This is a genomic window from Rhodococcus sp. CH91 (assembly GCF_022554085.1).
In the GTDB taxonomy this organism is placed as follows: Bacteria; Actinomycetota; Actinomycetes; order Mycobacteriales; family Mycobacteriaceae; genus Rhodococcus.
Genome location: NZ_JAKFYR010000003.1, coordinates 287,329 through 344,999, shown reverse-complemented (window position 1 = coordinate 344,999; position 57,671 = coordinate 287,329). Strand labels below are relative to the sequence as shown.

Below are 57,671 nucleotides of genomic sequence, written 5' to 3'. Positions count from 1 at the left end.
CGTCGGTCGAGAAGCTGGCGACGCTGAAGCCGGTCTTCGGCAACAAGCTCGGTGACGCCACCATGACTGCCGGTAACTCGACGCCTCTGACCGACGGTGCGTCCGCCGCCCTGCTGTCGAGCGAGGAGTGGGCCGCCGAGCGCAAGCTCCCGGTGCTCGCCTACCTGGTGGATTCCGAGACCGCTGCGGTCGACTACATCCACGGTGGCGACGGCCTGCTCATGGCTCCCACCTATGCGATCCCGCGTCTTCTGCAGCGCAACGGCCTGACGCTGCAGGACTTCGATTTCTACGAGATCCACGAGGCGTTCGCCTCGGTGGTTCTCGCCACGCTGCAGGCGTTCGAGTCCGAGGAGTACTGCAAGGGCAAGCTGGGCCTCGACGCGCCTCTGGGATCGATCGATCGCAGCAAGCTCAACGTCAACGGCTCGTCGCTGGCCGCCGGTCATCCCTTCGCCGCGACCGGCGGGCGGATCGTCGCCTCGCTGGCGAAGATGCTGCACGAGAAGAAGCAGGAGACCGGCAAGCCCGTGCGCGGTCTGATCTCCATCTGTGCCGCGGGCGGGCAGGGTGTGACGGCCATCCTCGAGGCCTGATCCGGAGGTCGTGCACACCGGCCGGAAAAAAATTCCGACCGGTGTGTAACGCCGGAGGCTCCACAGCGATAGACCCAGCGACCCCGCGCTGCTGCCTGACCCCCGACCTGGTAGCAACGCGGGGTCTTCGCATTCCCGGACCACCCCCGCATGCGCCCTTCCCCGCGCAGCCGTGTCGAAGCGGGGCACTACCCTTGAAGCAGGTAGTCGGCGCGCGAATCCGAGGGTGCGCCAGCTTTGCGAAGGGATCCGGGTGAGCGGCAGTAACGGGACCGACGATTCCCATCACGAGCACGATGACGCACGGGTCGACGACCCCGGTGTGCCGGCGGAATCGGCTCGTGAGGACGATGGCGCGTCGGCTCCCACCGAGCGTTTCGAAGCGGTCGTTCCTCCACGTGAGGTGACCGAGCCGAAGGCGAGCGATGTCACCGAGCCGAAGGCGAGTGATGCGGCAGAGCCGAAGGCGGCCGATGTGGCGGAGCCGAAGGCGACCGGTGTCACCGCGCCGAAGGCGAGCGATGCGGCCGAGCCGAAGGCGAGCGATGCGGCCGAGCCGAAGGCGAGCGATGCGGCCGAGCCGAAGGCGAGCGATGCGGCCGAGCAGGTAGCACCGGCCGGCAGCTCCAGGGAAGGAGCGCCCGAGGACACGGAGGCGATTCCGGCCGAGGGCTCGAAGGAGACCTCAGCCCAGGACGGCGAGGCCACTCCGGCCGAGGAGGTCCCCCCGTCGGAAGCGCCCACCGCGGTCATCCCGGTCGTCCGGCCCGCCGAGCGCAGCCCGGGTGACGGGTCCGCCGCGGCGACCGCTCGGATCCCCCAGGGGCGAGGAGAGAATCCTCCGCCTGCGACGACGGCGATGCCCCCGGCCGGCCGCCCGGCGCAGCCGGACGCACCGACGGAGCATCTGCAGGCCGGATCGCCTCCCCAGGGTCCGCCGCCCGTCACACCACCTCCGACGGGAGGCCCCGGAGGCTCCGGAGGTGATTCGGGCCGACCGTGGTCGAATCTGCCGAAGCGCACGATCGCTCTCGTCGTCGGTGGAGTGGTCGCGCTGCTCGCCGTCCTGTACGTGGCCGATCTCGCTGTGTCGTCGGGCAAGGTCCCGCGAGGTGTCACTGTCGCCGGCATCGAGATCGGCGGCATGTCGCTCGATTCGGCCGAGGCGAAGTTGACCGAGGAACTCACACCGCGCCTCGAGGCTCCGGTCGTGGTGACCGCGGGTGACACGGAGGGGCAGATCGTGCCGGCGGAGGCCGGTATCGGCATCGACTGGGCCGCGACCTTCGACCGCGTCGGATCGCAACCTCTGAATCCGTTCACGCGACTGGCGTCGTTCTTCGGTGACGAGGAGATCGGTGTGGTCTCCACCCGGGACGATGCCGCACTCACCGCTGCCATCGAGAAGGCGACCGCCGCGGCGGCTCACGAACCTCGCGAAGGCAACATCCTCTTCGAGGAGGGCACACCCGTGCCCGTGACGCCCCAGCCCGGGCAGCAGGTCGACCCGGTGCTGGCCGCCGACGTGTTCGCGGAGCGATGGCCGTTCGGTGACGTGTCGCTGCCTGTCGAGAGCGTGGACGTCACGGTCACCCGTGAGGGGCTGGACCGGGCGCTCGCCGAGATCGCGGTTCCCGCCGTCTCCCAGGATCTGGTCGTGCGGGGACTCGACGGTGTCACCGGTGTGCTTCCGCGCGATGCCGTGGGTGCGGTGCTGTCGTTCGTTCCGGACGGTTCGGGTGGCCTCGAACCGCAGTACAACACCGACGCCGCGATCGGGATCCTCGCGCCGCAACTCGCATCTTCGGAGAACGAACCGAAGGACGCACAGATCGTCCTCGAGGGTGGTCGCCCGTCGATCGTGCCCAGCCGGACCGGTGAGCTCGTCGACTGGCCGGTCACGCTGGAGAATCTGCCCGACCTGTTGAAAGAGGAGGGCGACCGCAGCATCGACGCGGTGTACGAGAAGGCCGAGCCGGAGCTCACCACCGAGGGCGCCGAGAAGCTGGGCATCAAGGAAGTGGTGTCGGAGTTCACCACCAGCGGGTTCGAGTACGCCTCCGGCGTCAACATCCGGCTGGCGGCCCAGGAGATCAACGGCGCCATCGTCAAGCCGGGGGAGACGTTCTCCTTCAACGCTTACACCGGGCCGCGGGGTGCGGCGCAGGGTTACGTCGAGTCGGGCATCATCGAGGCCGGACGCCCCGGCAAGGCGGTGGGCGGTGGCATCAGCCAGCTCGCGACCACTCTGTACAACGCGACCTATTTCGCCGGGATGGAGGACGTCGAGCACACCGAGCACAGTTACTACATCTCGCGGTATCCGGCCGCGCGTGAGGCAACGATCTACGACGGTGCCATCGATCTGAAGTTCCGCAATCCCTTCGACACGGGTGTGCTGATCCAGGCGATCGGTACCAGCTCCGACATCACCGTGCGCATCTGGGGGACGAAGACGGTCGACGTGCAGTCCATCACGGGACAGCGCACGAACTTCACCTCGCCCAACACCATCACGCTGCCTGCCGGTCCCAGCTGCATCCCGTCGAGCGGTGCGCAGGGCTTCACGGTCAGCGACACCCGGATCGTCACCGATGCCCGGACCGGTGCGCAGATCTCGAACACGACCCGCACTGTGCGCTACGACCCGGTTCCGATCGTCAAGTGCGTCAGTCCCGAGCCGGAGCAGCGCGACGAACCCGCGCCGTCCGGTGAGGGCGAGGGTTCGGATTCGGGTGATTCGGACTCCGGTCCCGACACCGCCGCTCCGGCGGAACCCGAGGCGCCCGCGCAGGGAGAGACCCCGGAGTAGGCCACCCTCCTGCCTCCTCGATCACTCCGGCAACGGCACCACGTCGGGGATCTCTCCGTCGAGAATGCTCAGCTGCGCGTCGCGCAACTGCTTCTCCCCGAGTCGCTGCAACCATGCTTTTCCGGCCGGAAAACGGCCGATCACATGGTGTTTGGCGACATTGACGGCGAAGCGGCCGACCGGATACCAGGGCGGTCGCATGGGAACCTTCAGGGCGCGGACTCCGGATGGGCCGAGCAGGGTCGTCGCCAGCGACAGTCCGCGTTCGTATTCGTACCGGCGGCGGAGCGTGCGGAAACGCGGATACGGCATCAGGAGGGGGAGTTCCACGAGCGATGCGGCGAGCAGGTGGCTGTTCTCGTCGGCCGCGGGGGACGACGAGCCGATCTGGTACATCATCCGCAGTCCGGCCCGCTCGTCGAAGCGCAGCCATGTCGGGTCGACGCCCATCAGCCACCCGACGTAGGCCCACAGGTGCAGTACGGCCTCGGCCTCGCGCCGGGTGTATCGCACACCCAGGACACGGGTGTGCAGCAGGAAGGTGATCGAGAACAGGCCCAGCGTGCCCGCCTGGTCGAATTGGTTGACGGGTAGGCCACGGAACTCGGTGTCCCAGCCGGCGTCGTGCTCGTGGTGATAGTCGACGAAGGCGTGCATGAGACGCACGTGCACGGAGAGCCTGAACCCTTCTCCGAAGCGTTCGAGACCCCCGTCGGTGACGCATGCGTTCCACCAGGTGCCCGTTTCGGCGATGCGTCGTCGGGTGCGTTCGCCGGTGAGCCGCCCGGACGACGTGAGGACCGGTAGGGGGCCGGAGTTGTTGTAGCCACCGAGCAGGGAACCGTAGGCGAGAACATCGCCGACATCGGAGCCGACCCTGCGCAGGGTGCGCGCACCGAGCGCGATCTTGTCGCGGTCGACCCAGCCGGGGGTGTCCTCGAGCATCGCGAAATATTTCCGGAGCACATCAGGGGCGTCCGGCACGGCGTCGATTCCCTCTGCGAGCGCCGTCCGGAACTGCGCGAGGGTGACGGTCCGGTCCTGTCGGATGGCGCGCACGAGTTCGGCGCTGGGTTCGTCGCGTTCGAGCAGGGCGCGGCGCAAGGCCTGCTCTTCGTCGGGGGTGGCATCCGGCGCTCGTCCTGCGAAAGGACGCAGTGGCGCGGTGATGCGCGCGGCCTTCTTGCGGTCGCGCATGTACCGGGTGGTCGACGTACCGGTGATGGTCACGTGGTCAGCGTCCTACTGACAATGCATGTTGTCAATATCCTCGTTCGGCGCCGCCCGATCGTCTCTCGCCGACGTTCCGGCGTCGAGAGGTCCCGGTGAGCGGGAATTGCGTGCGTGGGGTGTGATGCTCCTCATACCGTCCGCCTCATGACCATTGTGACCAGCGCCGATCCCGTCCTCGGTGAGTTGCTCGAGAAGCAGCAGCGACAGTTCCGTTCACAGCGCAGCAGTTCGGCTTCGCAGCGCCGGGAGCGCATTCAGCGCGTGATCGACATGCTCGTCGCCCGCACCGACGAGATCGTGGACGCGATCGACGCCGACTTCGGTGGGCGGCACCCCGGATACTCCACCACCAACGACGTGCTCGGTTCGCTCTCGGCGCTGAAGTACGCGCGCGACCATCTCGAGGACTGGATGCGCTCGGAGCAGCGCACCCCGTTCCCGCCGTACGACCAGCTGGGGGCCACCGCGTCGGTTCAGTACCGGCCCAAGGGTTCGATCGCGATCATCGGAACGTGGAACGCTCCGGTGTTCACGCTGCTGAGCCCGCTTGCTGGGGTTCTGGCTGCGGGCAACCGCGCTGTCCTCAAGCCCTCCGAGGTGGTGCCGCGCACCGCGAGGGCGCTGGCGGAGGCCGCTGCGGATTTCCTCGATCCCGCCGAGATCGCGGTGGTCACCGGTGGACCGGATGTCGCGAAAGCCCTGACCTCCCTGCCGTTCGACCACATCGTGTTCACCGGCGGCGAAGCCGCCGGCCGGTCGGTGATGGCGAACGCCGCTCTCAATCTCGTGCCCGTCACGCTCGAGCTCGGTGGTAAGTCGCCGGTGATCGTGGGTCGTTCCGCGGATCTCGACACGGCCGCCTACCGCATCACGGTCGGCAAGTCGACCAACAGCGGTCAGTTGTGCGTCTCCGCCGACACCGTGTACGTCCCGGCGGAGAAGCTCGACCCGTTCCTCGAGCAGGTGAGCGAGACCTACACCGAACTGTTTCCGACGATTGCCGGAAACCCGGATGTCACCGCGATCGTCGACGACCGCCATGCGGCACGGATCGACGGATACATCCGCCAGGCGCAGGAACTCGGCGTGCGGGTCGTGACGGCTCCGGACGAGCCCATCGCCACCGACGACCGGCGCCGCCCCCTCCGCGTCGTCATCGATCCACCCGAGTCCGCCGCCGTATCGAAGGAGGAGATCTTCGGTCCGGTCATGGTCGTGCGTACCTACGACGACCTGGGCCAGGTGCTGGGCGCGATCAACTCCGGCCCCGAACCGCTGGCGCTCTACTATTTCGGCCGGGACGAGGACGAGCAACGAATCGTGCTGGAATGCACCATTTCCGGTGGTGTCACCGTCAACGACATCGCAATGCATCCCGGCATGCTCGATGCGCCGTTCGGAGGCATCGGGCCGTCCGGTACGGGGCACTACAACGGCCGGGAGGGTTTCCTCGAGTTCAGCCACGCCAGAACGGTCTTCGTCGCACCGGACGTCGATCCCCGTCGTGAATGGGGCATGCTGCCGCCCTACGCCGAGGGTTACCGGGCCGGCATGTCCGCCCAGGTGACCCCGTGACCCCACCCTATGTGCACAGTCCTTCGACACCCTCAGGAGACAACCGATGAGAACTCGCGGCGCGATCATCCGCAGCGCACCCGGCACTTACGAGGTGGTCGATCTCGAACTCGACGAGCCGCGCCGCGGTGAGCTCATGGTCGAGATGGTGGCGGCGGGTCTGTGCCACTCCGACGACCACATCGCCACCGGCGACCACGCGGTCGGAAGTTACCCGATCTGCGGTGGGCACGAGGGCGCCGGCGTCGTCGTGCAGGTCGGCCCGGAGACACCCGGCTGGAATGTGGGTGACCACGTGGTCTTCTCGTTCCTGGCGGCCTGCGGCCGATGCCGTTGGTGTGCGAAGGGACTGCAGAATCTGTGCGACCGCGGTGCGGCGATCATGACGGGCAGCCGTCCCGACGATCCGTCGAGTTTCCGGCTGAGCCTCGACGGAGTACCGGTGGCGCAGACGTGCGGGCTGTCGACCTTCAGTCAGTACACCACGGTGAGTGTGGACTCGGCTGTCAAGGTGGACAAGGATCTTCCGCTCGGCACACTGTGCCTGCTCGGTTGCGGTGTCGGCACGGGATGGGGTGCCGCGGTCAACTCGGCGGAGGTGTATCCGGGGCAGACCGTGATCGTCCAGGGTATCGGCGGAATCGGGATCAACGCCGTCCAGGGCGCCGCGCATGCGGGGGCCGCGCGGATCATCGCTGTCGATCCGGTGCCGTTCAAGCGGGAGGCGGCACTGCGCTTCGGTGCCACCCACGCTGTCGCCGGCATGGCGGAAGCGACGGAGATCGCCCGGTCGTACACCAACGGCCAGGGCGCGGACTCCGCAATCGTGACGGTCGGGGTGACGACCGGAGAGCACATCGCCGAGGCGTTCTCCGCGATCCGGAAGGCGGGAACCTGTGTCGTCACCGGCCTCGGGAAGATGACCGATTTCGGTATCCCCATCAGTGCGATGGAACTGGTGCTCTACCAGAAGCGCCTGCAGGGTTCGCTCTTCGGTGCTTCCGCGCCGACCGCCGACATCCCGTGGCTCATCGACCTGTACATCTCGGGTGCACTGAAACTCGACGAACTCGTCACGACCACCTACAAGCTCGACGACATCGCCCAGGGCTTCGTCGACATGCACGAGGGCAGGAATCTGCGCGGCGTCGTCCTGTTCTGAGCGGATGCGGTGAGCGCAGAAACGGCAGTGACCCCGCCGGAGAACGGCGGGGTCACTGCGGTCGCTGGACGGAGGCGTGTCAGAACGCGGCTTCGTCGAGCTCCATGATGTCGAGGTCGACGTCGGCGATGAGCTGACGCGCGACACTCAGCTCGGGCAGGACGTTCTTGGCGAAGAAGGACGCCGCGGCGACCTTGCCCTCGTAGAACGCCTTGTCGGAGGCTCCGGCACCGGCGTCGAGCGCGGCGAGGGCGATCTCGGCGTGCTCGAGCAACAGCCAGCCGATCATCAGGTCGCCGAACGCCTCGAGGAAGCGGACCGATCCGAGACCGACCTTGTACAGCTCGGTGGGCTGCTCCTGCGCGCCCATGAGGTACTGGGTGAGCGTCGCGACCATCGTCTGCGTCTCGCCGAGCGCGGTGGCCAGGAGCGTGCGCTCCTTCTTGAGACGCTGGTCGGCGTCGTCGCGCTCGACGAACTTCTTGATCTCACCGGCGAGGTGGGCGAGGGCCACGCCGCGATCGCGGGCGATCTTGCGGAAGAAGAAGTCCTGCGCCTGGATGGCGGTGGTGCCCTCGTACAGCGAGTCGATCTTCGAGTCGCGGATGTACTGCTCGATCGGGTAGTCCTGCAGGAAGCCCGAGCCGCCGAGGGTCTGGAGGGAGTCCTTCAGGTACTGGTAGGCACGCTCGGAGCCGCAACCCTTGACGACCGGCAGGAGCAGGTCGTTGATGCGGTGCGCGAGACCGGCGTCGGCGCCCGAGACCTGCTCGGCGACAGCGTCGTCCTGATGCGCGGCGGTGTACAGGTAAACGGCGCGCAGACCCTCGGAGTAGGCCTTCTGCATCGCCAGCGAACGACGCACGTCGGGGTGGCGCATGATCGACACGCGCGGCGCGGTCTTGTCGGACATCTGAGTCAGGTCGGCGCCCTGGATGCGCTCCTTGGCGTACGCGAGCGCGTTGAGGTAACCGGTCGACAGGGTCGCGATGGCCTTGGTGCCGACCATCATGCGGGCGTGCTCGATGACGTCGAACATCTGCGCGATGCCGTTGTGGACCTCGCCGACGAGCCAGCCCTGGGCCGGGACGCCGTGGCCGCCGAAGGTGACCTCGCAGGTCGCGGAGGCCTTGATGCCCATCTTGTGCTCGACGTTGGTGACGAAGACGCCGTTGCGCTCGCCCATCTCGTTCTTCTCGAAGTCGAAGTGGAACTTCGGGACGAAGAACAGCGACAGGCCCTTGGTGCCGGGGCCGGCACCTTCGGGGCGGGCGAGGACCAGGTGGAAGATGTTCTCGAACAGGTCGTCGGAGTCGGCGGAGGTGATGAACCGCTTGACGCCCTCGATGTGCCAGGAGCCGTCGTCCTGCTTGATCGCCTTGGTACGACCGGCGCCGACGTCGGAACCGGCGTCGGGCTCGGTGAGCACCATGGTGGCACCCCAGCCGCGCTCGACGCAGGTGGCGGCCCACTTCTTCTGCTCATCGGTGCCGTTGTCGTAGAGCACGCCCGCGAAGGCCGGACCGGCCGCGTACATGAACGCCGCGGGCTGGGCGCCGAGCATCATCTCGTTGACGGCCCACAGGAGACTGCGGGGTGCGTCGGTGCCGCCGATCTCCTCGGGAATGCCCATCGACCAGTAACCGGCGTCCCACCAGGCGCGGAACGACTTCTTGAACGGCTCGGGAAGCGACACCGAATGGGTCTCGGGGTCGAAGACCGGCGGGTTGCGGTCGGCGTCGGCGAAGCCCTCGGCAGCGGGCCCCTCGGCCAGCGCCTTGACCTCCGCGAGGATGCCGCGTGCGGTGTCCTCGTCCATGTCGCCGAACTTGCCGGCGTCGAGGACCTTCTGAATCTTCAGGAACTCGAAGAGATTGAACTCGAGGTCGCGGAGGTTGCTCTTGTAGTGGCCCATGTCGTCGGTGTCTCCCAGTGCGGTGCGGTCCGGCCGGTTTCAAGTACCGCCCAAGTTATTACTCGTCGGTAACATCTCTATGTTACTCGCCAGGCAACTAACTGCCAAGAGGTGGTTTACGGGCCACGACGAGTGCGTCGATCGCCGTTCCCGAATCGGTTTCCCGATATCGCCGTTCGGCGGTCGTGATGTCCAGACGGTCGTCGATTTCCTCCACGAGATCTGTTGGTGTGTAGAGGATTTCCTTGTCCTGTGGCCCCCCGACGCCCTCGTCGGGATTTATCGCGTCGTGGCCCAGGAATATGAGGATTCCTTCAGGTTTCAGTGAATTGATCGCGTGCTCGAGAAGTGCGCGTCGTTGTGGTGGAGGGAAATGCAGGAAGACGGAGAGAATCAGGTCATATTCCCCGTCGAAAGAGTCGGCCGTCACATCTCCACGCACATAGTGAAGACGATCGCGCGAACGTGAAGGCGCCTGTGCGGCGATCTGCCGGGCCTTGTCGAGCGCGACCTCGGAGAAATCGACCCCCACGACCTCCCAGCCGCGCGTGGCCAGCCACAGCGAGTGGCGGCCCTCCCCGCAACCGAGATCGAGCGCGCGACCGTGCGGCAAGGACGCCGCGTACTCCACGATCACCGGATTCGGCGGCGCACCCCAGATCAGTTCCGATGCCGCGTACTTCTCGTCCCAGTCCTGTGCGTCCATGACCGCGACGCTAACGCCGCGATACGGACGGGACCACTTGTTGCGGTGGAGGTTGCGGGAGTGCATCGCCGAGGCGGTGCTGTGACGAAACCGTGACCTACGGTATCGTAATCCGGATGCGACGCGCCGACACGCGGTGGGTCGAGGAGGAGGAGTTCGTCTGATGGGTGCACAGATCGCTGTCCCTGCCCCGCTGAGGAACAGCGCGCTGCTCGGCCTGGGTGTGCACCGGCCTGAGCGCATCGTCACCAACGACGAGATCTGCGAGCAGATCGACTCGAGCGACGAGTGGATCCAGTCGCGGTCCGGCATCAAGGAACGCCGCTTCGCGAAGCAGCATCCGGAGGAGTCGGTCGTCGACATGGCGACCAGCGCTGCCGAGCAGGCCCTCGCCGCCGCAGGCCTCACCGGTGCCCAGATCGACACCGTCGTCGTCGCGACCTCCACCTATCCCTTCCAGACGCCGCAGGCCGCGGCCCTCGTCGCAGATCGCATCGGCACCGGCGGGGCGGCCGCTCTCGACATCGCCGCGGGTTGCGCGGGCTTCTGTTACGCCCTCGGTGTCGCCTCCGACCTCGTGCGCGCCGGTTCCGCCGAGCACGTGCTGGTCGTGGGCGTCGAGCGCATGAGCGACACCACCGAGCCCACCGACCGCTCGGTGCGCTTCATCTTCGGCGACGGTGCCGGCGCCGTCGTGGTCGGACCGTCCGACGAAGTGGGTATCGGGCCCACCGTCTGGGGCTCCGACGGGTCGCAGGCGAACGCCATCCGCCAGGAACCCGACTGGGTCGACTTCGCGAACAATCCCGATCAGAAGCGCCCCTGGATCATCATGGAAGGCACCGCGGTCTTCCGCTGGGCAGCCTTCGAGATGAGCAAGTACGCCCGGCAGATCGCCGACAAGGCGGGCGTGGCGCTCGAGGATCTCGACGCCTTCGTCCCGCACCAGGCCAACCTGCGTATCAACGACGTGATCGTCAAGCAGCTCGAGCTGCCCGAGACGGTGGCGGTGGCCGACGACATCATCGAGACCGGCAACACCTCCGCCGCGTCCATCCCGCTGGCCATGGAGAAGATGCTGCGCACCGGTCAGGTCGAGACCGGATCCACCGCGCTGCTCCTCGCGTTCGGTGCCGGCCTGTCGTACGCGGGCCAGGTCGTGAAGATGCCCCCGCTGGCGAAGTAGAGGGCAGCAGTAGCAAGCACGACTCGGTAGCAGTACATGGCTGGTGCTCGTAAACCGTCGGTTCCCCGATGGCTCTGGATCCTGGGCGTCATCGTCGTCTCGGTGATCGTCGTCCTCCTCGAACCGGTGAGCGACGACGACTCCGGAACCGTTGTGGTCGAGAATCCTTCGCAGGCTCTCGAAGCGCTGGCGGCCCTGCCGGTGCGCGACGAGGAACCGCAGGACGGATACGACCGCAATCTCTTCGGTTCCGCCTGGACCGACAATGTCACCGTGGGGATGGGCGGCAACGGGTGCGACACCCGCAACGACATCCTCCGACGCGACCTCGTCGACGTCTCGCTCGAGAAGGGGTGCACCGTCCGCAGCGGCACCCTCCATGATCCCTACACGGGACGGGAGATCGCCTTCCGGCGCGGCGTCGACACGTCGTCGGCCGTGCAGATCGACCACATCGTGGCGCTGTCGGACGCGTGGAAGAAGGGCGCCCGTCACCTCGACGAGCAGCAGCGGCGCAATCTCGCCAACGATCCCCGCAACCTGCAGGCCGTGGACGGGCCGACCAACCAGTCCAAGGGCGACTCGGACGCCTCGGAGTGGCTGCCCCCCGACAGTGCGTACCACTGCCGCTACGTCGAGCAGCAGATCGAGGTGAAGACGGTCTACGAACTGTGGGTCACGCCTCAGGAACGCGACGCCATGAAGCGGGTCCTCGCGGCGTGCTGACCGCGCGTCACCGATCACGCAGGACCCGGACGATCTCGTCCTCGGACACGAGCACGTACGCGGCGGCCGGCCCGAGAGGGACGTAACTGTCGCGGGAGGTGATCCGCGTGATTCGGCGATGGGGGGAATCCTCGGCGAGCGCCGCGACGACCGCCTCGGCGACGCCTCCGCTGCGGCGGGTCTCGTCGACGACCACCACCCGCTCGAACCCGCGGGCACATCCGAGCAGAGCGGCCGTGGGCAGGGGAGACAACCACTGCAGGTCCAGCACGGTCGCCGCGACTCCCGCGCGCCGGACGGCACGCAGGCTCATCGGCACGCCGTTGCCGAAGGTCACCACCAGTACGTCGTCGCCGTCGCCGTAGGTGCGCACCGATCCGGGTGCCAGTCCGGCGGCATCGGGCACCTGCTGCCACAGTCCGTCTCCGTCCTCGTACAGATCGCGGCGGTGGTACAGCGCGATCGGTTCCAGGTAGACGCACACCCGTCCCTCCTCGCGGGCCAGTGCGAGGCAACTGCGCAGCAGGGCGCCGGCCGTGGCGGGGGCGCTCGGCACGGCGAGTACCAGACCGGGGATGTCGCGCAGGACGGCGACGGAATCGTCGTTGTGGAAGTGCCCGCCGAACCCGCGCTGATAGGGCAGCCCGGCGATACGCACCACCATCGGGTTGCGGTACCGCCCGTCCGAGAAGAAGGCCAGACTCGCTGCCTCACCGCGTAACTGGTCCTCGGCGTTGTGCAGATAGGCCAGATACTGGATCTCGGGGATGGGCAGCATCCCCGCCACGGCCGATCCGAGAGCGAATCCGAGCACCGTCTGCTCGTCGAGCAATGTGTCGAACACCCGCAACCGCCCGAAGCGTTCCTGCAATCCTCGCGTGATCCCGTAGACTCCGCCCTTGACGCCCACATCCTCCCCGAACACGCACGTGCGGGGATCTTCCTCGAGGAGTTGTCCGAGCGTGCGGGTGACGGCCCGGGCGAGAGTGAGCGGTTCACCGGCCGGGTGCGGATCGTCGTCGATCCTCACCAGCGAGGACTCGAACGGGCGCATCACCTCGGCGGCCGACCGCAAGCGTGGTGGCCGGCGCAGCGAGTCGGCCACCGAGGCGACGGCATCGCGCATCCGCTCGTACCGGTCGAGTGCCGCTGCCGGGTCCAGTACTCCTCGCGCGACGAGTTCGCGGGCCGTCCCGACCAGCGGGTCCCGTGCGTGATCGGCCGTGAGCTCGGCCGGGCTGCGATAGGCCGCTTCGACATCCGAGCCGGCATGGCCGAGGAAACGCACGGTGCGTACGTGCAGCACGAGCGGTGCCCGGCTCGCGCGCACCGTGTCGATCGCATCGGCAGCCGCGGCGAGCATCGCCACCGGATCGGCCCCGTCGACCGCCCGGTACTCGATCCCCGGATAGGACGACAGTGCCCGTTCGAGCCACCCCGCCGGTGTGGGAACACTGATGCCGACGCCGTTGTCCTCGCACACCAGCAGCAACCGCAACGGCAGCCCGCGGTGACGGCAGTAGGCTGCGGCATTCATAGCGCCGACCGCCGTCGAATGATTCGCCGAGGCATCACCGAAACTGCACACCACCACCGAGTCCGTCGGCCAGGCCGCATCGAGCCCGAGTCGCTCCATCCGCGGCAGCGCGAGTGCGATTCCCACGGCCCGGGGGAAGTGCGAGGCGATCGTCGACGTCTGCGGCAGGATGTTCAGCTCGGCGTTCCCGAACACCTTGTGCCGGCCCGCGGAGATCGGGTCGAGTGTGGACGCCGCGCAACCGGCGAGGACATCGCGGATCGGTGTGCTGCCCTCGACCAGCGACGCGCGCGCGGCATAGAAGCCACCCGAACGGTAGTGGAGCAGAGCAGGATCCGTCACCCGCGTAGACAGGCCGAGCGCCGCGTTCGATTCGTGCCCCGCCGACGAGATGGTGTAGAAGCCCTCCCCACGCTCCTGCACGGCACGGGCCGCGAAATCGAGATGCCGCGACTGCATCTGCGCATCGAAGTACCGCAACAACAGGTCGTCGTCGACCCGTCGGCCGGCCCCCCGTGATCGCGGTGCAGGCCCGGGCAGGGCTCGCACCGCGGCGACGAAACGTTCGTCGAGTTCGCCGGCGGCGGTCACCTCTCGTTTCGACGCTGCCGTGACTCGGACCGGTGCCGGATCGAGCACTATCGCGCGCGGAGATCTATCGGACCGCCGTCGTTCGGGAACGGCAACGACGTGAAGTTCATGGGTGCGACGTACTCGGCCGGAACCTGCCACCGGTACCGCAGCAGCAGGTGGTGCAGGACGGTCTTGATCTCGGCGCCCGAGAAGTGCATGCCCAGACAGCGGTGCGCGCCCCCACCGAAGGGCGTCCAGGCGTACTTGTGCACGCGATCCTCGCGGCGTTCGGGAGCGAACCGCTCGGGGTCGAAACGTTCCGGATCGGGCCACAATTCGGGCATGTGGTGGGTGAAGTGCACGCCGACATTGAGCAGCGTGCCCTTCGGGACGAAATGACCGAGGATCTCGGTGTCGGCCGCCGCGCGTCGCACGATGCCCGGTACCGGGGTGACGAGCCGCTGGCATTCCTTGATCACGAGATCCAGCGAGGTCAGAAGGTCCAACTGCTCGAAATTCGGGGTGGTCGTGCCGAGTGCGTCCGATTCGTCGCGACACCGCTGCTGCCACTCGGGGAACTGACCGAGATACTGCATGGCCGTCGACAGGGTGATGGTCGACGTGTCGTGCGCGGCCATCATCAGGAAGATCATGTGGTTGACGACGTCGTCGTCCGAGAATCGCTCGCCTTCTTCGGATTCGACACGGCAGAACACCGAGAAGATGTCGTCGCCGTCCCCCGCGCGACGCGCAGGCAGGTAGTGCCGGAAGAACTTCTCCAGTCGCGCCCGCCCGGTGATGCCGCGACGCCACCGCGTGCCCGGCAGGGGATAACGCACGATCGCGGTGGCCGCCTGGACGCATCCGATGAAAGCCCGGTTGACGTCGGCCATCTCGCGCGCGGACGATCCTTCGGCGCCACCCATGAAGATCTCCGTCGCAAGACCGAGGGTGAGTTCCTTGAGTGCCGGGTACACGCGGAAATCTCCGCGCGGGACCCAGTCGTCGAGGGTCCGCTCGATCGACGGATGCATGCGGTCGGTGTAGAGGGCCAGCCGGTCGCGGGTGAACGCCTGCGACATGATGCGGCGGTGTGCGGTGTGTTCGTCGCCGTCGAGCAGCATCAGGCCGCGATCGAAGAAGGGGCCGATCAGGGCGCGCCAGCCCGGCCCGTTCAGGAGCGCGCGGTCGCGGTTCTGGAGTGCCGCGCCGACCGCGTCGGGTCCGAGGAGCACCACCCAGGGCCGTCCGGCGAATCGGAACCACGACACCGGACCGTGCTCCTGATACCGATGCGTGTACGCCGCAACGGGATCGCGCATGTACTTCAGCGCGTAACCGACGTAGGGAAGACCGCTGTCGCCGGGGACGGGAGCGAGGCCGGGCGGCGGGGGAGCGAGCATCTTCGTCACGTGCGTATCTCCGATGGTCGACATCAGGCACTGTCCGTAGGCAGATCCCAATGTAGCGCGCATCACATTTCGGCCGGGTCGATTCGTCCCACGGGACGGATGCTGGTCGCGTCCGCAGACGCGTGCGATGCTGACGCCATGGACGTCGAACGCCCCAAACTCGAAGGCACCGTCGCGGTCGGGGAGGGTCGGCGACTCGGATTCGCCGAGTTCGGGTCTGCGCAGGGGCGGACGGTGTTCTGGCTGCACGGCACCCCGGGCGCCCGCCGCCAGGTCCCGATCGAAGCACGTGCCTTCGCCGAGCGGCACGACGTGCGTCTCATCGGAATCGACCGTCCGGGTATCGGTTCGTCGACACCCCACATCTACGAGAACGTTCTCGCGTTCAGCGACGACCTGCGCATCGTCGCCGACACCCTGGGTGTCGACCGCATGGCACTCGTCGGACTGTCCGGCGGCGGCCCCTATACCCTGGCCACGGCCTACGCGCTGCGTGAACGGGTGGTGGCGGCCGCGGTCCTCGGTGGCGTGGCACCGGTGGTGGGTCCCGAGGCGATCGGCAGCAACCTGATGAAGCTGGGCACGCTCGTCGCGCCGGCCCTGCAGGCCGCGGGTGTCCCGATCGGTGCGGCGGTCAGCGCCGCGATCCGCGTGGTGCGTCCGTTCGCGTCGCCGATCATCGACCTGTACGGGCGCCTGTCACCCGAGGCCGATCGCCGTCTGCTCGCCCGCCCCGAGTTCAAGGCGATGTTTCTCGACGACCTGCTCAACGGCAGCCGCCGTCAGATGGCCGCGCCCTTCGCCGACATCGTCGTGTTCACCCGCGACTGGGGTTTCCGGGTCGCCGACGTGAAGGTGCCCGTGCGGTGGTGGCACGGCGACACCGACCACATCATCCCGATCGAACACGGTCTGCACATGGTGGAGTTGCTGCCCGACGCGCGGTTCCATCACCTGCCGGGGGAGAGCCACCTCGGGGGCCTCGGCGCGGCCGAGGAGATCCTCACGACCGTGCTGGAGTTGTGGGAGGACTGAACGTTCCGCCGCTGATCAGCGCGACCGCTCGAGCAGGTCGAGGACCGAACGCAACTCGTCGGCGTCGATCTGGCCGGGAGCCGATGCGGCGCCGACCATCCCGAAGGTCGCCGCCGACCCGAAGACCTGACCGGCGATCCGCGACACCACGCCGAGACCGCCCATCGACATCGTGATCAACGGGCGGTCGGCGTAGTTCTCGTGCATCGTGCGGGTCGCGTCGAGCAGGACGAGGACGTCCCCGGTCGAGCGCGGCATGACCGCGATCTTGCAGATGTCGGCACCGAGATCCTGCATCTCCCGCAGACGCGCGACGATCTCGTCCCGGGGCGGAGTGGCGTCGAAGTCGTGATTCGACGCCACCACCGCGACATCGCAGGAATGCGCCGCCTCGAGGATCCGGTCGACGGCGGCACGGTCGCGGCGGTACTCCACGTCCACGAGATCGACGGCGCCGCTCTCGGCGAGCGCGACCGTCAGATCGGCGTACGCGTCGTCGGCGATCGCGATCTCCCCGCCCTCGTTCGCGGTGCGGCAGGTCGCGAGCAGCGGGGTGCCCTGCAGGTGCCCGGCCAGGCTGACGGCCTGCGCGACCACCGAGGCGGGATCGTCGACGAGGTGGAAGAAATCCACGCGCCATTCGACGACGTCCGCCCGTCCCGCGGCGGCCGCGACCTGCTCCCGCAGTGCGTCGGGGGTGCGGCCGGTGACGGGGACGACGATGGTGGGTGCGCCCTCGCCGATCACCACGTCCTTGACGCGGACCGGTGTGATCGTTCGTCCCACCTGTCGTCTCCCTATCCCTCGTCCGATGCAGGGCCCTATTCGATCACGTGCGCTTCACGCCGCTCTCCGCGGTGTCCGCGCCCGGCTCGGACGGTTCGACGACCACTGTGGTGTCCGCCTTCGCCGCTTTCGCGGGGTCGGCGACCGCTTCACCGCGCGCGACCATGAGCGCTTCGTCGGAGAGCGGAATCTCCTTGATGAAGCAGGCGAGCACGAAGGCGATGAGCAGGAACGGGATGAGATACCAGAAGACCGGGGCCAGCGAATCGGCGTAGGCATCGATGACGCCTTCCCGGACGGGCTCGGGGAGGAGTTTCATCGCCGCCGGGTCGACGGTCGCGGTGGCCTGCCCGGCCTGTTCCGGTGTCGCCCCGGCCGCCGTGAAGACCTCGACGAGTTTCTCCGACAGGCGGTTGGTGAAGATCGTGCCGAAGATCGCCACGCCCAGCGCCGCACCGACTTCGCGGAAGTAGTTGTTCGAACTCGTCGCGGTGCCGATCTCGTCGGCGGGCACGGCGTTCTGCACGATCAGGATCACGACCTGCATGATCAGGCCGAGGCCCAGGCCGAAGACGAACAGCATCGAGCAGATCATCCACAGCGGGGTGGAGCCCTCGAGCGTGGTCAGCCACAACATGCCCGCTGCCGTGATGAGCGAACCGACGATCGGATAGATCTTGTACCGCTGGGTCTTGGTGATCGCCAGGCCCGACCCGATCGAGGTGATCATCAGACCGGCCATCATCGGCAGCAGGAGCAGGCCGGAGACCGCAGCGGAGGTGCCGGACGACATCTGCAGGAAGGTCGGCATGAAGGCGATCGCGGCGAACATCCCGAGGCCGAGCACGAAGCCGATGGCGGTGGCGTTGACGAAGATCGAATTGCGGAACAGCGACAGCGGGATGATCGGGTCCTGCGCACGCGACTCGACGAGCACGAACAGGCACACGAACACCACCAGACCCGCACCGAACGCCCATGTCAGCGGGTCGCTCCAGCCGCGGTCGGCGTCGCCACCGAAGTCGGTGAAGAAGATCAGGCAGGTCGTGGCCAGCGAGAGCGTGACGACGCCGAGGACGTCGATCCGCTTGGTGGGCTTCTTCGACGGCAGGCGCAGTGCGATCCAGGTGATGACGAACGCGAGGATGCCGACCGGGATGTTGATGTAGAAGCACCACTCCCAGCTCAGGTGGTCGACGAAGAAACCGCCGAGCAGCGGTCCGCCGACCGCGGAGAGACCGAAGATCGCGCCCAGGGGACCCATGTACTTGCCGCGTTCGCTCGCGGGCACGATGTCGGCGATGATCGCCTGCGACAGGATCATCAGACCGCCGCCGCCGAGCCCCTGCATCGCGCGGAAGACCACGAACGTCCAGAAGTCGTCGGTGAGCGCGCAGCCCGCCGAGGCCAGGGTGAACACGGCGATCGCGATGAGGAACAGATGGCGCCGGCCGAAGACGTCACCGAATTTGCCGTAGACCGGCATGACGATGGTGACGGCGAGCAGGTAGGCGGTGGTGATCCAGGCCTGGTGTTCGACACCGCCGAGCTGCCCGACGATCGTGGGCATGGCGGTCGAGACGATCGTCTGGTCCAGGCTGGCGAGCATCATGCCCGCGATGAGCGCGGAGAAGATGATCCATATCCGTCGCTGGGTGAGGACGAGCGGTTCCGAAGTGGTGGTCACGATGTTCCTGTCGGATGATGACTATCGAAAGAACGAACTGCCGTACGAGCGAGATCTGTCCGAAGCACGGCGATCGAAAATTGTGGCACCCGATGCAGTCGGCTGCCAAACGATTATCCCCGGATCACTCCAGCCAGGACCTCAGCGGCGGCTTCACCCACATGATCCTCTCGTCCGCATCGGTCGGTGTCGCCGACGGGTGGCCGGGATGCTGCCGGGCCCACTCCGTCTTCTCGTCCATGAGGCGCGCGGCCAGTTCCCAGGTCTCCATCGTGCGCGGTGGGTGCGCGTCCGCGGCCCGTGCCAGTCTGCGCCGTGTCTCCTCGGACATGGCCAGCAGCTCCGCGCCCGAGATGCCGCGGTTCCACGCATACCGGGCCAGGGTCACGGCCTTGTCGCGCCGGTTCTTCTCCGCGCGATCGGTGTGGGCGAAATCGGCGTCGCTCATGCCTTCAGACGGTACGCGCCGCCGGAATCGCCGTCGTGCCCGGAACGGGACCGGATCTCCCTGCGTCACCGGACCGCACTGCCTACTCTGAGCAGGGGATGGGGGCAGGGGAGACCGCCGTGCCGACCGTTCCCGAGGACACACCCGAGTCCGTCCTGGCCCGCGCGGCCGCGCCGCCGCGGATTCCGCAGTTCGATCCGACCCTCGGCATCGAGGTCTCCCGAGCCGTCCGCGGCACACCCCCGCACCGCCTGGTCGCTCTCGGCGATTCCGTCCTGCAGGGCTTCCAGAGCGGCGCGATCTACAACACCGACCTCTCCGTTCCCGCGATCGTCGCCCACGAACTGGGCGCGGACTTCCGGTATCCGCGCTACGGCGGCCCGGGCGGGCTTCCGCTGAACATCGAACTGCTGTTGCGCCGGATCGAAGAGCGGCACGGATCCGAGCTGCGGCCGTGGGAGCTGCCGGCGGCGTTGTTCACCGCACGCGGATTCATGGACGAGGTGGAGGATTACTGGGAGCGTGGACCCGGCTCCACGCCTCCGCTCGTCGGTCGTCTTCACAACCTGTCGTGCTACGGCTGGGATCTGCGCGACGCGCTGCAGAAGACGGCGCGGGAGTGTGCTGCGCGGATCGGCGCACCGCGCGACGACCTCGTGCGCCAGCTGGCGGAGAACAACGGGGAGCGCGCTGCGCTGTACGTGTACCCGAACGGCGACGAGCGGCGCCGCGACGAGACCCTGTTCGACGCTGCGGCCGCACTCGGCGACGAGCGTGACGACGCCGAATCCGGCATCGAGACTCTCGTCGTCTTCCTCGGATCCAACAATGCGTTGCGGACCGTCACCGAACTGCGGGTCGTGTGGAGCGGCGAGGACTTCCGGGAACTCGATCACACACGCGCCTACACGATCTGGCGGCCCGAGCACTTCGACACCGAGTTCGCCGAGATCGTCGCCCGGCTGCGCACCATCGGTGCCCGGCACGTCGTGCTGTGCACCGTCCCGCACGTCACCATCGCACCCATCGCCCGGGGACTCGGCACGAAGAAGGGCTCACCGTACTTTCCCTACTACACCCGGCCGTGGGTGAGCGAGGACCGTTTCGACGCCACCCGCGACGAGCACCTCACCGGCGACCAGGCGCGCCTGATCGATGCCGCGATCGACCTGTTCGACGAGACGATCACACGCGCCGTGGCCGACGCGCGTCGCGCCGGGCTGGATTGGTACCTGCTCGACACCGCGGGCATCCTCGATCGCTTCGCCGCCCGCCGTTACGCCGACGACCCCGAAGCGCGACCGGACTGGTGGGAGCCGTATCCGCTTCCGCCTACTCTGTCCGCTCTCGACCCGGTCCCCGACACGCGATTCCTGTCCGCCGACGGTCGTGGGGGTCGCGCGAGCGGGGGACTGTTCTCCCTCGACGGCGTGCACCCGACGACGGTCGCCTACGGGATCCTGGCCCAGGAGATCATCGACGTGATGGTGCGTGCCGGCGTCGAATTCCGCAGTCCGAACGGCACGGTGCGCAGTGGTCGCGTCAGCGTGGACTTCGAGCGGCTGCTCCGGCGCGACACGCTCGTGCGCAGCCCACCGCAGAACATCGATTCGACGCTGGCGATCCTCGGGTGGCTCGACGAGATACTCGATGTGCTCCGCGTGCAGTGGAGACCGGGTCTGTAGGGGACGTGCGGATCAGGTCAGATTGACGACGTGCGCGTGCGATGCGACGGCGTCCTGCATCTTCTGCCGCGACAGTGAGCGGGGACCGCAGGCGCATCCGGACGGGATGGCGTCGTCCTCGAACTGGGTTGCTTCGAGGGTGTCCACATATTCCGAATTGAGCGACGTGCCGTTGTGCGGGGTGGCCTCGCGGTCGCGGTTGCCACGGCCGCCGGGGCCGCTGCGGGAGACCACGACCTGACCCTCGGAGGTGTTGTACACCGCCGCTACGGTGTGGCCCTTGGGGCAGCGGACCTTGAGGACCGCCTTCTCGGTGCGTTGCGGTCCGAGTTCCTTCAGTGCGGCGAGTGCGAGTTTGCGACGTTCGGTCGGGGGTGTCGTGGCGATATCCATTGTCCTATTCCACCTCACAGTGTCGGGGTTCACCGGGGTTCGGCAGAACCGATTCGGGGTTTGTTTTCAGATGATCTCGTCGGTGAGCCGGTTCGGCGTGCCGAAGCGGTGCGCGGTGATCGCGACGGACTGCTCGGCCAGGAACGGGAGCATTTCGATTCGTCCGGATCCGGTCACCGGATGATCGAACACCGTCGTCTCGCACCGGGTGTTCCACTCGGCGGGAGGTGCTGCTCCGATCAGGCGAGCTCGCACGACATCGATGCCGACGATCCGCTCCTCCCATTCCGCATCACTTTCCACACATACTCGTCCGTCGAAACATGCTGTAGTAGAGCATATTACGAGATCAGCTGCGTGAGCCGAGGATATCTCCACCGGCGCGTCGGCGCGCGCCGCGGCGGCGAGCACGCGCACGAGATCGACGGGGCGCCCGTTCTCGCCGAGTCGGACATGTGTGGGAACGGGGCGGTACCGGAAGAGATTTCGTTCCGCGGAAAGCCCGGTGACATCTTTCGCGACGCCGAACTCCGAACGCCATGCCTGCTCGTCGCTCGCGAGTGCCCGGTCCAGAGCTGCCTCGTCGGCGACGCCGCCCTCCCAGGATCCGAAGCCGAAGAGATAATTCGGTCCCCCCGCTTTGAACCCGGCTCCCACCGACGACCTCTTCCATCCGCCGAACGGCTGCCGCCGCACGACGGCACCGGTGATCCCGCGGTTCACGTACAGATTTCCGGCCTCCACCCGATCGAGCCAGCGGGCGATCTCCTCGGAGTCCAGCGAGTGCAGTCCCGCCGTGAGTCCGTACTCCACCTCGTTCTGAATCGCGATCGCTTCGTCGAGATCACGCGCGGTCATCATCCCCAGCACCGGACCGAAGAATTCGACGAGATGGGTGCGCGATCCGCGGCGCACACCCGTGCGGACGCCGGGACTCCACAGCCGGCCCTCGGAGTCGAGCCGGTGTGGTTCGACGAGCCACGACTCGCCTTCCTCGACGGTCGTGAGCGCATCGAGCAGTTTGCCCTGTGCGGGTTCGATCAACGGCCCCATGCGGGTTCGAGGGTCGTGCGCGGGACCGACCGGCAGGGAACGCACCGCGTCGACCAGCTGATCACGGAAACGCCGGGAGGTCGCCACCGAGCCGACGAGGATCACGAGTGAGGCCGCCGAGCACTTCTGTCCCGCATGCCCGAACGCCGACGCGACGACGTCGCGCACCGCCAGGTCCGGATCGGCGCTCGGCGTCACCACGATCGCGTTCTTGCCGCTGGTCTCGGCGAGCAGCCGCATGCCGGGGCGGAGCGAACGGAACGTCTCGGCCGTCTCGTAGGCGCCGGTGAGCACGACACGGTCGACACGCTCGTCGGCGACGAGCGCCGTACCCAGTGAGCGCTCGTCGAGGTGGACGAGGTGCAGTACCTCGCGCGGCACCCCGGCATCCCACATCGCCTCCGCGAGCACCGACCCGCAGCGGGCGGTGAGTCCGGCGGGTTTGAGGATCACCGCGGAGCCCGACGCCAGCGCTCCGAGTGTCGATCCGGCCGGAATCGCCACCGGGAAGTTCCAGGGCGGCGTCACGAGGGTCAGGGTCGACGGCACGAACCGCGCACCGTCGATCGTGTCGAGTTCGCGTGCCCGTTCCGCGTAGTACCGTGCGAAGTCGATCGCCTCGGAGACCTCCGGATCGGACTGGTCGAGGGTCTTGCCGCCTTCCGCTGCCATCACCTCCACCAGATCGGCGCGCCGCGCTTCCAGCACGTCGGCCACCCTCTCGAGGATCCGCGCCCGTTCGGCACCACTACGGGCGCCCCAGGAACGCCCCGCGGCGGTCGCGGCGGTCAGCACACGTTCGAGTCGGTCCTCGGACCCCAGGCTGTGAGCCCGGACGGTGTCGACGCCCAATTTGGACGACGGCACCCGCTCGAGGATCCGGCGTCCCCATGCACGGTTCTGCGGCAGCGAGGGGTCGGTGTCGGGGGTGTTGGTGAAAGGTGGTGGTGCCGATGCTGTCGACGGGGGTGGTTCCAGCCGGTTCTGGGTGCGGTGGGGTGAGGGGACTGTCTCGTCGAGGGCGGCCACCGACGCGCGGAACCGTTGCTCCTCCCGCGCGAACAGGGCGGGATCGTCCGCGAGGTCGAACACCGCGGACATGAAATTGTCCTGCCCCGCACCCTCGTCGAGTCTGCGCACCAGATACGAGATGGCGACGTCGAACTCGTCGGGGCGGACCACCGGTGTGTAGAGCAGCAGACCGCCCACATGCCGGCGCACCACCTCGGCCTGACCCTGTGCCATGCCGAGGAGCATCTCGATGTCGATCCCGTGGCGCACCTCCCGGCGACCTGCGAGCAGCCAGGCGTAGGCGATGTCGAAGAGGTTGTGGCCGGCTACGCCGATCCGCACGTTCTCGATGCGCTCGGGAGTGAACGCCCAGTGCAGCAGGCGTTTGAAGTTCGTATCGGTCTCCTGTTTGGTGTGCCAGGTCGCGAGCGGCCAGTCGTGCAGTGACGCGTCGACCCGTTCCATCGGCAGGTTCGCGCCCTTGACCACGCGCACCTTGATCGCCGCTCCGCCCCGCGCGCGTCGCGCCGCAGCCCACTGCTGCAGGTGCATCATCGTGGCCGCGGCGTCGGGGAGATAGGCCTGCAACACGATCCCGGCCTCGAGATGCAGGAATTCGGGACGGTCCAGCAGGGCCGTGAACGTCGCGACGGTCACGGCCAGGTCGTGGTACTCCTCCATGTCGAGGTTGACGAACTTCGGCACCGGTGACGCGGCAGCACGCCGGTAGAGGGGGAGAAGGCGGTCGACGATGTCGGTGACGGTCTCATCGAACGCCCAGGGGGAGTGCGGTGCGACCGCCGCCGAGACCTTGAGGGATACGTAGTCGACGTCCTCACGGGCGAGCAGCGCGAGGGTTCCCTCGAAGCGGCGGTTGGCCTCGACGTCACCGAGTACGGCCTCGCCCAGCAGGTTGAGGTTCAACCGGATGCCGGGGCGTCGTAGGCGACCGATCGCGCGGCCGAGCGCATCGTCGTCCGTGTCGACGACCAGGTGGCCGACCATCGCGCGGAGCGCCCGGCGCGCGGCGGGGACGACGAGGTGCGGGAACCGGGGTCCGAGCATGCCGCCCGCCCCCACGGCGGCCCGGAGATGAACGGGAAGGAAATCCGGTATGTCGCGGGACAATTCGGCCAGGGCGCGTGCGGCCGCGGCCGGGTCCTCGGGACGGATCACCTCGTCGACGAATCGGACGGTGAAGTCGAGGCCGTGAGGGTCCTTCAGGAGCTCGGCGAGATGCCGGGCGGCGCGGTCGGGTGCGATGCCCGAGGACTCGTCGACCCATCGGCGGGCCAGTGCGACGGCGTCCTCGACGATCTGCACGACGCACCTCCGCTCGACGGCGTTCGGGCCTGAGGCCAATCTACCCAGCGGAGCCGATTCGCGTTTGCAGTCCGCCGTCTCGGGAATACAGGGCGAAGGGGGCAATCCAGGACAAAGAGGAGACGAGGGTGAACAGTCAGGTACCGGCGTCGCGAAGCGCGTCGAGCTCCGCCGAGCGCCTTGCGCAGAACGGTGTGTTCGAGAAGTTCGCTCGTGCCGGATACATCGGCAGTGGCATCGTCCATCTGCTCATCGGCTACCTCGCGGTCCTCGTCGCGTTCGGCCGCAACGATCAGGAGGCGTCGCAGTCCGGCGCGATGGCGGAACTGGGGGAGCAACCCGGTGGGAAGATCGCGCTGTGGATCGCCGTCGTCGTGTTCGTGATGATGGGACTGTGGCGGTTCGCCGAGGCGGCCTTCGGTAAGGCCTCGGAACCGCAGCGGTCCGATGCCGACACGAAGGATCGGATGTTCAACCGGTTCAAGGCGTTCTGTGTCGGGGTGGTCTACCTCGCGTTCGCCTACACCGCTTTCGGATTCGCCCGAGGCAGCGGCAAGTCGAGTGGGGAGCAGAACGCCGGACTCACGGCGAAGCTGCTCGAGTCCGGTGCCGGGAAGTTCGTCCTCGTCGTCGCGGGCCTCGTCATCCTCGGTGTGGGTGCCTATCACGTCTACAAGGGCGCGTCGAAGAACTTCGTCGACGACCTGAAGAGTCACCCCGGTACCTTCGTGAAGCGCCTCGGCATGATCGGGTACGTCGCGAAGGGAATCGCGATCGGTCTCATCGGTGTACTCGTCATCGTCGCGGTCTTCCAGGCCGACCCGCAGAAGGCCGCAGGACTCGACGGAGCGCTGAAGACACTGGGATCGCAGCCGTTCGGTGTGGTGCTGCTCCTGCTGATGGGCCTCGGTATCGCCGTCTACGGCCTCTTCAGCTTCGTGATGGCGCGCGACGCCAAGATGTGACGGTCAGTCGTCGTCGTCGAACCAGAAGTGCCGGGTGGCGACGTAGTGCAGGGTCGGTGGGCCGGGCAGGCGGAAGTCGATCGAGCCCACCGACCGCAACTCCCCGTCGTTGTCCTCGCACCTGGCGGTTGCCACCCGGTGGCCGCCGGAGCTCTCGACCAGCTCGACTGTCCGGTAGTTCGTGCCGCCGATCCCGGCGGTGACCGAACGGCCGGTATCGAGGACTGCGACGCAGCGGTAGGGGGCGTCCTCGTCCTCGGGTGGAGCGGTGTAGACGAATTTCAGCACCACGGTGTCCCCGCGCGTGCTGAGGGTCCACAGTCCCCGCGTGCCGGTATCGGCAGCCTGGGCGGTGGGTGCGAGGGCAGCGGCGAGGGCGAGCGGGGCAAGCGCTGCCGTCACCGTGCGCAGTGTTCTCCGAGCGGACGGTCTTCTCCGGTGGCTCATGGGACGTCCTTCCGAAACCGGTGGCCCCGACGCCTCGATGGTGGAGGGCATGTGACAGCAGGACCGGGCGAATCGGATGGTCGTGAAGAAGCCGTGATCAGGCCGGGCTCGTCGTGCCGGTTTCGTTACCCGGCGGGTCACGGGATGGTTGCCGGCACGGAGCGGACTGATTGACATTGCAACGACAGGGCGTACTCTCAATCTAGTTGATAATGCAACTATTTTGGGAGTGTCGATGACGTCGGACGAGCAGCGTCGCCGCGAGGTCGAGCGCAGGCGCGAGCCCATCCGCGAGGCCCACCTGAAGCCGGCCGGGTCACGTCCGCGCTCGTCGGCGCGCGGGCTGCACCACACCGCGCTGATCAGCAGTGACGTCGAGCGAACCGTGCGCTTCTATCAGGATCTTCTCGAGTTCCCGCTGACGGAACTGATCGAGAACCGCGACTATCCCGGGTCATCGCACTTCTTCTTCGATATCGGCAACGGCAACCTGCTGGCCTTCTTCGATTTTCCGGGCCTCGACCTCGGCCCGTATCGAGAGGTTCTCGGCGGGTTGCACCACATCGCCATCAGTGTGGCTCCCGGCATCTGGGAACGCCTTCGGGGCAAGCTCGTCGCCGCCGGGGTCGAACTCGTCGAGCACAGCGAGGTATCGCTGTACTTCCGCGACCCCGACGGCGCCCGGCTCGAACTGATCGCCGACCCGCTCGGTGAGATGTACGGATCGAAGGTGTTGTAGGCCGGAGGTTATTCCACGATCGGGAAGATCGACTCGCCGTCCTCCGGGGTGCCGTCGATCTGGCCGCGATCGATGCGCGAATCCTCCACGATCACGCCGTCCACCACGTCCGCCAGTTTGGTGTCCTCGGGGGCACCGGTCGTGGCGTCGTCGATCACCTCGTCCACGTCCTCGGTGAGTTCGTCCTCCGGGGTGACGGCAACGGGTTTGTCGAGAGGGTCGACGGGTTCGACGTCGGGTTCCTCCTCGGCGAGGCGCTGATCCAGCGATTCGCCTTCCTTCTCTTCTCGTGGGGTCGTGCCGAACTTGTCGGCTTCACTCCAGCCCTCGGGCGGATCGACGACCTCGTCGCCGTCGTCGTTGCGTACTTCGTCCGAATCGAGGCCTTCGCTGGGGCTGAGGGTGTCGCCGGGACCGTCTTCGATGCTCATGTCGCAGAATTACCCGACCGTCCGACGAGGGAAACCGCTCCCGGTTTCACCAGGAGTGGAACAGGCTATGCGTTCGGGACATCCGACGAAGGGAATTTCCATGTACGAGGACGATCTCTTCCAGTACATCGAGAAGCTGGTGGACGAGGAGAAGACGTTGCGCTCGCGGGCGGATGAGGACGGTCCGAGCGACGAGGATCGGCAACGTTTGCGCACCGTCGAGGAACGACTGGACCAGTGTTGGGACCTGCTTCGTCAGCGCCGGGCGAAGGCCGAGTTCGGTGAGGATCCGGACGAGGCACAACCTCGCCCCGTCGACGAAGTGGAGTCCTACCGGCAGTAGGTGACGACCCCTGGTTGCGAGCACAATCGTGTGTATTCGGTCACACCGGAGTTTTGCGACAGGCGGCGAGCTGGCCGGATCGTGTGTTATAGCCCTTTCTTATCGAACTTCTAGAAGTAATCGATTGGCACGATTAATGGTTCGGCGTTAACGTCGAGATGGCCAACCCCATCGAGACGAGTGAGGTTCTACATGTCGCTGATCAACAAGAAGATCAAGCCGTTCAAGGCGGAGGCCTTCAAGGACGGCGCCTTCGTGACCGTGTCCGACGAGGACATCAAGGACAAGTGGGCGATCTTCTTCTTCTACCCCGCAGACTTCACGTTCGTCTGCCCGACCGAGCTCGGCGACCTCGCGGACCACTACGAGGAGCTGCAGAAGCTCGGCGTCGAGGTCTTCTCCGTCTCCACCGACACGCACTTCACGCACAAGGCGTGGCACGGCTCGTCGGAGACCATCGGCAAGATCAAGTACGCGATGATCGGTGACCCGACCCTCCAGATCAGCACCGACTTCGAGGTGCTCCGCGAGGACCAGGGCCTCGCCGACCGCGGCACCTTCCTGGTCGACCCGGACGGCGTCATCCAGTTCACCGAGGTCACCGCCGAGGGCATCGGCCGCAACGCCGCCGAGCTCGTCCGCAAGGTCAAGGCTGCGCAGTACGTCCGGTCGCACCCGGGCGAGGTCTGCCCCGCCAAGTGGGAAGAGGGCGACGACACCCTCGCTCCGTCGCTGGAGCTCGTCGGCAAGATCTGATTCGTCGACGGAATTCGTTCGGTGGCACGGGACAGCTGTCTCGTGCCACCGGGCACCGTCCCGGGTCCGCTCGGCTCGAGCTGAGAAGTTCGCCGACTCCCCTCTCTTCCGGTCACAGTTCTTCCACCTCTGGAGTTGATTCCTCATGCTCGATGCCTCCCTCGCCGCCCAGCTGAAGTCCCTCCTCGACAAAGTCACCCAGCCGATCGAGCTGGAGTCCTCCCTCGACGACGGCCCGAAGTCGAAAGAACTCGGTGACCTCCTCGACCAGATCGCCGGCATGTCCGACCTGGTCACCCACACTCGCACCGGGGAAGACGCCCGTCGCCCGTCCTTCGTGATCCGCCGCGTCGGCACCGACATCGAGGTCCAGTTCGCGGGTATCCCCCTCGGCCACGAGTTCACCTCCCTCGTGCTCGCCCTGCTGCAGGTCGGCGGTCACCCCTCGAAGGAAGCCGCAGAGCTGCTCGAACAGGTGCGCGACCTCGAGGGCGACTTCCACTTCGAGACCTACTTCTCGCTGTCGTGCCAGAACTGCCCCGACGTGGTGCAGGCCCTCAACGTGATGTGCGTGGTCAACCCGCGCGTCAAGCACACCGCGATCGAAGGCTCCCTCTTCCAGGACGAGGTCGACGCCCGCCAGGTCATGGCCGTTCCCACCGTCTTCCTCAACGGTGAGCTGTTCGGTTCCGGACGCATGAACCTCGAGCAGATCGTCGGCAAGCTCGACACCGGATCCGCCGAGCGCACCGCTGCCGCGATCACCGGGAAGGACCCCTTCGACGTCCTCGTCGTCGGTGGTGGCCCCGCCGGCGCGACCTCCGCGATCTATGCCTCCCGCAAGGGGATCCGCACCGGCGTCCTGGCCGAGCGCTTCGGCGGGCAGGTGCTCGACACCATGGCCATCGAGAACTTCTCCTCCGTCCCCTACACCGAGGGCCCGAAGTTCGCCGCCGAACTCGAGAACCACGTGCGCCAGTACGACGTCGACATCATGAACGTCCAGAAGGCCGCGAAGCTCACCCCCGCCCCCACAGAGGGCGGCCTCGTCGAGATCGAGCTCGAGAGCGGTGCCCGGTTGCTGTCGCGCAGCGTGATCCTCGCGACCGGTGCACGCTGGCGCGCGATGAACGTGCCGGGTGAGGAGGAGTACCGCAACAAGGGCGTCACCTACTGCCCGCACTGCGACGGCCCGCTGTTCAAGGGCAAGCGTGTCGCGGTGATCGGCGGCGGTAACTCCGGCGTCGAGGCGGCCATCGACCTCGCCGGTGTGGTCGCGCACGTGACGCTCATCGAGTTCGATTCGGTGCTGCGCGCCGACGAGGTGCTGCAGCGCAAGCTCCGCAGCCTGCCCAATGTCGACATCATCGTCAGCGCCCTGACCACGGAGGTGCTCGGCGACGGTTCGAAGGTCACCGGTCTGAGCTACACCGACCGCACCACCGATGCCTCGCACACCCTCGAACTCGACGGTGTGTTCGTGCAGATCGGCCTGCTGCCCAACACCGAATGGCTCAGCGACGCGGTCGAACTCAGCCCGCGCGGTGAGATCGTCGTCGACGACCACGGCCGCACCTCGGTGCCGGGTGTGTTCGCCGCCGGCGACTGCACGACCGCCCCGTACAAGCAGATCATCGTTGCCGCCGGTGCAGGTGCGACCGCCGCGCTCGGCGCGTTCGACCACCTGATCCGCACGAGTGCCCCGGCTCAGGCCGAGGAAGCGGTCACAACCGTCTGACACTCCGCAGACACGACAGAACGCACGGCCGGAATCCTCCGGCCGTGCGTTCTGTCGTATATCCCTCGTGGCGGCGCACGATTCGCGACACCCGGCGATTTACATCGTTCACAGTTCCCTTGTTCCCTAACACGTTACGATGGCATTCCGTAGGGAGCACGACATCGACACCGCTGGTCGGGATGTATCCGATCGGACGGACGCACCGTTTCTGTGCACGACCGCTGTCCGATCCGCCTTCCGAGGGGGAGCCATGCCCGAACCGATCGATCCCACCGAATTCCGCGGCCGCGGTGTCGGCACCAGTGACTCGGTGTCGGTCAATCCGATCTTCGAGCGTCCGGGGGAGGCCACCGACCTTCCGAAATCACGGCTGCCGAAGTCGGAATCGTTTCCCGACACCGCGTATCAGATCGTGCACGACGAAGCGATGCTCGACGGCAACTCACGCCTGAATCTCGCCACCTTCGTCGGTACGTGGATGGACGACCAGGCCGTTCGTCTCTACACCGAGGCGGCCGACAAGAACATGATCGACAAGGACGAATATCCGCAGACCGCGGCGATCGAAACACGTTGCTGGACAATGCTCGCCGACTTGTGGAACGCTCCCGATTCCCGTCGTGCCATCGGGACCTCCACGATCGGTTCCTCCGAGGCCTGCATGCTCGGTGGTCTCGCCCTCAAGCGGCGCTGGCAGAAGCGCCGGCGTTCCGAAGGCAAGTCCACGGAGGCGCCGAACATCGTGCTCTCGAGCGCTGTGCAGGTGTGCTGGGAGAAGTTCTGCAATTATTTCGAAGTCGAGGCGAGATATGTGCCCATCACCCTCGAGCACAGAACACTGGACGGGCACGACCTCGACAAGTATGTGGACGAGAACACCATCGGTGTCGTCGCCATCATGGGTGTCACCTATACCGGTGCGTACGAACCCGTCGCCGACATCGGGGCGGCACTGGACCGGATCGCCGAGGAGACCGGCGTCGACGTCCCGATCCATGTCGACGGCGCGTCCGGAGCGATGATCGCGCCGTTCTGTCAGCCGGATCTGGTGTGGGACTTCCGGCTCGACCGGGTCGCATCGATCAGTACCTCCGGCCACAAGTACGGTCTCGTCTATCCCGGCGTGGGCTGGGTGGTCTGGCGCGACAAGGACGCACTGCCCGACGAACTGGTCTTCTACGTCAGCTATCTCGGTGGCAACATGCCCACCTTCGCGCTCAACTTCTCGCGTCCCGGCGCTCAGGTGCTGTTGCAGTACTACATGTTCCTGCGGTTGGGATTCGACGGGTACAAGCGGGTCCAGGAGGAGTCGCTGGCGGTCGCCCGGTACCTCGCGCATGAACTGGCGAAGATGCCGGCTTTCGAATTGTGGAACGACGGCGCCGATATTCCGGTCTTCGCATGGATGCTGAAAAAGGGCTATACCGACAAATGGAATCTCTACGACCTGTCGGACAGATTGCGGATGAAAGGCTGGCTGGTACCCGCCTATCCCTTGCCCGACGACCTGACCGACATCACCGTGCAGCGAATCGTGGTGCGCAACGGGTTGAGCCACGACCTCGCTAGCGCCTTGCTGGCCGCGATCAGGACGGAAGTGGATTTCCTCGACCGGCTCGAGGCTCCCGTACCTCGTGAAGGTCAGCCGGTGCTGTTCCACCATTAGAGGACCGACCGGCTCGCGGATGTGCGGGCACGTCCACCACAGGAGAACTGGGATGAAAGCAGCAGTCGTCACCGACTTCACGGTCCCTCTCGAAATCCAGGATCTGCCCGTCCCCGAACCCGGGCCCACCGACGTGCTGGTGAAGATGGAGGTCAGCGGACTGTGCCACACCGATATCCACGCCGCACACGGGGATTGGCCGGTCAAACCGTCGCCACCCTTCGTGCCCGGTCACGAGGGTATCGGCCGTATCGAGGCGATGGGACCGGAGGTGACCGGCCGAACGCTGGGTGAGCGGGTCGCCATCGCCTGGCTGGGATATGCGTGCGGTGCGTGCCGGTACTGCATCTCCGGCTGGGAGACGCTGTGCGAGAACCAGCGCAACTCCGGGTACTCCGTCGACGGCAGCTTCGGTGAGTACGCCGTTCTTCCCGCTGCTTTCGCAACGCCTGTCCCCGACAGCGTGTCGTCCGTGGACGCGGGTCCGCTGACATGTGCTGGGGTGACCACCTACAAGGCGGTGCAGGTGGCGCAGGTGCGTCCGGCCCAGACCGTCGCGGTCTTCGGCATCGGTGGGCTCGGGCACCTGGCGGTGCAGTACGCCCGCATCGCGGGCGGTTTCGTGATCGCTGTCGACGTCGCCGACGACAAGCTCGAGATGGCGCGGCGTCTCGGCGCAGACCACGTCGTCAACGCCAAGACAGAGGACCCGGTGGAGGCGATCGCCCGACTCGGGGGAGCGGATGTGGCCCTTGCTCTGGTGGCCTCTGCCGCATCCTTCGAACAGGCATACGCCTCCCTGCGTCGCGGCGGGCGACTCGTCTGCGTCGCGCTACCTGCCGGCGACGCGTCGCTGCCGGTACCGATCTTCGATACGGTGCTCGGCGGAAAATCCGTCATCGGATCGATCGTGGGCACACGCAACGACCTGGCGGACGTCTTCGTGCTGCACGCAGCCGGACGTACCCAGGTCATCGCCGAGACACGCCCCTTGGAAAGGGTGAACGAGTCGATCAGCGACGTGCTGAGCGGAGCCGTGCCCGCTCGGGTGGTGTTCGAGTTCTGACCGCGTGGCCGAACGAAGGCGGCAACAACCTCCCGCTCGCTACGATGTTGCATGACCGTTGTGGTGATGGGCGTAGGTGGATGTGGGAAAACGACATTCGCGCGGCTGCTTGCCGGCGGGATCGGCGGCGTCTTCATCGACGCGGACGATTATCACAGCGAGGCGTCGATCGAGAAGATGCGCTCCGGTCGGGCGCTCGACGACCGGGATCGTGAGCCGTGGCTGCGTGCGGTCGCGGCGGCCGCTGCCGACAGCGCCGAGACGCCGGTGGTTGCGTGCTCGGCACTGAAACGGTCGTATCGAGACATCCTGCGTGCCGCCGCCCCGGTCGTGTTCCTGCATCTGGATGTGCCCCGGGAGGTCGTGAACTTCAGGGTTCTCACACGCGCTGACCATTTCTTCTCCGAAGAGCTGGTGGCCTCGCAGTTCGACGCACTCGAACCGCTCGGACCCGACGAGCACGGCGTCGTCCTGGACGGCACCCTGCCGCTCCCCGAGCTTCTCGACACCGCCTGCTCGTACCTCGAGGGCCGTCCGGATCGGTGCCGGTGAGATTCCGGGTTCTCACTCGCCTTTCTGCTCCTCGCCCTGGTCGACGAGACGGAAGAGGGGAGTGGACAGTGGCTGCGCAGTGAAAACCGACTCGCAGTGCTGGACCGACCGGACTTCGGCCACTGCATAGATATCTGTCAATATAGATGTATGTCGAATCAGAATCGGGTTGACGGTGGTGCGTGCTGCCCGCCGCTGGCGCGCGAGCCGCTGACCGAGGACTGGGCCGGTGGCCTGGCCCGGATGTTCAAAGGGTTGGGTGATCCGGTGCGCCTACGCCTGCTGTCGCTGATCGCCTCCCATGTGGGCGGTGAGGCCTGCGTGTGCGACATCTCCGGTTCGTTCGATCTGTCGCAGCCGACGATCTCGCATCACCTGAAGGTGCTGCGCGATGCCGGTCTGCTCGAGTGTGAGCGCCGCGGCACCTGGGTGTACTACCGGGTGGTCCCGTCGGCCTTGGCGCAGTTGTCAGCCGTGCTCTCCGCCGAGGTCGGGGTCCTGCCGGGTTCGGACTGCGCTGTGGTCGACGATGCGGTCGAGGCGACGCGATGACCACGACGAACACCGAACACCCGACTGTCGTCGGGAAGATGTCGACCCTCGACCGGTATCTGGCCGTGTGGATAGGCGCCGCCATCGTCGTGGGCCTGCTGCTCGGCCGCATGATCCCCGGACTCGGTGAAGCGTTGAGCTTCATCGAGATCGACGGCATCTCGTTGCCGATCGCTCTCGGTTTGCTGATCATGATGTATCCGGTGCTGGCGAAGGTGCGCTACGACCGTCTCGACACCGTCACCGGCGATCGCTCGCTGTTGGTCTCGTCGCTGATCCTCAACTGGATTCTCGGGCCTGCGTTGATGTTCGCGCTGGCCTGGCTGATGCTGCCGGATCTACCGGAGTACCGGACCGGGTTGATCATCGTGGGTCTGGCGCGGTGCATCGCCATGGTGATCATCTGGAACGACCTCGCCTGTGGGGACCGGGAAGCGGCCGCGGTGCTGGTGGCGATCAACTCGGTCTTCCAGGTGATCATGTTCGCCGTGCTCGGCTGGTTCTACCTGTCGGTGCTCCCCGGCTGGCTGGGTCTCGAGCAGGCCACCCTGGACGTGTCGCCGTGGCAGATCGCGAAATCGGTGTTGATCTTCCTCGGCATTCCCCTGATCGCAGGGTTCCTCACCCGGCACTTCGGTGAGAAAGCCAAGGGTCGCACCTGGTACGAGGACACCTTCCTGCGGAAGATCGGGCCGTTGGCCCTGTACGGGCTTCTGTTCACCATCGTGATCCTGTTCGCGTTGCAGGGCGAGCAGATCACCTCCCGGCCCCTGGACGTGGTGCGGATCGCGCTGCCGTTGCTGGCGTACTTCGCGATCATGTGGGGCGGCGGTTATCTGTTCGGTGCCGCGATCGGTCTCGGCTACGAACGCACCACCACGCTCGCGTTCACGGCGGCAGGTAACAACTTCGAGCTCGCGATTGCGGTAGCGATCGGCACCTTCGGGGTGACTTCCGGTCAGGCTCTGGCGGGGGTGGTCGGACCGCTCATCGAGGTTCCCGTTCTTGTTGCGCTGGTGTATGTCTCGCTCGCCCTGCGCACTCGTTTCGCCCGTCGCGAGTCGGCGCACATACCTGCATCGAGAGAGGTCTGAACCGTGGGCACTCCGAGTGTGTTGTTCGTCTGTGTCCACAACGCAGGTCGCTCGCAGATGGCCGCCGGGTTCCTCACCGCTCTCGCTGGGGACCGGATCGAGGTGCGTTCGGCCGGCAGTGCTCCGGCCGAACGGGTGAACCCGGCCGCGGTCGCGGCGATGGCCGAGGTCGGCATCGACATCTCGACCGAGAATCCGAAGATCCTCACCGCCGAGGCGGTGCAGGCATCGGATGTGGTGATCACGATGGGCTGCGGGGACACCTGCCCGGTGTTCCCCGGCAAGTCCTATCGTGACTGGGTGCTCGACGACCCTGCCGGCCAGGGCCTCGAGGCGGTGCGCCCGATTCGGGACGAGATCCGCGCCAAGGTCGAAGCGTTGATCGCCGAGCTCACGATCGGCTCGGTCCACTGATCGGTGGGCAGGCCGTTTCGGGTGGCGGTCTGCCCACCGGTCGTGTTCAGCAGCACGACGCCTCGGCCGAGTCCGGTGCTGGATCCTCGGTGCCGGCCGCCGCGGCGGTGCCGCAACAGATGCCGCCCTCGGCAGCGGCGGGGTCGTCGAGGTGCTGCGGGCTCGAGCCGAAGGTTTCCGAGTCGGCGAGGACGGTGTAGACCTCCCACTTCTCTCCGGCCGGACCGGTGACCCACACCTTGTCCTGGGTGGCGAAGCAGCAGGTGGTACCGATCTCCTCATCGGTGAACAGCCCTTCGCCGGTCAGGCGAGCGATCTCGGCGTGCACCTTCTCGCTCGCTTCGACCTCCACGCCGAGGTGGTTGATGGTGCCGCCCTTGCCGGGGTTCTCGAGCAGGACCAGCTTCAGCGGTGGTTCGGCGATCGCGAAGTTCGCGTAACCGGGCTCGAGCTTGGCCGGCTCGGTGCCGAACAGCTTCGTGTAGAACGTGACCGCTTCCTGCAGGTCGTCGACGTTGAGGGCAAGTTGTACGCGTGACATGACAGCCTCCACCTATGTGGCATATATCGAATTACTGGACGCGTTCAGGGTGCGACACCTTTCGATATATGTCAAGGAAGTCGGTAGGCTGGGATCATGCCGAAAGCCCTGCCCGTGATCGACGTCAGTGCCCCTATCTGCTGCGAGCCGGTCTCGGCCGCACCGATGAGTGACGACGCGGCTCTCGGGCTCGCGCTGCGCCTGAAGGCCCTGGCGGATCCGGTCCGGATCAAGCTCATGTCGATCCTGCTCACCCATGCCGACGGTGCGGTGTGCACGTGCGATCTCGCTTCCGGCGTCGATCTGGCCGAATCCACCGTCAGCCACCATCTCGGGCAGCTGCGCAAGGCCGGCATGGTCGAATCGGAGCGCCGGGGGATGAACGTCTATCACCGCGCCCGCACCGAGGCCCTCGACGCGTTGCGCACGGTCCTGGACCCGAACTGCTGCCGATGACCTGGACTGTGCCCACAAGGTGGACGCTGTCACTGCAGATCTGCAGCGTCGATCCGGTCAGGTTCCGATTCCTCGCGGTGTCGGTGTCCCGAGAACGGTGATCCGAACGGGCGCCCGATTCGCCTCGTTGCTTTCTGCGCAAGAAGCTCGAAGTGAGGCAGGGGTGTTCGTGGTTGCAGGGTGTGGCGTAGGGACGCCTGCATGATTCGAGTTCGAGCTGTGTTTGTCGAAGTGCTCTTCGAGTTCGGCCCGTTCTTCGTCGGTGACCGGACGGCACTCCTCGACGGGACGCAATCCCAGTCGGCGCTGGAGGTGGGCACCGATGTGGACGGGCAGGCCGCTGGTGACCCGCTTGTCGTGGAGCCGATGACGGGAATCGAACCCGCGTATTCAGCTTGGGAAGCTGATGTTCTACCATTGAACTACATCGGCACGCTGGGCTTTTGCCGATTCTCACCGGCTCGGCCCGAGCTTCGGAGCAAACTTTAGCAGACTCTCCGCGTCGACCGCGGCACCCCTAGACGAGTGAGCGACCCGTGCGGATCCGCCACCGCATGTCGGCGAGAAGGACGCGATAGGGCAGTTCCCGCACCGCGACCGGCAGGCGCTTGTTCACGGTGCCCAGAACCCTCATGAGGCGATCGAAGCGGCGCTGGTCGCGGGGCGTCCAGGGCAGCAGCATCTGCTCGCGGAACAGCGGGGGCAGGAAGCCGGCGGTGAAGAACAGGTTGAGTCGGCCGAACAGGGCCGGGACGGGCTGGGGCAGGAATTCGATGCGCGCGATCGACAGCAGGTGCTCGCGAATCGTGTCGTCGATCTTCACCTTGTGGAGATTGTCGTTCCAGTACTGCTCGAAGGCCGCACGGTCCGTCGGCCACATCTCCTGCGGCACCTGCAGTGTCGTCCCGAATGTTGCGCCGTTGCGGTAGAAGTACTCGATCGCGTCGTCGGGCATCGGCCCGTACAGCGCACGGTGTACGTCCTCGAAGCCGCGGTAGATGCACGCCGCGACCCACAGCTGGAGTTCCGGGTCCATGGCGTTGTACTCGACGGGGCTCGAATCGGTGGAGCGCACCCGGGCGTGGGCCTTGTTCACGCCGCGACGGAACAAGCGCTTCTCGTCATCGGTGCCGCGCGCCGCGACCGCGAGGTAGGTGAGGGTCGTGCGGGTGCGCTTGATCGGATGGTCGAACAACCGGCCCGACTCCACGCGGGATTCGTAGACGCCGTAGCCGACGCCGGGCCACGACAACTGCATGATGATGTTCGCGGCGCCGGCAGCCAGGCCGAGCCCGTCCATCGTGTCGTCCAGGCCGACGGGCTTGTCGGCGGTCGTCGTCATCGGAAGATTCCTCCTCGCTTCGAAAGTGACCACGACTGTACTCAGATACCCTCGGCGCGTAAAGACCCGGACGCTGCGAAGATGGGGGTATGACGACGGGACGGCTCTACGGTGGACGCGCAGGTGAGGAACGACAGGCGGATCGGCGAGCGCAGCTGATCGATGCCGGTCTCGACCTCCTCGGGGCAGCGGACGGCGAACCCACGCTGTCGGTCCGTGGCGTCTGCAAGCGTGCCGGTCTGGCCTCGCGCTACTTCTACGAGAGCTTCGCCGACCGCGACGAGCTCACCGGCGCCGTCTACGACCACGTCGTCCAGCGCATCGCCGAGAGCACACTGACCGCCGTGGCGTCGGCACCGGCCGGTGACGATCGTGCCATCGTGCGGGCATGTGTCGAGAACATCGTCCGGGAGATCGGCGAGGATCCCCGGCTGGGCCGCATGCTGTTCTCCGTCAGTCAGGCCAACCCGCAACTCGCGAGGCGGCGTCTCGACTCGTCCCGCATGTTCGCCGGTCTCGTCACCGCGCAGGCCGAGAACATCTATGCCATCACACCCAGCCCCCGGCTCGACCTGGCTGCGCATTACGTCGTGGGCGGACTCGCGCAGGCACTCACCGCCTGGCTCGACGGCACGGTGCCGCTGAGCCGGGGCGAGGTCGTCGACGAATGCACCGAACTGCTGCTCACGATGTCGGCCCAGCTCCGGCACGACTCGGCCACATAAAAGCTGCGGAAGACCAGGTTGTTAACCTCTACTCGTGCTGCTCTCCGATCGTGACATCCGCGCCCAGCTCGAATCCGGGCATCTGGGCATCGACCCGTTCGATCCGGAACTCGTGCAGCCCTCGAGTGTGGACGTCAGGCTCGACAGCCTGTTCCGGGTTTTCAACAACACCCGCTACACCCATATCGATCCGGCGAAGCAGCAGGACGAACTGACCTCGCTGGTGCAGGTGCCCGACGGGGAGCCGTTCGTGCTGCACCCCGGTGAGTTCGTACTCGGGTCGACGATGGAACGGTGCACCCTGCCGGCCGATCTCGCGGGTCGTCTCGAAGGCAAGTCGTCGCTCGGCCGTCTCGGTCTGCTCACACACTCGACAGCCGGCTTCATCGACCCGGGTTTCGACGGGCACATCACTCTCGAGCTGTCCAACGTCGCGAATCTGCCGATCACGCTCTGGCCGGGCATGAAGATCGGTCAGCTCTGCCTGTTCCGGCTGACCAGCCCCGCGGAGCATCCCTACGGCAGCGCGAAGGTCGGATCGAAGTACCAGGGTCAGCGCGGGCCCACGCCGTCGAAGGCGTACCTGAACTTCGTGCACAGCCATCCCGACACCCGCCCGAGCTGACGTCTCGTAACTCCCTCCGCCCTCCCGATGCGGGGCCACAATGGACCTCATCCACGAGGAGGAGGGGCCGTGGCGCTGCATGCGAAGAACATCGACGAAGTACTGCGGATTCTCGAAGGAATCGTCGCGGACACGGCTGCCCGTGGTGATCCGCGGGGATGCTTCGCGGCCGTCTACCGGCAGATGACCCTGGCGGTCCGGCGGGGAATCGAGGACGAGATGCTGTCGCGGCTGGACGAGTGGATGCGTCCAGCGGTGACGGACGTCCTCGACCGGGACGTCGCCACCCTCGGCAAAGTCGTCGCACGTCCCGACCCGTTGACGTCGGTCCTCGTCGGCCTCGTCCACAACACGGAGAGCAAGGACATGGGGATGATCATCCCGCTTCTCGACACTCTCTGAGCTCCGGTACTCGGCTAATCTCGGGACGTGCGCGTCGCTGCGGTCGGCATCGCTGCTCTGCTCCTGCTCGCGGCGTGCGCGCAGGACACCTCATCGCGCCCGTCGCCACCCGAAGAGCTCCCCACGGTCCGCGCCGACGGCGACCGGCTTCTTCTGGACGGCCGGCCGTGGTGGCCCGCGGGCCTCAACGCCTACCAGCTCGGCACCCGATGGGAGGTCAACCGTGGTTGTGGAGGCCAGGTGGATCTCGACGAGTTCTTCGGCTCGTTCCCGCCCCGCTCGATCGTCCGTTTCGATGCCTTCCAGTCGCACGCCGTGCACCGGCTGAGCGACGTCCTCGACTTCTCGGCGCTCGACGCGGTCTTCGCCGCCGCCGAGCGGCACCGGGTGTACGTGATCCCGGTCCTCGCCCCACACGACAGCGATTGCGACGCGGGCGGATACAAGCAGGCCGACTGGTACGTCTCCGGTTGGCGCGACCCGCTGCCCGGCCACGTCCTCGCCTACGACGACTGGGTCGCGACAGCCGTTGAACGCTGGGGATCGTCGCCGTCCGTGGCGATGTGGGAGCTGATCGGTGAGCCCGAAGCCGCGACCTGCACCGACGACGAGTGCACACTCGAACGGCGCGAGTGCGCCCCTGGCGGTGCGGGCCTGCTCCGCGACTGGATCGGCGAGGCGGCCGCGATCGTCCGGGAACACGATCCGGACCGGCTCGTCACCGTCGGCACCATCGGCGGTGACCAATGCGGTTCGGCCGGAGGCGATTTCGCGACCGTCGCGGAGGCGGACCATCTCGACGTCCTGCAGTACCACGACTACGACGACGCGCAGTTCCTGGAGCAGCGTCTCGCGCAGCTGTCGAAGCCGGTGCTCGTCGCCGAACTGGGTGTCGAGGCAGGCCCGTGCCGTGGGACGACCGACCGGGCCGCGATCGTCGACCGTACCCTCACGCGGTACCGCGAACTCGGTGCCGACGGCGCACTGCTGTGGTCGTTCGTCCCCGATCCGCGCCCGGACGAGTGCACCTACGACATCGGTCCCGGCGACCCGGTGCGCGACGTGCTCCGGCGGCACCACCGCATCGGCTGAGGATCAATCGACGACCCGGAACAACCTCCAGTCCGGTTGGTTGTCACCGTCGTTGGGGATCTCGAGCTCGAGGACGGCGATGTCGCTTCCGGTCTCGAACATCGTGGGATAGCGGCGGTTGACGGCATCCGAGGTTCCCCGTCCCTCGTTGGGGACCGACAGGATGTACCGGACCCCGGACTCGGCGGGGCGGTTGAGCAGGCTGGTGAAGTCGGCGTCGGACGGGATGACGAAGGTCTCGGGTCGTTCCGTCGCGGTGAAGATCGCGAAGCCGTAGACGGTGTCCATCAGGACCGAGCCGGGAGGCAGGTCCATCGCGTCGAGATTCTCGGCGATGCGACGTTCGGTGGAGAATGCGGCGATCACCCGCCGCTGTTGCTCACGCACGTCGGAGGGATCGTCGTCGTCCGGGAACAGGACGGTGCGCAGCGCGTGCTGTTCCTGCGACAGCGTAGGGGAGAGCATCGCGACGAAGGTGACGGGCAGGCTGCACACCATGAGTGTCGCACCGAGCGGGGCGGCACCCCTCGCGTCCTCGGTTCTGGGGACGGCGTGTGGTCCCGGACGCCGTGCCGTGAACCGTCCGCGACGCGGCGCCAGTTGTACGACCCACACCGCGAGCAGGGGAACCGCACAGATGTAGAACCGCAGGAACGGGAAGGTCATCCCGCGCGCGTAGGACAGTGCCGCGAATCCGAGTACCGCGCCGAAGACCACGAACGGTACGAGCGGCTCGAGATCACGGCGTCGCCACGCGAGCAGCGCGACCACCGGGATCAGCAGTGGCAGAGCAGGACCGAGCACGACGATCTCGGCGAGCGAGAACGCGATCGCGCCGAGCCCGCCCGACGACCCGCCACCGCTCTGCTCGAGAATGGCCGCATTGCCGTAGGTCGAGGTGAACTGCGCGAATGCTTCGCCCGTCACGAGCCAGCTCGTGGCGACGAACGCGACGAAGGCCAGAGCCAGGGGAGCGGCGACGAGGATCGCATCCATGATCGCCGGGTGCCATCCCAGCCCCGGGGCGTAGCGGCGGGACCGGTACCGCACGAGCAGGACGACGAGTATCGTCACCGCACCACCGACGGCCAGGGCGTCGTAGCGTGCCAGATACGCGATGCCGAGGGCGATACCTGCGAGGGCGAGATCGTGGATGTCGTCGGTGCTGCACCACCGGATCAACCGGCGTGTGGCCCAGCACAGGGCGAAGAGGAACGGCGCCTCACTCATCCCGTTCGCACCGTAGTAGACGATCATCGGGTTCAGGGCGAACACCGCTGTCACCGTCCACACGAACCACGGCGCGCATCCGCGATCGCAGGCGATCTTGTGGATCTGCACGGCGGCGCCGGCCATGAACGGCGCGGACATGAGCACGGCCGTCACCGAATAGGCCGTCAGTCCGGGAAACCACGCCGACAATCCGGTGAGGGGTACCTGGACGAGTGCGGTCAGTGGGGTGAACACGAATCCGATGGCGGCGAGATGCGGATCGCGGCTCAGCAGAACCGTCCGGGCCGCGCTCACCCGGCTCAGCGAATCCCCTTGGTAGTACTGCACGTCGAGGGCGAGCCACAGACCCACCATCAGATAGATCAGGCACGAGGACCAGAACACCCACCGGCTGCGCGCCCTCACGACGACAACCCGTGGAATGTCTTCTCCCAGTAGGAGGGGTTGCGCACGAGCTGGTAGGTGCCCTTGATCGCCGCGATCGACATGAGCACCCAGTACAGCGGCACGGTCAGGCACGGCCACCACAGATTCGCATGGCCGGTCTCGCGACACGCGACGAAGTTCATGTAGATCACCGCGACGTTGCCGAACACGAGGGAGACCAGCGCGGGAAAATAGGCGTACCAAGGGAAGATCTCCTCGATGAGCTCTGCCTGTCCGAGCAGCCAGGACAGGGTCGTCATCCAGAACACCATGTTCAGGCACGCGATGATCGGTGTTCCCGCGAGCAGGGTCGTGAACCGCAGCATCCCGACGGTGCCGATCACTTGCCACAGCCGGACGGGCCGGCGCATGTGAACGAGCCAGGTCTGCAGATATCCCTTGTACCAACGGGAGCGCTGCCGAACCCAGTTGATGGGATCACTGTTGGCCTCCTCGAGCGTGGTCGAGTCGAGAACCGCGGTGGAGTAGCCCGATTCGGCGATACGGACACCGAGATCGGCGTCCTCGGTGACGTTGTACGGATCCCACGCGCCGATCTCGTCGAAGACCGACCGGCGGATGTGGTTGGAGGTGCCACCGAGTGGAATGGGCGACCGGGACCGCATCAATCCGGGCAGGACGAAGTTGAACCAGAGTGCGTAATCGGCTGTGAACCATCCGGTCAGCAGATTCTGGGTTCCGTTGTGGAAGGCAAGTTTCGCCTGCACACATGCCACCTCGTCGCCGAGACGATCGAAGACGACCACGACCCGCCGCAATTGCAACGGCTCGGGAAGGTCCTCGGCGTCGAAGATCGTGACGATCTCCCCGGTGGTGAAGTGCAGACCGTAATTGCACGCCTTCGGTTTCGTCCTCGGGTCGGCCGCCGGCACGAGCAGGATCTCGACGCTCTCCCCGAGTCCGGCCTTCTCCGCCGCCTCGATCGTGACGGCGTCGTCCTCCTCGAGCAGCAGCAGCACCTGGAGTTTGTCGGCCGGATAGTCGAGTGCGGCCATGGCGGCGAGCAGATCACCGACCACTTCCGGTTCGTTGTAGGCGGGCACGAGCACCGTGTACGGCGGGAGCTGGTCGTCGGTGAGTGCGCGGGCTTCCTCGTCGTCGACGATGAACTGCGCGTCGCGTGCCATGCCTCGGGTGAACAGCAACAACCGGTCGGCAAGGGTGGCGATGTAGCCCACGGTGCACAGCACGGTGAAAACGATCAGGGTGGGTCTGGTGGCCACGACCAGAGAAATCAGGAAGCCCGCGGCGAGCGCGAACCCGAGATATTTCTGCCACGGCACGAACGCGACGGACGCGGACGAGACCGGACTGCGCTCGCGGAGCCCGTGCACGGCCTCGTGCAGCGCCGCCTCCCGGTAGGCAGCGAACTCCTCGGTGCCCTCGGGGGGAACGTCGTGTCCCGAACCGACGTTCACGCTCCCTGCCATTGTGCCTCCACGAGTTCGCGACCGACGTCGATCAGCATGGACCTGTCCTTGAATTCGGGATCGGTGTCCTCGACGGTGCCGTTGCCGCGCAACAGCACTCGCATGAGAGTACGGACGTTCGCGACGGTGTTCGGCTCGGGTTGAGGGAACGGGGCGTCGAATTCGTGATTGTCCACGGTCAGCAGGCTCACCCGCTGCGCGACGTCCTCGCTCCGGGTCCACACGAAGCTGAGCATGCTCCAGGTCAGGAGCAGCTTGTCGTCCACGACGGTGAAGTACTCGGCGGTCACGCCGCGGCCCAGATCGACGTATTCCTTCGGGCTCACGCGCGACTTGCCGAGCTCGTACATCGATTCGGAGGGGTAGACCGCGAACGAGCCGACCCGGCGAACCTGCAGCGTCTGCACGGCGATGGTGCGGGGACGCAGGAGCCGATCCCATTCCGGGTTCGGTTCCTCCGCCCGGATCATCTGCCGGCGCAGCACCGAGTTCTGCCGGAAATAGGCCCGCGGCCAGTCGTAGTCGACGGACGACAACTGCACCCAGCCGGGTGGGACGATCTGAGTGGTGCTGCCCGAATAGGGCGGCCCCACCGACACGGGTGTCAGCCGCTGATCGGGTAGCGGCACGAACGCAGCAAGCAACGCCGCCACCGATACACACAGTGCTCCCCGTGCAGCCTGGGATGCCGACACCGGATTCCGCGGCAGGGTACGAGGCGCGAGCCCGCGGAATGTCCACAGATAGGCACCGGAGCCCACCGTCACCGTCGACACCAGCGCCGGAACGTACTGATCCACGGCGATGGGAGCGTCCGGCCACCGCCGGTCGATCACGACGAGGACGACGAGACCGACCACGAAGGTCGCGGTGCCGTACCTGAACCCTCGCCATCGGTTGCGCCGCACCGCGAGTCCGATCGCGGAGGCGGCCAGCACGAGGGTGACCGCGCCTGCGACGAACTTCGTCCCGCCGAGTTCGACGAGCACGATCCGGTACACGATCGGCGAGCTCAGGAAGAGCATCATCCATGCTTCCCAGTACGCGGCGGTCACTCGCAGGCCGAACAGCGCGACGCATGCGCCGCACACGAACACCCATGCGGCGAGCACGTCGAGGTGCATGGCCTGATAGTTCGTCGCGTACCGCGGCATCAGCAATGCCTTGATCGCCAGGGCGATCAGTAGCAGCAGGACGGACGTGATGATGTCGGTCTGACGGTCGTGGATGGGCAGCTCGTTCCGCCGGCGGCGCGTGACGCCGAGCGCGACCACTGCGACGAGTGGCGGCACGATCAGGACGTAGCCGCCCGTGGTACTCGCGCGGATCTCGTCGATCAGCTGCAGCCAGGTGGAGTGGAAGGCGATCAGGGTCGCGGCGACGATCACGATCCACCGGATCGTGGTGTCCCGCAGCCCTCGGGTGAATAACCGCTCGGTGAAGGCGGGTCGTTCGAGCGTTGCGGTCATCGTGTTCACCGTGACTGCGCGCCGCGACGGCGTGAGAGCACCCATGCTGCGGCGCCCACCGCACCGGCGACGAGCAGGGCCACGCCCGCGATCACCACCGTCGTCACCGTGCTGTCCGATCCCGGTACCGGCTCGCTGCCGTCGCCCTGAGCACCGGCCTCGGTGAGAGCGATCGGATCCCGGTCGGGGGCGGTGAACAGTACGCTGCCCTGGAGCTCGAACCAGCGACCGGGTTCGGCGGCGAGCCACGCGAGGGTCCGGTCGAGTTCCTCGGGCACGCCGGTGGAGGTGGCGACGAGCACGGTACGCCCACCGTCCCGCACGACCTGCAGCGACGCGAAGTCCACCTCGGTTCCGAAGGTGAGGCTGGTGCTCTCACCGGTGGCGTTGCGCACCTCGAACCGGCGGTCCTCGGTGCGGACGAGCGGCAGCTTCGACTGCAGTTGCTCGGGCATGACGCCGTTCGCCGAGACGACGAGAGCGGGGGCCGTCGAGGCCAGCGCTTCGTCGATCGAGACCCATTCCGGGTCGAGGGGACGGGTCGTGAGCGACTGGAGTCCTGCGACGAGTTCGACCGCGCGTGCGACGTCGATCAGGGTGCGGTCCGCGGTGGTGACGTTCATCTGCGGCATCAGGCTCTGCGGGACGGACGGGAAACCGACGGGGGCGGGCGGATCGGCGAGGGTGCTCGAGACACGACTGTTGCCGTCGATACTCAGGGCGACGGGTTGCTGGAGGCCGCAGTGCTGCTGCGCACCGGTGGTGCGGAGCGCGACGGTGACATCGGTGAGCCGCCCGAGGGACGAGTTCGGGAGGGTGACGACGCGGTCGATGACGCCGCTCGCGTCGGCTGCCCACGCGTCGAGCTGAACGTCCCCGGCGGTGACGGTGATCAGCCCGCCCTGATTGTCGGGGAGCGGGGTGTAGGACCCCTTCAGGTCGATGCTCACGTCGCGGACCGGACGGCCGAATTCCGCCTGGTCGAGGAAGAGATGCACCTCGGCGGCGCCGAGTCCGCTCACCTCGAGGTCGGTGACCCTTAGATCGGACAGGGTGGTCGACTCGGGTGGGAGCATCGGGGAGATCCCGGCCGAGCCGGCGGCGACATCGGAGCCCACGGCGAGGCCGGACAGCGACCCGGTGACCATGCGGCCCTGGTCGAGCAGGGTGCCGGAGTCGCCGCGGATGTACAGGGCGGGTGGTCCTCCGGGCACGGCGCCGAGCTCCATGCCCGTCTCTCCGCCTTCGCGGACGACGATCTGCCGGACGAACGGGCTGTCCGCAGCCGGCGGAATGCCGTTCGGTGGCAGTTCGCGTACGTCCACCGGCACCTGCCGCCCGGAATAGCGCGCCGTCACGGCTGCGGCGAGATCGAGCGTGAGAGTCGCCTCGGCGTCCGTGGGTCCTTCGGTCAGATACAGTTCGAGACGGTCGAGGACAGGTGGCAGATAGTCGGCGACCACCGCCGGGATCGTCGGGATTCCGGCGTAACGGATCACGCCGTCGCGCAATCGCACCGACTCGGAGGTCCAGTCCTCCGGACAGATGTTGTCGACGGCGGTCAGATTCAGATCGAGTGAGATCACGGCGACGTCGTCGTCCACGACGGCACCGGTGAGAGGGATCGACAGGGGTACGAGGTCACCGCCGGGCGGTAGCTCGACCCGGGTGAGCAACCGGCCGTCGGACTCGACGTCGAGCCATCCCCGCGCCACGTTCGCCGGGAGCTGCGCGGTGGTGTCCAGCGCCGCAGGAGTCAGCCCGTCCGGCACGGGAACGGTGAGGGTGACGGTGTCGGAATGGCCACGGAAATCGACGCTCGGTCCGAATCCGAGAGTGCGCGCCGGAAAGCTCACTTCGCCCGTCCCGGCGAGCGACGGAGCAGGATATTCCTGTGCGGAAGCGGTAAAAGGGTTCGCGCACAACAGGATCGACGCCAAGAGGGTCGCGGGAATTCTGCGCCGAAGGTTGGGGCCGGAACGAAGAAAAGTCACTCGTCCAACTTATTCAGAGTGATCATGATCTTGTTGCAGATACTCGGAGCATCCGTCGGGTTGTTGCCTTCTTGTAACGAAATTGTGGGGGACCTCGATCCCCACGCAGTACGCGAATCGGGCGAAACGGAGATGTGCAAGTGCGGCAACCTCTGCGGGCGTTGTTCGTCAACGAGAACATCGGTGGGCACGCAACGGTCCATCACTCGCTGCGGCGGGCGTTCGCCGAACGCGACGATCTCGTCGTCGAGTTCCTCGACGCCGACGGACCCGGACTCGGCGGGAAGATCCTGCGGGCGCCGGTCCCGGTCCTCGGGCGGCTCGATCTCGATCTGCAGGCTCTGCGCGGGCAACTCGTCCATTCCCGGGGGTTGCGGCGCCGCGTCGACGAACGACTGGCCCGCGGCGATATCGACGTCCTGCACGTGTACACGCAGAACTGCATGCTCGGCTCGGCCGACCTGGTGGCCTCGTATCCCACCGTCGTCACCACCGACAGCACCAACGAGCTCAACGCCTACCTGCTCCCGTACCGCGCGCCGACCCGCTTCACTTCGCTCGCGGTGCGTGCCGCGGCGCGTTTCGAGCGACCGGTACTCGACGCGGCCACGACCGTGGTCGCCAACGGCCGGCGCACCGCGTCGTCGTTGACAGGACCGGTCTACGGGCTGCCCGAGGAGAAGGTGGTGACGATGGCGCCGGGTATCTGGTCGCCCTTCCTCACGGGGGAGCGGCGCGTGCCCGATCGCTCGGACCACTCGCGGCCCTCGATCGTCTTCGTCGGTACGAGCATGGAACGCAAGGGCGGCAACACCCTCCTGCGACTGCATCAGCAGTATCTGCGGCAGGTCTGCGATCTGGTTCTCGTCACGCACGATCGCGTTCCGGATCTGCCGGGAGTACAGGTCGTGAACGACCTCGTCAGCGGCGACGACCGGTTGTGGGACATCCTCGCCGCCGCGGATCTGATGTGTTTCCCCTCGGGAATGGACCAGGCACCCAACGTGATTCTCGAAGCCGGTGCGGCTGGACTCCCCGTCGTCGCCTCGACGGTGGGGGCGATTCCGGAGATGGTCGTCGATGGTGAGACCGGCCTTCTCGTCGAGCACGGCGACGACGACGCGCTCCTCGCTGCGCTGCGCTTGCTGCTCGCAGACGGTGTCCGCCGCCGGGAGATGGGGGTCGCAGCACACGCGCGGATCGCGGAGTCGTTCGATATCCGCACCACCGCCGCGCGGCTGACCGACCTGCTGTACCGAGTGCACCGGACGGTCGCCCCGCGGTGAATGGTTCGCTGTTGTTCGTCGGCCACACGGGACAGCGTTCGGGTGCCGAGAAGGTCATGCTCGCGCTCGTGGACGTCGCACTCGCACAGGGCCTGCGGGTCTGCGTGGCGTGCCCGGACGGGCCGCTCGCCGACGCGCTGCCGGCCGGCTGCGCGCACGTCAGGATGCCGAGGCTGGGGATGTGGGGGCAAACCGGTCTCGGCCGGCTCGCCGGGCTCGTGAGCCTGCCGTTCCGATGGCTGGCGGGAGGTGTGCGGATTCGCCGCGAGCTCGCCCGCCGGCCGGCCCGGGTGGTCTGCAACTCGCTGTTCGCGCTGCCGTCGGTGCGGCTCGCGGTGGCGGGCGCGCCACGATGCGATCGCGTCTCGTGGCTGGTGCACGACACCCTGTCGTCCCGGAAGCAGCGTCTCGTCGCATGGCTGGGCAGGGCCGCGGTGATGGAGGCGGTCGCGGTCTCCGGGGCCACGGCCGTCCCCGTCCGTGAATGCGGATACTCCGTGGTCGTCGCACCGAACGGTGTCCCGATCCCGGCAGCTCCGCCCGCGGAGGTGCGGAGGGCGGTCCCGCTGCCGCGGGTGGGCATCCTCGCCTCGGTGACGGAGTGGAAAGGGCATCGGGTCCTGCTGGAGGCCGTCGCGGAGATTCCCGATCTCCACCTCGACGTGGCGGGAGTGCCGTTCCCCGGAGACGAACCCTTTCTCGACGAACTGAAACGTCGTGCGGATCGTCCCGATCTGCGTGGGCGGGTCTCGTTCCTCGGCTCGGTCGATCCCGCGGATGTCTTCGCCGTCTGGGACGTGATGGTCTCGGCCAGTACGTCGCCCGAGGCCGGGCCCCTGGGGGTGCTCGAAGCGATGGCGCACGGGGTGCCCGTCGTGGGAACCGATCACGGCGGCACCGCGGAATATCTGGCCGGCGGAGCAGGCGTGCTGGTGCCTCCGGGAGACGCGAAAGCCCTGGTAGAGGCGCTGCGGCGGATCCTCGCCGAACCCGCCTTGCGAGAGGGGACCGTCGCTTCTGCCCGTCGCAGAGTGGAGGAGCATCACGATATCGGCGTGACACTTCCGGCGATGGCGAGGGCGCTGGGGATGTCCGAAACGCCGTTGTGAGTCATCCTCGAGTAGTGCATTCGCAACCATGTTGTGATCTCGCATGTTTGGTGTCGGCGGAGGATTCGCGCACACTGTGAGCCATGTGGGTGTGGATCGCATCGGCTCTGGCAGCGTGGCTGGGCCTCTCGGCTCTCGGCGCGCTCGTGCTCGGGCGGTTCCTGTACGTCGCCGAGACCGAGGAAGAACTCGTCGAGGCGCAGCGCGAGCAGCGCGATTCCGCGAATCCTCCGGTGACGTCCTGACACGCCGGGACGGACTTGTCGCGGTACTCGCGAGTAACCGAACCGTCTGATTAGACTCGGCTCCGCGTCGTCCTCCTGTCCCCCCTGTGAGGGCGACTGCACAGACCGGTCACCCCCATCATCGGTCTGTGCCGAAGCCCCGGCCGATCCACCACCACGATTGCCGGGGCTTCACCCTTTCCGGAGGCCGGGATGTTCGTGGTCCGACGGATCGATATTCTTCGCCCATGACGGAGCAGGCTCCCCGCGTGGCGATCACCTACTGCACGCAGTGCCGCTGGTTGCTGCGTGCGGCCTGGATGGCCCAGGAATTGCTGAACACCTTCGGTACCGCCCTCGGGGAGGTGGCGCTCGTCCCCGGGACCGGCGGAGTGTTCCGAATCGACGTGAACGAGACGTCAGTGTGGGATCGGCAGAGGGACAAGGGTTTCCCGGAAATATCGACGCTGAAGCAGCGTGTACGCGACATCGTCGATCCCGGCCGTGACCTCGGGCACGTGGATCGGACGTCTCCGTAGCGCCGGCCATCTCGCCGCGACAGCACCGAGACCTCACGGTAACGTCCTCGTATACGTGCCCGCGACTACGCGAGTCGGGCGCGATCGACGGTGTGCCGCCCGAAAGCGGCCGCCGACATCGAAGTACGGGGAGGAAAATCGATGAATTCTGTTGTGAAGAAGGCTGCCGTCGCGGCGTCGGGTGCCGCCTTGCTGGCACTCGCCGTTCCCGGCGTCTCGTCCGCTGCGGGTCCGAGCGTGTCGGTGAAGGCGGAGAACGGCGCCGTCGTCGTCGACTTCGACCTGTCCCGGGCCGACGTCGATCTCGGCGTCACCTGTGTCACCTACGTTCTGAAGCCCGGCACCGTGGACACCGCCGATCCGTCGGGCCGGATCGACAATCAGCCCGCGGGCTCGAGTTTCTCGGTGCGTAACACGAGCACCTCGAGCGCGCTCTACGTGAACAACGGCGCACCGTCCCAGGCCGGTCCGCAGGCGATCACCGACGGCACCTACAAGGTGTTCTGGGGTTGCCAGGACGCGTCCGGCAAGCAGTACGAGAACATCTTCGACGCATCGGGCCGCCCCTTCACCGGTGGTATTCCCGTGACGGTCGGCAACGGCGGCGGTGCAGCACCGCAGGCGAAGCCGGCCCCGGCGCCGCAGGCGAAGCCGGCCCCGGCGCCGGAGTCCGGCGAGGTGCCTCCGGCCCCCGAGACCGCACCCGCGCCGGTCGATCCGCTCCAGTTCGTGATCAAGTTCCTGCGCGATCTGATCGGCAACCCGTCCTGATCCACGGAATTCGGGACATCGGCGGCACCCGGACGGGCGCCGCCGATGTGTTCTCTGCGGCGAGCGTGTAGGGATACAGCCGGGAGTCCGTGCAGCAGGAAGGAGGGGCGCGTGGAGATCGTCTCCGAGAAGAGAGCTTTCGCGTCACCGGGAGACATACGCCGTGCCTACGGCGCGAGCATGCGTGCCCTGACGTCCGCGGGTGGTTACGACGAGGGGGAAGGCTGGTGGGTGGGTATCACCGGTGCGCCCGATCCCGACTACAACCTCGCACTCGTGCACGACGGTGACGTCGCCGCCCATGCGGAACACGTCTACGAGGTGCTGACCGACGCCGGGCACCCCTCCATCATCCTGCTCGCCGGGCACGGTCTCGGTGCCGCGCAGGTCCTGGCCGATCACGGCTGGGTGTGTGCGGGTTCGCTGGACCTGACCTGTCTCGACGCCCACGATGCGCCGGTCGACCCTCGGTTCCGGACACTCGGCGGAGCCGAAATGGCGCAGGCCCGGGAACTCGCTTCCGGAGCGTTCGGCATCGTTCCCGGTACCGCCGCCGTCGCCTACGCGGATGCCGTCGCGCGGACACCCGGTGCCGCCGTGGTCGGCATCGTCGACGACGGACAGTTGCAGTGCTGCACGCTGCTACTGGACAGCGGGCCGATCCGGACGGTGTGGTCGCTCGGAACCCGCGCCGGGCGGCAGCGCCGCGGATACGCGAACAGTCTGATCCGGGCGGGTGCCGCACACACCTACGCGCAGCGTGGACCGGTGACCATGTGCGGGCTGACGCGGCCGCGGGTCACGCCCCTCTATCTCGCTGCGGGGGCGCGTGTCGCGGAAACCTGGCAGATGTGGTCGCGACCGCGCTGGCTCCTCGGAAGCTGACACGGGCCGCCGGGGTAACGTTTGCCCGATTCGTCGCGACACACTGGCGACGTGCCCTGTCCGGGCGGCAGCGAAAGGCCTGTGCAACGTGTCCGAACGAAGCATCCGCGATGCAGAACTGCGTCGTGAGCTCGGTGTTCCACCGACCGTCGATCTCGTGGGGCATGCCCGCGATCTCGCCCGGGTCGCCGTGCCCGCCGCCCTCGTCGCCGCGGTCGCCGCGGTCGCGGTGTTCTTCGTCCGCGACAGCGGTCCCGGGGTGTACGAATCGTCGCTCGTCGCCGAGATCCGCACGACCTCGTCGGTCTCCGGCTCGGATGCGACGCTCGGGCAGCTCATCGCCCCCTATGTGGCGCTCTCCCAGGATTCCGCCGTGGTCGCCGCGGTGGCTGCCGAGACGAACACCGATCCTGCGGAACTCCCATCGAGTATCGACGTCGGATACGGTTCGTCGCCGACCCTGCTCACAGTGACCGCGCGTGCCGATTCTCAGGAGGGCGCCGACCGCCTCGCGCAGGTCGTCGTCACCGGACTCGACCGTGCGCAGACCGATCGCAATCGGGCGGCGCGCGATGCGCGTGTCGCCGAACTCGACGCCGTCGTCGCCGGTCTGCGCGCCGACCTCGCTGCGAGTGCCACGGGCGACGAGCAGGGTGGGCCCGACCCCGTACTGCAGGCCGAACTCGACGCGCGCCTCGAACAGCTCCGGCAGGCACGCTCGGATACGAACCTCGAATATCTGCAGGTGCTGTCGGCGCCGAGCGGCAGCGGTGTCAAGGTGTCCCCGCAACCAGGCGTCGAGGCCGGGGTTACCTTCCTCGCGCTGTTCGTGGTCGTCGCCGAACTGCTGGTCGCACTGAACGGGCGCTTCGGCACGACCACCAGCGCCGCCTGGGCGAGGCGGACCGCACGCCGTCATCGTTCCGCCGTGCAGATCGAGCAGGACGACCGGACGACGCTTCCGCTCGACACCGTCGTGATGATGCAGCAGCGCGCCTCGCTCGGCGCCTCGATCCTGCTCCTCCACGGGGCGGGGGTCGTGATCGAGCGAGACGCGTTCGGTGAGGTCGGCGACCGGATCGTGTGCTGCGGTCTGGGTGAGCAGTGGTGGACCGGGGTGCGCACCGAGGGTCTGGCGCTCGCGGTGATCGTCGTGCGTGCCGAGGCCGAGGAGCGAGCGGAGGTCGACGACACGCTGCGGGCCCTGGCGGAGATCGAGGTGGCGACCCGTCTCGTCGTTCTCGGTGCCGGACGCGAACTCGTGCCGGTTCTTCCTCGTCGCAGCCGAACGAGCGCGCCCGCGAATCCACCGGCGGCTCCCGAATCCACGGCAGTTCCCGAACCCGCACCGGCTCCCGCGCCCCGCCCTGACCCCCTGCCCGACGATCGGCATCGGGTTCCGGAACCCGTTCCCTCGCAGCCCGAGTCGCTGTTCGTGCCACCACAGGACCGCTCGTATTCCGGCTACCGCTACGACGACGGATACGACTACGGCTACGACGAATACCACCGGCATCCGGAGGGCTCTCCCCGCGGGTGAGCTTTCCGCCCGATTTGAAGCCTCGCGCCCACGCGCTATAGTGATGGCGGTCACGTCAGGGGATGGATGTGGCCTGCGCAGCCGAGCACATCGGCGTCACGACGAGGGAAACATATTGTCTACCTGCATTGCCGGCACCCCGCAGCACAGCACCGCGACGCCGGGAAGCACCGAATGGATCAAGGCTCATCTCGCCCGCATGGACGACGATGCGCACTCCGTACCGTCCGTCGAGAATGCCCAGGAAAGTGTCGTCGAAGCACAGCGTTGACCTCCTGCGAGTGCCCGAAGTCTCCGCACGGATCCGGTGTCCGCGCACGCGCGCGGCGCCCTGTGTGCGCTCGGCGGAGGCTTCGACGACAATGGGGCGGGCGACTGCCGTGGCCCGGTGACGAGAGGAGCGAGACATGAGGGATCTGTTCAGGGGGCAACTCGACGAACTGGTCGAACGCCTGGGCGAACTCGCCGCTCTTGCCGGTGAAGGTCTCGAACTGGCCACTCGCGCGTTGTTCGAGACCGATCTCGATGCGGCGCAGGCCGCGCTGGATCTCGACACGCGGATCGCCGAACTCGACACCGACTGTTCCGAACGCGCGGTGCGGATCCTCGCCCTGCAGGGCCCGGTGGCTGCCGACCTGCGGCTGGTCTTCTCCGCCGTGCGCATCACGGGCGATCTCACCCGCATGGGCGAACTGACGCTGCACATCGCTCGCGCCGTCCGGCGCCGTCACCCCGAGCCGCTCGTATCCGACCTGCTGCGCGACGATCTTCGTCGCATGGCCGATCTCGCGGCGTGCATCATCGAGATCCTGCGCGGTGCCTTCGCCGACTTCGACCTCGAGACGATCACGGGCATCCACAACTTCGAGAACGAACTCGACACGGTGCACTCCCGGGTGCTGACGCTGCTCGAAGGCCCGGACTGGGACGGCGGAATCCCGACGGCAGTCGACATCGCGCTCGTCGCGCGTTTCTTCGGGCGCTTCGGCGACCAGGCGGTCGACGTCGCCGACAGGTTGATCTTCTTCGTCACCGGCCAGCGCCCGGCTGCCTGAATTTTCACCGCGCGCACCGGCGCGAAGCGTGCCATTCTCTCCTCATGGCCAGCGACGAGAATGTCTCGGTCGGCGGTACGGGGGTCGCGGGGTTCGACGACCTCGACGTCGACGTCCTGTCGGCGCGGTGCGGTGCCAAATGGGCACGTGCGGTCGCCGAGGGGCTGATCCCCGCATGGGTCGCCGACATGGACTTCCCGGTCGCCCCTCCGATCGCGGAGGCGCTGCACCGGCTGATCGACCGCAGCGATCTCGGATACCCGGACTGGTCCCACGGCACGCCGCTGCGTGAGGAGTTCGCGCACCGTATGCGCGAGCGTTACGGCTGGGAGCCCGATCCCGGTGCTGTCCGCGAGCAGACCGATCTCATCCAGGCATTCCAGATCGTCCTGCGCCTGAGTGTCACGCGAGGCGACGCAGTGGCGATCCAGACGCCGAACTATCCGCCCTTCCTGGCCTCCGTGCGCCGAATGGGTTTGCAGCAGATCGATTTTCCTTTCGTCGACCGCGGTGACGGCTGGGTGCCGGATTTCGAGGCGTTCGAACCGGTCGTGGCCAGGCGCCGCCCGCGTGTCCTGGTGCTCGTGAATCCGCACAATCCCACCGGGCGGGTGCACACGCGCGAGGAACTCGAACGGATCGCCGACATCGCCGAACGTTTCGACATGCTCGTCGTCAGCGACGAGATCCACGCCGAGTTGATCCACGAACCACACCGGCACATCCCGTTCGCCTCGCTCGGGCCGGAGATCGCGGCGCGCACGGTGACCCTCACCTCTGCGAGCAAGGCGTTCAATCTTGCCGGTTTGCGTTGCGCGGTGGTGCACTACGGGTCGTCGGTGCTGCTGCGGCGACGCGACGCCGAACCGTTCGATCTCTACGGCACGGTCTCGGCCCCGGGAGTGATCGCCACGCTCGCGGCGTGGCGCGAGGGCGACGCATGGCAACGCGACCTGCTCCGCGTTCTCGACCGGAACCGCAGACGCGTGGACGAGGTTCTGCGCGAACGGATCCCGGCGGCGAGACACCACCTCCCGCAGGGAACCTATCTGACCTGGGTCGACACCGGCCCTCTCGGAATCGACGATCCGGTGTCGGTGGTGGGGGAGCGGGGGAAGATCCTCGTCGACGGTGGGGTGCGGTTCGGCTCCGGCGCCGGCAGTTTCCTGCGCATCAACTTCGCGACCTCGGCGTCGATCCTCGAGCGGATCCTCGACGGGGTCACCGACGCACTCGTCTCCTGACCGCTACCACACCGCGTCCACCGGAGCGGTGACGTCGAGAAGGCCGTCCACGGTGGGACACGCCGTGGCAGCAGCGACCACCGCGTGGGAGGGCTTCGCCGAGAAGTTCTGCTGGAGCAACCCGAAGTTCTGTTCGACATCGCCCCGATTCGTCCCGCGGTCGCGCATCGAGTAGACGAACACCTTCTGCACCCAGCCGAGCCGGCGTGCCTCCGCGATACCGTCGGCGATGATGTCCGCCTGACGCTGCGCGCTCACCGCGTTCGACGCGGTTCCGGTCGGGGCACCGAACTCCGTGGCCCAGATCGGCGTGTCGCCGTCGCCGTAGCGCACCATGATGTCGCGCATCGATCGCATGCGGTAGAAGGTGTTCCAGCTCTGCGTGCTCGCATCCGACGGCAGCGCCGGATAACTGTAGGGGTGGACGGACAGGATGTCGAAGTACCGGTGCGCCCCGCGCGCATAGAGCTGTTCCACGTAGGTGACCGGTGAGATGTTCGTCCCGTCGTCCACGGCGGGGGCGAGTCCGCCGTTGAGGATTCGCGCGCCGGGTTGCACGGCCTTGATCGCCGGCGCCGCAGCGGCCAGCAGTTCGACGTACGCGCCGATATCGGCGCGTGGCCGGAAGAAACTCGTCAGGTTCGGCTCGTTCCATATCTCCCAGTGGTGCACGCGGGTCGCATAACGCGTCGCCGCCTGCCGGGCGAAGGTGGCGAATGCCGCCGGGTCGGCCGGATATCCGTGGGTGTCGGAGCCACCGGCGACCCGCGCCCAGGCCGGGGTGTACGCGACGATGCCGAGCACCTCGAGGCCGCGTGCGCGGGCTCGGTCCACCACACGATCCGGTACCGACCAGTTCTGTTGCCCGCGGTGCGGTTCGACCACCGACCAGTCGACGTCCACGCGCAGCCACCGGGCACCCACCGCGCGGACGGCATCGAGTTCGCGGTCGAGTTCCGCATCCGGCAGGTACATCAGCGGCGCCCCGGCTGCGATGCCGATGTCGTCGGACGCGCACGTGACCGGCGGAGGGGCTTGCGTCGGTGGAGCGCACGCCGCCAGCACTGCGAGGGAAGACGAGACAACGGCGGACAATGCGGCGCGCACGAGACGACCCATCGACCCTCCTGTTCTGGGATCCGGACTGTTCCGGGCTTCGGTCGTAACGCTGCGCCCCCGGTCCGCGATCTTCCCGGTGGAGCGAGCGGCGGACCGGCGCCGCGGATCCACTGTATCGAGGGGACGTTCGGAAGATGCCACATTCGCGGACCGAAGGCTCCGGTGTGTACGCACCGTGAGTTTTGCGATCCACGACGAGGTCTCGGCCGCGCGGATGGTCGAGGAGTGGGACGACCTCGCAGAAGGACTGTCTCAGCGCGTCGCGACCCGGCCGTCCTACGCGCTGGCCTGGAACCGGGTGGGGCGCGGGCGGACGGCGGTGTGCACGATCCGGCGCCACGGCCGGCTCGTCGGACTCGCGCCCGTACATGCCCGCACTCGTTTCGGCGTCACCGCCCTGCGCCTGCCGGCGCACGGTCTCGGCACCATCGGATCCTTCCTTGCGACCGACGAGGCCGCCCTCGGTGATCTGCTCGACGGGATCGCCGATCGGAACATGGCCCTGCAACTCGACCACGTCGAC

At 67.2% G+C, this 57,671-nt stretch carries 54 protein-coding genes and 1 tRNA gene (2 of these 55 only partly in view); 35 read left to right on the top strand and 20 right to left on the bottom strand.

Translation table 11 applies throughout. The features are described from left to right. Both MOM01_RS08270 and MOM01_RS08265 read left to right on the top strand, forming a co-directional pair. Positions 1 to 596: the 3' end of an acetyl-CoA C-acetyltransferase gene (locus MOM01_RS08270; protein WP_241384923.1), read on the top strand. The gene continues 718 nt to the left of window position 1, outside the view; the window shows 596 of its 1,314 coding nt (coding positions 719–1,314); the start codon falls outside the window, past its left edge; its stop codon occupies positions 594 to 596. Between the two features lie 253 nt (positions 597 to 849). Continuing rightward, on the top strand, positions 850 to 3,408 hold the full coding sequence (locus tag MOM01_RS08265; protein ID WP_241384922.1) for a VanW family protein: 2,559 nt from the start codon (positions 850 to 852) through the stop codon (positions 3,406 to 3,408). A gap of 21 nt (positions 3,409 to 3,429) precedes the next feature. Here the strand turns inward: MOM01_RS08265 and MOM01_RS08260 are convergent, their stop codons facing one another. Then, a complete protein-coding gene (locus tag MOM01_RS08260; protein WP_241384921.1) occupies positions 3,430 to 4,638 on the bottom strand; it encodes an oxygenase MpaB family protein in 1,209 nt (402 codons plus the stop codon). Positions 4,639 to 4,785: 147 nt separating this feature from the next. Between MOM01_RS08260 and MOM01_RS08255 the strand changes: the two genes are divergently transcribed. Both MOM01_RS08255 and MOM01_RS08250 read left to right on the top strand, forming a co-directional pair. Then, entirely contained in the window at positions 4,786 to 6,216 is a 1,431-nt protein-coding gene (locus MOM01_RS08255) for an aldehyde dehydrogenase family protein (protein WP_241384920.1), read from the top strand. A 46-nt stretch (positions 6,217 to 6,262) separates the two neighbouring features. Next, on the top strand, positions 6,263 to 7,378 hold the full coding sequence (locus MOM01_RS08250; RefSeq protein ID WP_241384919.1) for an NDMA-dependent alcohol dehydrogenase: 1,116 nt from the start codon (positions 6,263 to 6,265) through the stop codon (positions 7,376 to 7,378). Positions 7,379 to 7,457: 79 nt separating this feature from the next. Here the strand turns inward: MOM01_RS08250 and MOM01_RS08245 are convergent, their stop codons facing one another. Both MOM01_RS08245 and MOM01_RS08240 read right to left on the bottom strand, forming a co-directional pair. Continuing rightward, complete coding sequence (locus MOM01_RS08245; protein WP_241384918.1) at positions 7,458 to 9,293, bottom strand: acyl-CoA dehydrogenase; 1,836 nt, start codon at positions 9,291 to 9,293, stop codon at positions 7,458 to 7,460. Between the two features lie 97 nt (positions 9,294 to 9,390). Then, positions 9,391 to 9,999: a class I SAM-dependent methyltransferase gene (locus tag MOM01_RS08240; protein WP_241384917.1), complete on the bottom strand. Its 609-nt coding sequence runs from the start codon at positions 9,997 to 9,999 to the stop codon at positions 9,391 to 9,393. A gap of 163 nt (positions 10,000 to 10,162) precedes the next feature. On the opposite strand from MOM01_RS08240, the gene MOM01_RS08235 reads away from it, so the two are divergent. Together MOM01_RS08235 and MOM01_RS08230 are read left to right on the top strand one after the other, a co-directional pair. Continuing rightward, the gene (locus MOM01_RS08235; RefSeq protein WP_241384916.1) at positions 10,163 to 11,185 is read left to right on the top strand and encodes a beta-ketoacyl-ACP synthase III; all 1,023 of its coding nucleotides are present in this window, start codon (positions 10,163 to 10,165) and stop codon (positions 11,183 to 11,185) included. A gap of 36 nt (positions 11,186 to 11,221) precedes the next feature. Further along, positions 11,222 to 11,911: an HNH endonuclease family protein gene (locus MOM01_RS08230; protein ID WP_241384915.1), complete on the top strand. Its 690-nt coding sequence runs from the start codon at positions 11,222 to 11,224 to the stop codon at positions 11,909 to 11,911. Positions 11,912 to 11,918: 7 nt separating this feature from the next. On the opposite strand, the gene MOM01_RS08225 is transcribed toward MOM01_RS08230, so the two are convergent. After that, on the bottom strand, positions 11,919 to 14,039 hold the full coding sequence (locus MOM01_RS08225) for a thiamine pyrophosphate-dependent enzyme (RefSeq protein ID WP_241384914.1): 2,121 nt from the start codon (positions 14,037 to 14,039) through the stop codon (positions 11,919 to 11,921). 47 nt (positions 14,040 to 14,086) lie between these two features. Next, positions 14,087 to 15,433 (bottom strand): cytochrome P450, encoded by a 1,347-nt coding sequence (locus MOM01_RS08220; protein ID WP_241385120.1) that lies wholly within the window; start codon positions 15,431 to 15,433, stop codon positions 14,087 to 14,089. A gap of 138 nt (positions 15,434 to 15,571) precedes the next feature. Here MOM01_RS08220 and MOM01_RS08215 point away from each other — a divergent pair, with 138 nt between their 5' ends. Further along, positions 15,572 to 16,468, top strand: a complete 897-nt coding sequence (locus MOM01_RS08215; RefSeq protein WP_241384913.1) for an alpha/beta fold hydrolase — start codon at positions 15,572 to 15,574, stop codon at positions 16,466 to 16,468. Between the two features lie 15 nt (positions 16,469 to 16,483). On the opposite strand, the gene aroD is transcribed toward MOM01_RS08215, so the two are convergent. From aroD to MOM01_RS08200, 3 genes are all read right to left on the bottom strand, one after another. After that, entirely contained in the window at positions 16,484 to 17,254 is a 771-nt protein-coding gene (gene aroD / locus MOM01_RS08210; RefSeq protein ID WP_241384912.1) for a type I 3-dehydroquinate dehydratase, read from the bottom strand. A gap of 43 nt (positions 17,255 to 17,297) precedes the next feature. Beyond that, complete coding sequence (locus MOM01_RS08205; protein ID WP_241384911.1) at positions 17,298 to 18,941, bottom strand: MDR family MFS transporter; 1,644 nt, start codon at positions 18,939 to 18,941, stop codon at positions 17,298 to 17,300. Positions 18,942 to 19,065: 124 nt separating this feature from the next. Continuing rightward, positions 19,066 to 19,389, bottom strand: a complete 324-nt coding sequence (locus MOM01_RS08200) for a hypothetical protein (RefSeq protein WP_241384910.1) — start codon at positions 19,387 to 19,389, stop codon at positions 19,066 to 19,068. A gap of 119 nt (positions 19,390 to 19,508) precedes the next feature. Here MOM01_RS08200 and MOM01_RS08195 point away from each other — a divergent pair, with 119 nt between their 5' ends. Then, positions 19,509 to 21,074: a hypothetical protein gene (locus MOM01_RS08195; RefSeq protein ID WP_241384909.1), complete on the top strand. Its 1,566-nt coding sequence runs from the start codon at positions 19,509 to 19,511 to the stop codon at positions 21,072 to 21,074. 12 nt (positions 21,075 to 21,086) lie between these two features. Here MOM01_RS08195 and MOM01_RS08190 read toward each other — a convergent pair whose 3' ends face one another. Both MOM01_RS08190 and MOM01_RS08185 read right to left on the bottom strand, forming a co-directional pair. Continuing rightward, positions 21,087 to 21,467 carry a hypothetical protein gene (locus tag MOM01_RS08190; protein WP_241384908.1) on the bottom strand — a complete coding sequence of 127 codons (381 nt, stop codon included), beginning with the start codon at positions 21,465 to 21,467 and terminating at the stop codon, positions 21,087 to 21,089. A 66-nt stretch (positions 21,468 to 21,533) separates the two neighbouring features. After that, complete coding sequence (locus MOM01_RS08185; protein WP_241384907.1) at positions 21,534 to 24,854, bottom strand: bifunctional proline dehydrogenase/L-glutamate gamma-semialdehyde dehydrogenase; 3,321 nt, start codon at positions 24,852 to 24,854, stop codon at positions 21,534 to 21,536. Between the two features lie 128 nt (positions 24,855 to 24,982). Between MOM01_RS08185 and MOM01_RS08180 the strand changes: the two genes are divergently transcribed. Continuing rightward, on the top strand, positions 24,983 to 25,819 hold the full coding sequence (locus MOM01_RS08180) for a DUF1206 domain-containing protein (protein ID WP_241384906.1): 837 nt from the start codon (positions 24,983 to 24,985) through the stop codon (positions 25,817 to 25,819). A gap of 3 nt (positions 25,820 to 25,822) precedes the next feature. On the opposite strand, the gene MOM01_RS08175 is transcribed toward MOM01_RS08180, so the two are convergent. Then, positions 25,823 to 26,221 carry a hypothetical protein gene (locus tag MOM01_RS08175; protein WP_241384905.1) on the bottom strand — a complete coding sequence of 133 codons (399 nt, stop codon included), beginning with the start codon at positions 26,219 to 26,221 and terminating at the stop codon, positions 25,823 to 25,825. 280 nt (positions 26,222 to 26,501) lie between these two features. Here MOM01_RS08175 and MOM01_RS08170 point away from each other — a divergent pair, with 280 nt between their 5' ends. Continuing rightward, positions 26,502 to 27,005, top strand: a complete 504-nt coding sequence (locus MOM01_RS08170) for a VOC family protein (RefSeq protein ID WP_277609378.1) — start codon at positions 26,502 to 26,504, stop codon at positions 27,003 to 27,005. Between the two features lie 8 nt (positions 27,006 to 27,013). Here MOM01_RS08170 and MOM01_RS08165 read toward each other — a convergent pair whose 3' ends face one another. Then, complete coding sequence (locus MOM01_RS08165) at positions 27,014 to 27,436, bottom strand: hypothetical protein (RefSeq protein ID WP_241384903.1); 423 nt, start codon at positions 27,434 to 27,436, stop codon at positions 27,014 to 27,016. A gap of 100 nt (positions 27,437 to 27,536) precedes the next feature. Here MOM01_RS08165 and MOM01_RS08160 point away from each other — a divergent pair, with 100 nt between their 5' ends. From MOM01_RS08160 to MOM01_RS08120, 9 genes are all read left to right on the top strand, one after another. Further along, complete coding sequence (locus MOM01_RS08160) at positions 27,537 to 27,779, top strand: DUF2630 family protein (protein ID WP_241384902.1); 243 nt, start codon at positions 27,537 to 27,539, stop codon at positions 27,777 to 27,779. A 192-nt stretch (positions 27,780 to 27,971) separates the two neighbouring features. Further along, positions 27,972 to 28,535: an alkyl hydroperoxide reductase subunit C gene (gene ahpC, locus MOM01_RS08155; protein WP_241385119.1), complete on the top strand. Its 564-nt coding sequence runs from the start codon at positions 27,972 to 27,974 to the stop codon at positions 28,533 to 28,535. 145 nt (positions 28,536 to 28,680) lie between these two features. Beyond that, positions 28,681 to 30,273, top strand: a complete 1,593-nt coding sequence (gene ahpF / locus MOM01_RS08150; protein WP_241384901.1) for an alkyl hydroperoxide reductase subunit F — start codon at positions 28,681 to 28,683, stop codon at positions 30,271 to 30,273. A 253-nt stretch (positions 30,274 to 30,526) separates the two neighbouring features. Next, complete coding sequence (locus MOM01_RS08145) at positions 30,527 to 31,942, top strand: glutamate decarboxylase (RefSeq protein WP_241384900.1); 1,416 nt, start codon at positions 30,527 to 30,529, stop codon at positions 31,940 to 31,942. Positions 31,943 to 31,994: 52 nt separating this feature from the next. Next, positions 31,995 to 33,008 carry a zinc-dependent alcohol dehydrogenase gene (locus MOM01_RS08140; protein WP_241384899.1) on the top strand — a complete coding sequence of 338 codons (1,014 nt, stop codon included), beginning with the start codon at positions 31,995 to 31,997 and terminating at the stop codon, positions 33,006 to 33,008. A 51-nt stretch (positions 33,009 to 33,059) separates the two neighbouring features. Further along, positions 33,060 to 33,560 (top strand): gluconokinase, encoded by a 501-nt coding sequence (locus MOM01_RS08135; protein WP_241384898.1) that lies wholly within the window; start codon positions 33,060 to 33,062, stop codon positions 33,558 to 33,560. Positions 33,561 to 33,710: 150 nt separating this feature from the next. Continuing rightward, complete coding sequence (locus MOM01_RS08130; RefSeq protein WP_241384897.1) at positions 33,711 to 34,112, top strand: ArsR/SmtB family transcription factor; 402 nt, start codon at positions 33,711 to 33,713, stop codon at positions 34,110 to 34,112. After that, a complete protein-coding gene (arsB, locus tag MOM01_RS08125) occupies positions 34,109 to 35,206 on the top strand; it encodes an ACR3 family arsenite efflux transporter (protein ID WP_241384896.1) in 1,098 nt (365 codons plus the stop codon). The genes MOM01_RS08130 and arsB overlap by 4 nt, the downstream gene beginning before the upstream one ends. Positions 35,207 to 35,209: 3 nt before the next feature. Then, positions 35,210 to 35,620, top strand: coding sequence for an arsenate reductase ArsC (locus MOM01_RS08120; protein ID WP_308196971.1), 411 nt, complete (start codon positions 35,210 to 35,212; stop codon positions 35,618 to 35,620). 46 nt (positions 35,621 to 35,666) lie between these two features. Here the strand turns inward: MOM01_RS08120 and MOM01_RS08115 are convergent, their stop codons facing one another. Next, positions 35,667 to 36,161 carry an ArsI/CadI family heavy metal resistance metalloenzyme gene (locus tag MOM01_RS08115; protein ID WP_241384895.1) on the bottom strand — a complete coding sequence of 165 codons (495 nt, stop codon included), beginning with the start codon at positions 36,159 to 36,161 and terminating at the stop codon, positions 35,667 to 35,669. A 96-nt stretch (positions 36,162 to 36,257) separates the two neighbouring features. On the opposite strand from MOM01_RS08115, the gene MOM01_RS08110 reads away from it, so the two are divergent. Further along, a complete protein-coding gene (locus MOM01_RS08110) occupies positions 36,258 to 36,617 on the top strand; it encodes an Rv2640c family ArsR-like transcriptional regulator (RefSeq protein ID WP_241384894.1) in 360 nt (119 codons plus the stop codon). 358 nt (positions 36,618 to 36,975) lie between these two features. On the opposite strand, the gene MOM01_RS08105 is transcribed toward MOM01_RS08110, so the two are convergent. Then, positions 36,976 to 37,049, bottom strand: a tRNA-Gly gene (locus MOM01_RS08105). Between the two features lie 85 nt (positions 37,050 to 37,134). Continuing rightward, entirely contained in the window at positions 37,135 to 37,959 is an 825-nt protein-coding gene (locus MOM01_RS08100; RefSeq protein WP_241384893.1) for an oxygenase MpaB family protein, read from the bottom strand. Positions 37,960 to 38,048: 89 nt separating this feature from the next. Between MOM01_RS08100 and MOM01_RS08095 the strand changes: the two genes are divergently transcribed. The 4 genes from MOM01_RS08095 to MOM01_RS08080 all read left to right on the top strand — a co-directional run bounded on the left by MOM01_RS08095 (position 38,049) and on the right by MOM01_RS08080 (position 40,803). Then, positions 38,049 to 38,684, top strand: coding sequence for a TetR/AcrR family transcriptional regulator (locus tag MOM01_RS08095; RefSeq protein ID WP_241384892.1), 636 nt, complete (start codon positions 38,049 to 38,051; stop codon positions 38,682 to 38,684). Positions 38,685 to 38,718: 34 nt separating this feature from the next. Beyond that, a complete protein-coding gene (gene dcd, locus MOM01_RS08090; RefSeq protein WP_241384891.1) occupies positions 38,719 to 39,309 on the top strand; it encodes a dCTP deaminase in 591 nt (196 codons plus the stop codon). A 69-nt stretch (positions 39,310 to 39,378) separates the two neighbouring features. Then, complete coding sequence (locus tag MOM01_RS08085) at positions 39,379 to 39,711, top strand: DUF5995 family protein (protein WP_241384890.1); 333 nt, start codon at positions 39,379 to 39,381, stop codon at positions 39,709 to 39,711. A gap of 27 nt (positions 39,712 to 39,738) precedes the next feature. After that, positions 39,739 to 40,803 carry a beta-mannosidase gene (locus MOM01_RS08080; RefSeq protein ID WP_241384889.1) on the top strand — a complete coding sequence of 355 codons (1,065 nt, stop codon included), beginning with the start codon at positions 39,739 to 39,741 and terminating at the stop codon, positions 40,801 to 40,803. 3 nt (positions 40,804 to 40,806) lie between these two features. On the opposite strand, the gene MOM01_RS08075 is transcribed toward MOM01_RS08080, so the two are convergent. Genes MOM01_RS08075 through MOM01_RS08060 form a run of 4 tightly spaced genes read right to left on the bottom strand, consistent with a single transcriptional unit; the run spans position 40,807 to position 47,238 of the window. Beyond that, complete coding sequence (locus MOM01_RS08075) at positions 40,807 to 42,441, bottom strand: ArnT family glycosyltransferase (protein WP_241384888.1); 1,635 nt, start codon at positions 42,439 to 42,441, stop codon at positions 40,807 to 40,809. Beyond that, on the bottom strand, positions 42,438 to 43,913 hold the full coding sequence (locus MOM01_RS08070; RefSeq protein WP_241384887.1) for a glycosyltransferase: 1,476 nt from the start codon (positions 43,911 to 43,913) through the stop codon (positions 42,438 to 42,440). Before MOM01_RS08070 ends, MOM01_RS08075 begins: the two co-directional genes overlap by 4 nt. Next, a complete protein-coding gene (locus tag MOM01_RS08065) occupies positions 43,898 to 45,382 on the bottom strand; it encodes an archaeosortase/exosortase family protein (protein WP_241384886.1) in 1,485 nt (494 codons plus the stop codon). The genes MOM01_RS08070 and MOM01_RS08065 overlap by 16 nt, the downstream gene beginning before the upstream one ends. Before the next feature lie 5 nt (positions 45,383 to 45,387). Continuing rightward, positions 45,388 to 47,238, bottom strand: a complete 1,851-nt coding sequence (locus MOM01_RS08060) for a hypothetical protein (RefSeq protein WP_241384885.1) — start codon at positions 47,236 to 47,238, stop codon at positions 45,388 to 45,390. Between the two features lie 278 nt (positions 47,239 to 47,516). Here MOM01_RS08060 and MOM01_RS08055 point away from each other — a divergent pair, with 278 nt between their 5' ends. The 10 genes from MOM01_RS08055 to MOM01_RS08010 all read left to right on the top strand — a co-directional run bounded on the left by MOM01_RS08055 (position 47,517) and on the right by MOM01_RS08010 (position 56,029). Continuing rightward, a complete protein-coding gene (locus MOM01_RS08055; protein WP_241384884.1) occupies positions 47,517 to 48,662 on the top strand; it encodes a glycosyltransferase family 4 protein in 1,146 nt (381 codons plus the stop codon). Continuing rightward, on the top strand, positions 48,659 to 49,771 hold the full coding sequence (locus MOM01_RS08050) for a glycosyltransferase family 4 protein (RefSeq protein ID WP_241384883.1): 1,113 nt from the start codon (positions 48,659 to 48,661) through the stop codon (positions 49,769 to 49,771). Before MOM01_RS08055 ends, MOM01_RS08050 begins: the two co-directional genes overlap by 4 nt. 83 nt (positions 49,772 to 49,854) lie before the next feature. Next, entirely contained in the window at positions 49,855 to 50,016 is a 162-nt protein-coding gene (locus tag MOM01_RS08045) for a hypothetical protein (protein WP_241384882.1), read from the top strand. A gap of 227 nt (positions 50,017 to 50,243) precedes the next feature. Then, complete coding sequence (locus MOM01_RS08040) at positions 50,244 to 50,534, top strand: SelT/SelW/SelH family protein (RefSeq protein WP_241384881.1); 291 nt, start codon at positions 50,244 to 50,246, stop codon at positions 50,532 to 50,534. Between the two features lie 141 nt (positions 50,535 to 50,675). After that, the gene (locus tag MOM01_RS08035) at positions 50,676 to 51,305 is read left to right on the top strand and encodes a hypothetical protein (RefSeq protein ID WP_241384880.1); all 630 of its coding nucleotides are present in this window, start codon (positions 50,676 to 50,678) and stop codon (positions 51,303 to 51,305) included. A gap of 111 nt (positions 51,306 to 51,416) precedes the next feature. Then, positions 51,417 to 52,190, top strand: a complete 774-nt coding sequence (locus MOM01_RS08030) for an N-acetyltransferase (RefSeq protein WP_241384879.1) — start codon at positions 51,417 to 51,419, stop codon at positions 52,188 to 52,190. Positions 52,191 to 52,278: 88 nt separating this feature from the next. After that, positions 52,279 to 53,730 carry a hypothetical protein gene (locus MOM01_RS08025; RefSeq protein WP_241384878.1) on the top strand — a complete coding sequence of 484 codons (1,452 nt, stop codon included), beginning with the start codon at positions 52,279 to 52,281 and terminating at the stop codon, positions 53,728 to 53,730. A gap of 115 nt (positions 53,731 to 53,845) precedes the next feature. Continuing rightward, positions 53,846 to 54,001 (top strand): hypothetical protein, encoded by a 156-nt coding sequence (locus MOM01_RS08020; protein WP_241384877.1) that lies wholly within the window; start codon positions 53,846 to 53,848, stop codon positions 53,999 to 54,001. Positions 54,002 to 54,137: 136 nt separating this feature from the next. Further along, entirely contained in the window at positions 54,138 to 54,785 is a 648-nt protein-coding gene (locus tag MOM01_RS08015; RefSeq protein WP_241384876.1) for a phosphate signaling complex PhoU family protein, read from the top strand. Between the two features lie 44 nt (positions 54,786 to 54,829). Then, positions 54,830 to 56,029, top strand: a complete 1,200-nt coding sequence (locus MOM01_RS08010; RefSeq protein WP_241384875.1) for a MalY/PatB family protein — start codon at positions 54,830 to 54,832, stop codon at positions 56,027 to 56,029. Between the two features lie 3 nt (positions 56,030 to 56,032). On the opposite strand, the gene MOM01_RS08005 is transcribed toward MOM01_RS08010, so the two are convergent. Continuing rightward, positions 56,033 to 57,148 (bottom strand): GH39 family glycosyl hydrolase, encoded by a 1,116-nt coding sequence (locus MOM01_RS08005; protein ID WP_241384874.1) that lies wholly within the window; start codon positions 57,146 to 57,148, stop codon positions 56,033 to 56,035. A gap of 175 nt (positions 57,149 to 57,323) precedes the next feature. Between MOM01_RS08005 and MOM01_RS08000 the strand changes: the two genes are divergently transcribed. After that, positions 57,324 to 57,671 carry the start of a GNAT family N-acetyltransferase gene (locus tag MOM01_RS08000; protein WP_241384873.1) on the top strand. It continues 726 nt past the right edge of the window, so the window shows 348 of its 1,074 coding nt (coding positions 1–348); its start codon is at positions 57,324 to 57,326; the stop codon falls past the right edge of the window.

Coding starts and splice junctions, on each gene's coding strand:
- MOM01_RS08255 (WP_241384920.1), top strand. CDS start 4,786: ATGACCATTGTGACCAGCGCCGATCCCGTCCTCGGTGAGTTGCTCGAG.
- MOM01_RS08250 (WP_241384919.1), top strand. CDS start 6,263: ATGAGAACTCGCGGCGCGATCATCCGCAGCGCACCCGGCACTTACGAG.
- MOM01_RS08245 (WP_241384918.1), bottom strand. CDS start 9,293: ATGGGCCACTACAAGAGCAACCTCCGCGACCTCGAGTTCAATCTCTTC.
- MOM01_RS08240 (WP_241384917.1), bottom strand. CDS start 9,999: ATGGACGCACAGGACTGGGACGAGAAGTACGCGGCATCGGAACTGATC.
- MOM01_RS08235 (WP_241384916.1), top strand. CDS start 10,163: ATGGGTGCACAGATCGCTGTCCCTGCCCCGCTGAGGAACAGCGCGCTG.
- MOM01_RS08230 (WP_241384915.1), top strand. CDS start 11,222: ATGGCTGGTGCTCGTAAACCGTCGGTTCCCCGATGGCTCTGGATCCTG.
- MOM01_RS08215 (WP_241384913.1), top strand. CDS start 15,572: ATGGACGTCGAACGCCCCAAACTCGAAGGCACCGTCGCGGTCGGGGAG.
- MOM01_RS08200 (WP_241384910.1), bottom strand. CDS start 19,389: ATGAGCGACGCCGATTTCGCCCACACCGATCGCGCGGAGAAGAACCGG.
- MOM01_RS08190 (WP_241384908.1), bottom strand. CDS start 21,467: ATGGATATCGCCACGACACCCCCGACCGAACGTCGCAAACTCGCACTC.
- MOM01_RS08170 (WP_277609378.1), top strand. CDS start 26,502: ATGACGTCGGACGAGCAGCGTCGCCGCGAGGTCGAGCGCAGGCGCGAG.
- MOM01_RS08165 (WP_241384903.1), bottom strand. CDS start 27,436: ATGAGCATCGAAGACGGTCCCGGCGACACCCTCAGCCCCAGCGAAGGC.
- MOM01_RS08160 (WP_241384902.1), top strand. CDS start 27,537: ATGTACGAGGACGATCTCTTCCAGTACATCGAGAAGCTGGTGGACGAG.
- ahpC (WP_241385119.1), top strand. CDS start 27,972: ATGTCGCTGATCAACAAGAAGATCAAGCCGTTCAAGGCGGAGGCCTTC.
- ahpF (WP_241384901.1), top strand. CDS start 28,681: ATGCTCGATGCCTCCCTCGCCGCCCAGCTGAAGTCCCTCCTCGACAAA.
- MOM01_RS08145 (WP_241384900.1), top strand. CDS start 30,527: ATGCCCGAACCGATCGATCCCACCGAATTCCGCGGCCGCGGTGTCGGC.
- MOM01_RS08140 (WP_241384899.1), top strand. CDS start 31,995: ATGAAAGCAGCAGTCGTCACCGACTTCACGGTCCCTCTCGAAATCCAG.
- MOM01_RS08135 (WP_241384898.1), top strand. CDS start 33,060: ATGACCGTTGTGGTGATGGGCGTAGGTGGATGTGGGAAAACGACATTC.
- MOM01_RS08130 (WP_241384897.1), top strand. CDS start 33,711: ATGTCGAATCAGAATCGGGTTGACGGTGGTGCGTGCTGCCCGCCGCTG.
- arsB (WP_241384896.1), top strand. CDS start 34,109: ATGACCACGACGAACACCGAACACCCGACTGTCGTCGGGAAGATGTCG.
- MOM01_RS08115 (WP_241384895.1), bottom strand. CDS start 36,161: ATGTCACGCGTACAACTTGCCCTCAACGTCGACGACCTGCAGGAAGCG.
- MOM01_RS08110 (WP_241384894.1), top strand. CDS start 36,258: ATGCCGAAAGCCCTGCCCGTGATCGACGTCAGTGCCCCTATCTGCTGC.
- MOM01_RS08100 (WP_241384893.1), bottom strand. CDS start 37,959: ATGACGACGACCGCCGACAAGCCCGTCGGCCTGGACGACACGATGGAC.
- MOM01_RS08095 (WP_241384892.1), top strand. CDS start 38,049: ATGACGACGGGACGGCTCTACGGTGGACGCGCAGGTGAGGAACGACAG.
- MOM01_RS08070 (WP_241384887.1), bottom strand. CDS start 43,913: ATGGCAGGGAGCGTGAACGTCGGTTCGGGACACGACGTTCCCCCCGAG.
- MOM01_RS08065 (WP_241384886.1), bottom strand. CDS start 45,382: ATGACCGCAACGCTCGAACGACCCGCCTTCACCGAGCGGTTATTCACC.
- MOM01_RS08045 (WP_241384882.1), top strand. CDS start 49,855: ATGTGGGTGTGGATCGCATCGGCTCTGGCAGCGTGGCTGGGCCTCTCG.
- MOM01_RS08040 (WP_241384881.1), top strand. CDS start 50,244: ATGACGGAGCAGGCTCCCCGCGTGGCGATCACCTACTGCACGCAGTGC.
- MOM01_RS08035 (WP_241384880.1), top strand. CDS start 50,676: ATGAATTCTGTTGTGAAGAAGGCTGCCGTCGCGGCGTCGGGTGCCGCC.
- MOM01_RS08015 (WP_241384876.1), top strand. CDS start 54,138: ATGAGGGATCTGTTCAGGGGGCAACTCGACGAACTGGTCGAACGCCTG.
- MOM01_RS08010 (WP_241384875.1), top strand. CDS start 54,830: ATGGCCAGCGACGAGAATGTCTCGGTCGGCGGTACGGGGGTCGCGGGG.
- MOM01_RS08005 (WP_241384874.1), bottom strand. CDS start 57,148: ATGGGTCGTCTCGTGCGCGCCGCATTGTCCGCCGTTGTCTCGTCTTCC.